This is a genomic window from Streptococcus sp. STR1/CE/0325 (genome assembly GCF_055386095.1).
Genome location: NZ_AP045018.1, coordinates 1,796,741 through 1,848,427, shown reverse-complemented (window position 1 = coordinate 1,848,427; position 51,687 = coordinate 1,796,741). Strand labels below are relative to the sequence as shown.

General features: G+C 42.3%; 49 protein-coding genes, 3 tRNA genes and 1 other RNA gene (1 of these 53 running past the window's edge). 39 read left to right on the top strand and 14 right to left on the bottom strand.

The annotated features are described in order from the left end of the window. Nucleotides 1–212: 212 nt before the first annotated feature. Together ACZ49W_RS08930 and ACZ49W_RS08925 are read right to left on the bottom strand one after the other, a co-directional pair. Complete coding sequence (locus ACZ49W_RS08930) at nucleotides 213–983, bottom strand: ParB/RepB/Spo0J family partition protein (RefSeq protein ID WP_464814930.1); 771 nt, start codon at nucleotides 981–983, stop codon at nucleotides 213–215. Nucleotides 984–1,060: 77 nt separating this feature from the next. Beyond that, nucleotides 1,061–2,296 (bottom strand): S1C family serine protease, encoded by a 1,236-nt coding sequence (locus tag ACZ49W_RS08925; RefSeq protein WP_464814929.1) that lies wholly within the window; start codon nucleotides 2,294–2,296, stop codon nucleotides 1,061–1,063. A gap of 161 nt (nucleotides 2,297–2,457) precedes the next feature. Between ACZ49W_RS08925 and rlmH the strand changes: the two genes are divergently transcribed. Next, nucleotides 2,458–2,937 carry a 23S rRNA (pseudouridine(1915)-N(3))-methyltransferase RlmH gene (rlmH, locus tag ACZ49W_RS08920; protein ID WP_464814928.1) on the top strand — a complete coding sequence of 160 codons (480 nt, stop codon included), beginning with the start codon at nucleotides 2,458–2,460 and terminating at the stop codon, nucleotides 2,935–2,937. 92 nt (nucleotides 2,938–3,029) lie between these two features. Here the strand turns inward: rlmH and ACZ49W_RS08915 are convergent. Next, nucleotides 3,030–3,103: transfer RNA gene (locus ACZ49W_RS08915), tRNA-Arg, on the bottom strand. Nucleotides 3,104–3,552: 449 nt separating this feature from the next. Between ACZ49W_RS08915 and ACZ49W_RS08910 the strand changes: the two genes are divergently transcribed. Then, nucleotides 3,553–3,624: transfer RNA gene (locus tag ACZ49W_RS08910), tRNA-Glu, on the top strand. 81 nt (nucleotides 3,625–3,705) lie between these two features. Here ACZ49W_RS08910 and ACZ49W_RS08905 read toward each other — a convergent pair. The 3 genes from ACZ49W_RS08905 to ACZ49W_RS08895 all read right to left on the bottom strand — a co-directional run bounded on the left by ACZ49W_RS08905 (nucleotide 3,706) and on the right by ACZ49W_RS08895 (nucleotide 8,902). Beyond that, nucleotides 3,706–6,264, bottom strand: coding sequence for a YfhO family protein (locus ACZ49W_RS08905; RefSeq protein WP_464814927.1), 2,559 nt, complete (start codon nucleotides 6,262–6,264; stop codon nucleotides 3,706–3,708). Between the two features lie 77 nt (nucleotides 6,265–6,341). After that, nucleotides 6,342–7,964, bottom strand: a complete 1,623-nt coding sequence (locus ACZ49W_RS08900; RefSeq protein ID WP_464814926.1) for an ABC-F family ATP-binding cassette domain-containing protein — start codon at nucleotides 7,962–7,964, stop codon at nucleotides 6,342–6,344. Between the two features lie 65 nt (nucleotides 7,965–8,029). Then, on the bottom strand, nucleotides 8,030–8,902 hold the full coding sequence (locus ACZ49W_RS08895) for a YitT family protein (protein ID WP_464814925.1): 873 nt from the start codon (nucleotides 8,900–8,902) through the stop codon (nucleotides 8,030–8,032). A 114-nt stretch (nucleotides 8,903–9,016) separates the two neighbouring features. Between ACZ49W_RS08895 and trpS the strand changes: the two genes are divergently transcribed. From trpS to ACZ49W_RS08880, 3 genes are all read left to right on the top strand, one after another. After that, the gene (gene trpS / locus ACZ49W_RS08890) at nucleotides 9,017–10,039 is read left to right on the top strand and encodes a tryptophan--tRNA ligase (RefSeq protein WP_464814984.1); all 1,023 of its coding nucleotides are present in this window, start codon (nucleotides 9,017–9,019) and stop codon (nucleotides 10,037–10,039) included. 106 nt (nucleotides 10,040–10,145) lie between these two features. Beyond that, nucleotides 10,146–11,627 (top strand): IMP dehydrogenase, encoded by a 1,482-nt coding sequence (gene guaB / locus ACZ49W_RS08885; RefSeq protein WP_464814924.1) that lies wholly within the window; start codon nucleotides 10,146–10,148, stop codon nucleotides 11,625–11,627. Nucleotides 11,628–11,714: 87 nt separating this feature from the next. After that, entirely contained in the window at nucleotides 11,715–12,581 is an 867-nt protein-coding gene (locus ACZ49W_RS08880; RefSeq protein WP_464814923.1) for a GRP family sugar transporter, read from the top strand. 23 nt (nucleotides 12,582–12,604) lie between these two features. Here ACZ49W_RS08880 and recF read toward each other — a convergent pair whose 3' ends face one another. Then, complete coding sequence (gene recF / locus ACZ49W_RS08875; RefSeq protein ID WP_464814922.1) at nucleotides 12,605–13,720, bottom strand: DNA replication/repair protein RecF; 1,116 nt, start codon at nucleotides 13,718–13,720, stop codon at nucleotides 12,605–12,607. A 1-nt stretch (nucleotide 13,721) separates the two neighbouring features. Continuing rightward, entirely contained in the window at nucleotides 13,722–14,096 is a 375-nt protein-coding gene (gene yaaA, locus ACZ49W_RS08870; RefSeq protein WP_464814921.1) for a S4 domain-containing protein YaaA, read from the bottom strand. 155 nt (nucleotides 14,097–14,251) lie between these two features. Here yaaA and yfmF point away from each other — a divergent pair, with 155 nt between their 5' ends. The 9 genes from yfmF to ACZ49W_RS08825 all read left to right on the top strand — a co-directional run bounded on the left by yfmF (nucleotide 14,252) and on the right by ACZ49W_RS08825 (nucleotide 22,295). Next, complete coding sequence (gene yfmF / locus ACZ49W_RS08865; RefSeq protein WP_464814920.1) at nucleotides 14,252–15,505, top strand: EF-P 5-aminopentanol modification-associated protein YfmF; 1,254 nt, start codon at nucleotides 14,252–14,254, stop codon at nucleotides 15,503–15,505. Then, a complete protein-coding gene (yfmH, locus tag ACZ49W_RS08860) occupies nucleotides 15,502–16,788 on the top strand; it encodes an EF-P 5-aminopentanol modification-associated protein YfmH (RefSeq protein ID WP_464814919.1) in 1,287 nt (428 codons plus the stop codon). Before yfmF ends, yfmH begins: the two co-directional genes overlap by 4 nt. Nucleotides 16,789–16,854: 66 nt before the next feature. After that, the gene (locus ACZ49W_RS08855) at nucleotides 16,855–17,865 is read left to right on the top strand and encodes a helix-turn-helix domain-containing protein (RefSeq protein WP_464814918.1); all 1,011 of its coding nucleotides are present in this window, start codon (nucleotides 16,855–16,857) and stop codon (nucleotides 17,863–17,865) included. Nucleotides 17,866–17,885: 20 nt separating this feature from the next. Beyond that, nucleotides 17,886–18,425, top strand: a complete 540-nt coding sequence (gene pgsA / locus ACZ49W_RS08850) for a CDP-diacylglycerol--glycerol-3-phosphate 3-phosphatidyltransferase (RefSeq protein ID WP_464814917.1) — start codon at nucleotides 17,886–17,888, stop codon at nucleotides 18,423–18,425. Next, entirely contained in the window at nucleotides 18,422–19,252 is an 831-nt protein-coding gene (locus tag ACZ49W_RS08845; protein ID WP_464814916.1) for an energy-coupling factor ABC transporter ATP-binding protein, read from the top strand. The genes pgsA and ACZ49W_RS08845 overlap by 4 nt, the downstream gene beginning before the upstream one ends. Further along, entirely contained in the window at nucleotides 19,228–20,070 is an 843-nt protein-coding gene (locus ACZ49W_RS08840; RefSeq protein WP_464814915.1) for an energy-coupling factor transporter ATPase, read from the top strand. Before ACZ49W_RS08845 ends, ACZ49W_RS08840 begins: the two co-directional genes overlap by 25 nt. Then, entirely contained in the window at nucleotides 20,063–20,860 is a 798-nt protein-coding gene (locus ACZ49W_RS08835; protein ID WP_464814914.1) for an energy-coupling factor transporter transmembrane component T family protein, read from the top strand. The genes ACZ49W_RS08840 and ACZ49W_RS08835 overlap by 8 nt, the downstream gene beginning before the upstream one ends. Nucleotides 20,861–20,990: 130 nt before the next feature. Further along, entirely contained in the window at nucleotides 20,991–21,518 is a 528-nt protein-coding gene (apf, locus tag ACZ49W_RS08830) for an aggregation-promoting factor (RefSeq protein ID WP_464814913.1), read from the top strand. Nucleotides 21,519–21,644: 126 nt separating this feature from the next. Next, entirely contained in the window at nucleotides 21,645–22,295 is a 651-nt protein-coding gene (locus ACZ49W_RS08825; protein ID WP_464814912.1) for a lysozyme family protein, read from the top strand. 51 nt (nucleotides 22,296–22,346) lie between these two features. On the opposite strand, the gene ACZ49W_RS08820 is transcribed toward ACZ49W_RS08825, so the two are convergent. Together ACZ49W_RS08820 and ACZ49W_RS08815 are read right to left on the bottom strand one after the other, a co-directional pair. Further along, nucleotides 22,347–23,689 (bottom strand): IS3 family transposase gene (locus ACZ49W_RS08820; protein ID WP_464813695.1). Its coding sequence is split into 2 segments (ribosomal slippage): nucleotides 22,347–23,239 and nucleotides 23,239–23,689, totalling 1,344 coding nucleotides; the frame shifts between segments, so codons are not numbered across the junction. A gap of 67 nt (nucleotides 23,690–23,756) precedes the next feature. Then, nucleotides 23,757–24,401 carry an HAD hydrolase-like protein gene (locus ACZ49W_RS08815; protein ID WP_464814911.1) on the bottom strand — a complete coding sequence of 215 codons (645 nt, stop codon included), beginning with the start codon at nucleotides 24,399–24,401 and terminating at the stop codon, nucleotides 23,757–23,759. 108 nt (nucleotides 24,402–24,509) lie between these two features. On the opposite strand from ACZ49W_RS08815, the gene ACZ49W_RS08810 reads away from it, so the two are divergent. From ACZ49W_RS08810 to ACZ49W_RS08755, 12 genes are all read left to right on the top strand, one after another. After that, nucleotides 24,510–26,219 carry a hypothetical protein gene (locus ACZ49W_RS08810; protein WP_464814910.1) on the top strand — a complete coding sequence of 570 codons (1,710 nt, stop codon included), beginning with the start codon at nucleotides 24,510–24,512 and terminating at the stop codon, nucleotides 26,217–26,219. Between the two features lie 93 nt (nucleotides 26,220–26,312). Continuing rightward, nucleotides 26,313–27,434, top strand: coding sequence for a tRNA 2-thiouridine(34) synthase MnmA (mnmA, locus tag ACZ49W_RS08805; protein ID WP_464814909.1), 1,122 nt, complete (start codon nucleotides 26,313–26,315; stop codon nucleotides 27,432–27,434). 175 nt (nucleotides 27,435–27,609) lie between these two features. After that, entirely contained in the window at nucleotides 27,610–29,517 is a 1,908-nt protein-coding gene (gene mnmG / locus ACZ49W_RS08800) for a tRNA uridine-5-carboxymethylaminomethyl(34) synthesis enzyme MnmG (RefSeq protein WP_464814908.1), read from the top strand. 67 nt (nucleotides 29,518–29,584) lie between these two features. Then, nucleotides 29,585–31,549, top strand: coding sequence for a GGDEF domain-containing protein (locus tag ACZ49W_RS08795; RefSeq protein ID WP_464814907.1), 1,965 nt, complete (start codon nucleotides 29,585–29,587; stop codon nucleotides 31,547–31,549). Then, nucleotides 31,546–31,998: a 50S ribosomal protein L9 gene (rplI, locus tag ACZ49W_RS08790; RefSeq protein ID WP_464814906.1), complete on the top strand. Its 453-nt coding sequence runs from the start codon at nucleotides 31,546–31,548 to the stop codon at nucleotides 31,996–31,998. Before ACZ49W_RS08795 ends, rplI begins: the two co-directional genes overlap by 4 nt. 19 nt (nucleotides 31,999–32,017) lie before the next feature. Further along, nucleotides 32,018–33,379, top strand: a complete 1,362-nt coding sequence (gene dnaB / locus ACZ49W_RS08785; RefSeq protein ID WP_464814905.1) for a replicative DNA helicase — start codon at nucleotides 32,018–32,020, stop codon at nucleotides 33,377–33,379. 8 nt (nucleotides 33,380–33,387) lie between these two features. Next, a complete protein-coding gene (locus tag ACZ49W_RS08780; protein WP_464814904.1) occupies nucleotides 33,388–33,660 on the top strand; it encodes a Veg family protein in 273 nt (90 codons plus the stop codon). A gap of 216 nt (nucleotides 33,661–33,876) precedes the next feature. After that, a complete protein-coding gene (gene rpsD, locus ACZ49W_RS08775) occupies nucleotides 33,877–34,488 on the top strand; it encodes a 30S ribosomal protein S4 (protein WP_464814903.1) in 612 nt (203 codons plus the stop codon). A gap of 320 nt (nucleotides 34,489–34,808) precedes the next feature. Beyond that, nucleotides 34,809–36,011 (top strand): MFS transporter, encoded by a 1,203-nt coding sequence (locus ACZ49W_RS08770; RefSeq protein WP_464814902.1) that lies wholly within the window; start codon nucleotides 34,809–34,811, stop codon nucleotides 36,009–36,011. Nucleotides 36,012–36,447: 436 nt separating this feature from the next. Continuing rightward, on the top strand, nucleotides 36,448–37,407 hold the full coding sequence (locus ACZ49W_RS08765; RefSeq protein ID WP_464814901.1) for an ABC transporter substrate-binding protein: 960 nt from the start codon (nucleotides 36,448–36,450) through the stop codon (nucleotides 37,405–37,407). Nucleotides 37,408–37,419: 12 nt separating this feature from the next. Further along, nucleotides 37,420–38,328: an ABC transporter permease gene (locus ACZ49W_RS08760; RefSeq protein WP_464814900.1), complete on the top strand. Its 909-nt coding sequence runs from the start codon at nucleotides 37,420–37,422 to the stop codon at nucleotides 38,326–38,328. A gap of 1 nt (nucleotide 38,329) precedes the next feature. Further along, the gene (locus ACZ49W_RS08755) at nucleotides 38,330–39,130 is read left to right on the top strand and encodes an ABC transporter ATP-binding protein (RefSeq protein WP_464814899.1); all 801 of its coding nucleotides are present in this window, start codon (nucleotides 38,330–38,332) and stop codon (nucleotides 39,128–39,130) included. A 111-nt stretch (nucleotides 39,131–39,241) separates the two neighbouring features. Here ACZ49W_RS08755 and ACZ49W_RS08750 read toward each other — a convergent pair. The 3 genes from ACZ49W_RS08750 to ACZ49W_RS08740 form a co-directional block, all read right to left on the bottom strand. Further along, a tRNA-Lys gene (locus tag ACZ49W_RS08750) sits at nucleotides 39,242–39,314 on the bottom strand. Then, a non-coding RNA gene (gene ssrS / locus ACZ49W_RS08745) (6S RNA) lies at nucleotides 39,314–39,506 on the bottom strand. The genes ACZ49W_RS08750 and ssrS overlap by 1 nt, the downstream gene beginning before the upstream one ends. A gap of 46 nt (nucleotides 39,507–39,552) precedes the next feature. Continuing rightward, a complete protein-coding gene (locus tag ACZ49W_RS08740; RefSeq protein WP_464814898.1) occupies nucleotides 39,553–40,821 on the bottom strand; it encodes a replication-associated recombination protein A in 1,269 nt (422 codons plus the stop codon). A gap of 115 nt (nucleotides 40,822–40,936) precedes the next feature. Between ACZ49W_RS08740 and ACZ49W_RS08735 the strand changes: the two genes are divergently transcribed. From ACZ49W_RS08735 to rpmH, 13 genes are all read left to right on the top strand, one after another. Further along, entirely contained in the window at nucleotides 40,937–41,386 is a 450-nt protein-coding gene (locus ACZ49W_RS08735; RefSeq protein WP_464814897.1) for a DUF3013 family protein, read from the top strand. Between the two features lie 13 nt (nucleotides 41,387–41,399). Next, nucleotides 41,400–42,353 (top strand): 50S ribosomal protein L11 methyltransferase, encoded by a 954-nt coding sequence (gene prmA / locus ACZ49W_RS08730; RefSeq protein ID WP_464814896.1) that lies wholly within the window; start codon nucleotides 41,400–41,402, stop codon nucleotides 42,351–42,353. After that, the gene (locus tag ACZ49W_RS08725; protein WP_464814895.1) at nucleotides 42,353–43,105 is read left to right on the top strand and encodes a 16S rRNA (uracil(1498)-N(3))-methyltransferase; all 753 of its coding nucleotides are present in this window, start codon (nucleotides 42,353–42,355) and stop codon (nucleotides 43,103–43,105) included. Before prmA ends, ACZ49W_RS08725 begins: the two co-directional genes overlap by 1 nt. Before the next feature lie 3 nt (nucleotides 43,106–43,108). Further along, nucleotides 43,109–44,140 carry a LacI family DNA-binding transcriptional regulator gene (locus tag ACZ49W_RS08720; RefSeq protein ID WP_464814894.1) on the top strand — a complete coding sequence of 344 codons (1,032 nt, stop codon included), beginning with the start codon at nucleotides 43,109–43,111 and terminating at the stop codon, nucleotides 44,138–44,140. A gap of 130 nt (nucleotides 44,141–44,270) precedes the next feature. Beyond that, nucleotides 44,271–46,454 (top strand): PTS transporter subunit IIBC, encoded by a 2,184-nt coding sequence (locus ACZ49W_RS08715; RefSeq protein WP_464814893.1) that lies wholly within the window; start codon nucleotides 44,271–44,273, stop codon nucleotides 46,452–46,454. 89 nt (nucleotides 46,455–46,543) lie between these two features. Beyond that, nucleotides 46,544–47,368, top strand: a complete 825-nt coding sequence (locus ACZ49W_RS08710; protein WP_464814892.1) for an endonuclease/exonuclease/phosphatase family protein — start codon at nucleotides 46,544–46,546, stop codon at nucleotides 47,366–47,368. Nucleotides 47,369–47,503: 135 nt separating this feature from the next. Further along, nucleotides 47,504–47,869 (top strand): ribonuclease P protein component, encoded by a 366-nt coding sequence (gene rnpA, locus ACZ49W_RS08705; protein ID WP_464814891.1) that lies wholly within the window; start codon nucleotides 47,504–47,506, stop codon nucleotides 47,867–47,869. Further along, on the top strand, nucleotides 47,847–48,662 hold the full coding sequence (locus ACZ49W_RS08700) for a YidC/Oxa1 family membrane protein insertase (protein WP_464814890.1): 816 nt from the start codon (nucleotides 47,847–47,849) through the stop codon (nucleotides 48,660–48,662). The genes rnpA and ACZ49W_RS08700 overlap by 23 nt, the downstream gene beginning before the upstream one ends. An 11-nt stretch (nucleotides 48,663–48,673) precedes the next feature. Beyond that, nucleotides 48,674–49,618: an RNA-binding cell elongation regulator Jag/EloR gene (gene jag / locus ACZ49W_RS08695; protein ID WP_464814889.1), complete on the top strand. Its 945-nt coding sequence runs from the start codon at nucleotides 48,674–48,676 to the stop codon at nucleotides 49,616–49,618. Between the two features lie 151 nt (nucleotides 49,619–49,769). Further along, entirely contained in the window at nucleotides 49,770–50,153 is a 384-nt protein-coding gene (locus ACZ49W_RS08690) for a LytR/AlgR family response regulator transcription factor (protein ID WP_464814888.1), read from the top strand. Nucleotides 50,154–50,217: 64 nt separating this feature from the next. Then, nucleotides 50,218–50,538 carry a hypothetical protein gene (locus ACZ49W_RS08685; RefSeq protein WP_464814887.1) on the top strand — a complete coding sequence of 107 codons (321 nt, stop codon included), beginning with the start codon at nucleotides 50,218–50,220 and terminating at the stop codon, nucleotides 50,536–50,538. After that, nucleotides 50,535–50,915: a DUF3021 domain-containing protein gene (locus ACZ49W_RS08680; protein ID WP_464814886.1), complete on the top strand. Its 381-nt coding sequence runs from the start codon at nucleotides 50,535–50,537 to the stop codon at nucleotides 50,913–50,915. The genes ACZ49W_RS08685 and ACZ49W_RS08680 overlap by 4 nt, the downstream gene beginning before the upstream one ends. 106 nt (nucleotides 50,916–51,021) lie before the next feature. Further along, complete coding sequence (gene rpmH, locus ACZ49W_RS08675) at nucleotides 51,022–51,156, top strand: 50S ribosomal protein L34 (RefSeq protein WP_000831903.1); 135 nt, start codon at nucleotides 51,022–51,024, stop codon at nucleotides 51,154–51,156. A gap of 46 nt (nucleotides 51,157–51,202) precedes the next feature. Here the strand turns inward: rpmH and ACZ49W_RS08670 are convergent, their stop codons facing one another. Then, a protein-coding gene (locus ACZ49W_RS08670) for a LysR family transcriptional regulator (protein ID WP_464814885.1) crosses the window boundary here: on the bottom strand, nucleotides 51,203–51,687 show its 3' portion. Its footprint extends 427 nt past the window's final position; only the last 485 of its 912 coding nucleotides appear in the window; its start codon lies off the right edge, out of view; it ends in the stop codon at nucleotides 51,203–51,205.

The following is a 51,687-nucleotide window of genomic DNA, read 5'->3' as shown; positions in this document are numbered from 1 at the left end:
CTTTCTCTCCTTTCTCTCAAGATTTTAATTAGGTATCACTCATTGTATCATAAAAAAAAAGATTTTTCCACACCTTGTGGAAAAAAAGAAACATGTTAAAAGTGGTTTTCCACACCTTGTGGAAAACTACTTTGCTTTGGTCTAGCTGATGAGGTTTTTTGAGATTTTTGTGCTGTGGGAAAGCTTGAGGAAAAATAAAAAAATCAACAAGCTTAAAATAACCTGTTGATAAATTGGTTTAATTCGTCTTGGTTGGAAAAAGAAAAGCGAATTTGTCCAGTATCTTTACCTTTGGAAACAATCTGAACGGGAAGTCCAAAGGCTTCTTGTAACTGCTTTTCTATATCTTTTTGAAAGACATTAGCCGATAATCGTTTTTTGTCTGACCTGTTTTTTTTAGATAGCCAGTTTTCTAACTGTCTAACGGTCAGAGCTTCTTCCTTGATTCGCTGCAACCAGAGTACTTGATCATCTGAGTTGAGCGCCAGCAACAACCTCGCTTGTCCTTGGGACAGCTCTCCATTTTCCAAGGCATCTTGTAAAGGGAGGGAAAGTTGCAGCAAGCGTAAACTATTTGAGATATAAGGACGGGATTTTCCTATGATTTGAGCGACTTCTTCGTGGGTTAAGCCTAAAGTTTGAATCAAACTCTGATAAGCTTTAGCTTCTTCAATAGGTGTCAAATCAGCTCGCTGTAAATTTTCAATGATGGCTTGTCTTTGACTTTCTTGATCAGAAAGTTGCTTGACGATAGCAGGAACATGCGTCAAGCCAGCTAGCTTGGCTGCTCGGTATCGACGCTCTCCAGCAATCAGCTCGTATCCCCAAATAGCAGAAGGTCTAACGATAATGGGCTGAATGAGACCATTTTCCTTGATGGACTGAGCCAGCTCTAAGAGTTGACTTTCCTCAAAGTGTAATCTTGGTTGATAAGGGTTGGGAACAATATCCTGTAAAGACAGATGAACCAAATCTTCGGTCATTATTCCTCCTTAAAAAATCCCTTTACGATTATTGTAAAGGGATTTTTCTCATTTGTCAACTGTAAAGTTCATTTTTTTTACTGTTTGTTCAAATCTTGATTGCTTTTGTCAAGTTTGATGGAGATAGTTTTCTTTTCTGTACCACGGTAGAAGGTGATTTTAATGGTATCTCCTACCTTATGTTTGTAAAGTAAACTTTGTAAATCGCTAGTCGTATCAACGGTTTTACCGTCAATTTCTGTGATCACATCATATTTTTGGAGTTGACCGTCAGCAGGCATGCCAGACTGGACAGAGCCAACAACGATGCCAGAGGTAACGCTAGATGGGATATTGAGTTGGGCAATGGCACTTGTTGAAAGTTGACTGAGGTTAGCCATTGAAATACCGAGAGCTGGACGCACCACAGCGCCTTTTTCTTCTAGTTGGGCGATAATGGCAACCACATCATTGGATGGAATGGCAAAGCCCATTCCCTCAACGGCTACGCCAGAACTAGAGGCATTGGTGGCTGTAATCTTACTAGAGTTGATTCCGATGACTTGCCCTTCAATATTGATCAAGGCTCCTCCAGAGTTACCAGGGTTGATGGCAGCATCAGTTTGGATGGCATTGGTTGAGATGGTTTGTCCTTCTTCGTTAGTAGAAGTGACGGTGCGGCTAAGACTAGAGACAATCCCTTCAGTGACAGAGTTTGCATATTCGCTTCCTAGTGGGCTACCGATAGCAATAGCAGTTTCTCCTACCGTCAACTTAGAAGAGTCAGCAAAGTCAGCGACAGTTGACACCTTGTCAGAAGAAATTTGGACCACTGCCAAGTCTGAGTAAGTGTCTGCTCCCATCAGTTTACCAACAACTTTGCTACCGTCAGCTAGGAGAATCTCAATCTTTTCTGCTCCGCTAACCACGTGGTTGTTGGTAACCACATAAGCGTACTTTCCTTTTTTCTTATAAATAACACCAGATCCTTCACCGTAAACTTGTAAGTCAGCGTCTTTATTGAGGTCGTTTTCTGTCGTATTATCTTGGGTAAAGAATTCGCCTAAATTCCCAGAGAAATTCGATGAGCTGCCCTTTTGATAATTAATAACAGAAACAACGGCATTTTGTACTTTTTGAACGGCCTTGGTGGTGGCGTTTTGATTTTGATAGGTGACTTTACTGGTTGTCACTCCTTGATTTGACACACTTGTTAATTGCCCTGTTGATCCTAAAACGATTAAGGTGGCAACCAAGCCTCCAATAAAACCAGATAGCACCAAGATGGTAAATTTGAGTAAATGTTTAAGCCGCGAAGGCTTTTGAGTTTCCATGATGTCAACCTCCTTTATTTTCTTTATCTTTCCTCCAATTTTAGCCTAGCTAGCTTAATAAGAGCTTAAAAAAAGTTTTCCACAGCTTGTGGAAAACTTTTTTTGATTGACAAGAAAGCTCAGTTGACAGTAAACTAGTTATTCTATGATATAATAGACCTATGAAAGTTACAGTTTTAGTTGTGGGAAAGTTAAAAGAAGCCTATCTCAAGCAAGGCATTGCCGAATACCAAAAACGTTTGGGACGCTTTACCAAACTTGACATTATTGAATTGGCGGATGAAAAAACACCAGACAAGGCCAGTCCTGCTGAAAATCTAGCGATTCTAGATAAGGAAGGACAGCGTATTTTAAATAAGATTGCTGAGAGGGATTATGTCATTGCCCTAGCGATTGAGGGAAAATCCTTTACCTCAGAAGCCTTTAGTCAGATGCTGGGGCAGGCGACCATGTCTGGCTATTCTCATTTGGTTTTTGTGATCGGTGGCAGCCTCGGTTTATCCACAAGTGTGAAAAAACGGGCCAATGTTTTAGTGAGTTTTGGTGCCATGACCCTGCCGCATCAATTGATGCGGTTGGTCTTGATGGAGCAAATTTATCGTGCCTTTATGATTCAACAAGGAAGTCCTTACCATAAATAAAAGGAGTGTTTCTCGTGAAACACTTTTTTGATGGTTTTGTTTATTTATTTTAACTAGAAGAAAATAAAAAAGCTAGTCAATCTAGCCAAAAATGATTCCAGCAGGACTTGAACCTGCGACCGTTCGCTTAGAAGGCGAATGCTCTATCCAGCTGAGCTATGGAACCTAACTGTTACTATTTTATCAAAAGAAAAGCGTTTTTGTCAATAAGAAAAAGAGACTTTAAGCAAAAGCCCACAAGTTGGTACTGCACTCTAATAATGAGTTTGCAGAAAAACACTTTTAGACAATTTATTTTTTACCTAAAATTGGAAAGTCAAGAAGATAGATAGCTGTTGCTTTAGATTTATTTGAATATGGTTGTCATCAGGTAAGGTTAGCTATTTGTATTTGATCTTATTATGGCAACTTGTCCCATCCCAACTTCTAAATGATGAGAACCTTCTTTTGAATTGAAAGTATTGGAAAGAATATAAAATCAAGTCAAGGTACAAATATAGAACTTAGTCTGGGATGGATTGGAACTTATTTCATAAAAAAATCAAAAAAAGTTTAAAAAAGGTGTTGACAAAGGAATGAAAACTGATATAATAGTATATGTTCTGTTAGAGAAATGGTCCGTTGGTCAAGGGGTTAAGACACCGCCTTTTCACGGCGGTAACACGGGTTCGAATCCCGTACGGACTATTCGTGAGGCTGCTAAGGCAGTCTTTTTTTGTTGCTTATACCAATTATCCCTTGTCTCAGAGAGGCAAGGGATAATTTATTTTATGTTGTGACTTGTTTGCGGTAAAGAAGAAAGCCAAGTCCTCCGATGAGGCTGAGAGCCAGTCCTAAAAAGAAGCCTTGTGGAATAAAGCGTAAGGTCACGGTTCCTTGGCCTTTTGTTACTGGGACAGATAGAAAGCCTGTTTGGGTCTGTTTGATAGGGAGTTCTTTGCCATTTTGATAGGCTTTCCAGCCCTTGTCGTAAGGGAGTGTAAAGATAAGAGAGGTTTCTTTCTTGGCCTTGTAGTGAGCGGTGACTTGATTTTGGCTTGTGGTGACTTGAACCTTTTGTCTATTAAGGATATCCATGGCTGTTTGGTACCGTTTGGTATCTAGTGCATAGAAATTTGGGCGATTAAAGGACACTTGATTTTGATTGGGAAATTGGAAGGTGATGGCAATGCGTTTATCAGAGTCAAAATAACCCAAGTCAAAAAAAGCGTAGGTGTTGTCAAGTGTATAAGAGGTGGTTCTGCCGTCAATAAGGGATTGGACGCGTTTATTGTCCTCATTAGTCTGATTAAGATGTGGGAGGCTAACGTAAAGCTGGCTCTCTGCAGGGACATTCACCAGATAGGTCACAGCAGTTTGGTGGTCTTTGTTGGGAGCAAGGGTGACTTGACCGTCAAATAAGAGGCTTTGATCTTGTAGTTGTGCAGGGACTTTTGAGAAGTAAGACCAATTTAGTCCCGTTAGTTGATTTAACAGAGCAGTTTGGTTGTCTAGCGTATTGACACTAAAGGTTAGGTCTTGATAGGGCTCTTGAGACAAGAAAGCCAGTGAGCTAGCATATTGATTTTGGTAGAGTTGGAGGTCTTGATCCTGATTGACAAGGTCAAAACCAAATTTGTGAAGGGGAGCTTCGCTAATATTGTAGCTCACGCCTAAGAGGCTATCCATGATCAAGGTGTTATTTTGATAGCGCAGATTGAGATTGGTTCCAGTGGACTTGAATCCCAAACGGTCCAGTGTATGACTGGACGACCGATTACGGATAGAGGAGAACTGGGAGATGCCGTTATAATTGAATTTCATGCTATCATTTCCCGTCTGAGGCTCAAGGCGCTCCATTCGGAAAAATTGAGTATCTTGTGCTTTAGCGCTGGTAACGAGGTGCTCTAGACTGGTCAGGTGTTTTTGATAGCCTTCTCGTGTAGGAAAGACCCATTCTTGGGCGAGTCCATCCACTTGATAATAGGTATTGAGGCTAACTTCTGTCAGTGTAAAGAGAAGTGTAAAGGCAAAAAAGAGAGGACCGGTCAGCTGTTTTTTTACAAAACTAAGTAGAATAATGGTGTAAGCTAGTGTAAAGCAAAATGTCAAGATAAAGTGGACGGGTTTTAGAAAATCGTAGTGCATTTGAAACAAAAAGGTCAAAAGACCACCCAAGGTAAAAACAACTATAACAGGGATAATCTGTTTCCAAGTCAAACTAGAAAGATGCTGCAAGGTTTCACCTGCCAATAGGAGAATCACAAGAGAAAAGAGAAAAGCATAGCGGTGGAGGAACATGTTAGGGGCGTGTAGCCCTTGCCAGAAAAGATCAAGCGGTTGAAGATAAAAACTAGCGATCAGCATGGCAAAAATGAAAAGATAAGCTAGCTTTGTTTGCCATTTTATTTCTCTAAAACCAAAAGCCATGAGGGCTAAGAAAAGTGGGAACAAGCCCACATAAATCATGGGAATAGCTCCGAATTTTGTGGTATCATAAGCACCGACCATATTTTTGGCAAAGACATCAAAGAACCAACTGTTTTCAGTGAGAACCCTGTCAATAGTTGTCAGCTGTTCTCCGTGTGTACTCAAATCAAGATAGGTCGGCAGTAACATGACACTAGCTGACAGTGCGGCTAAAAAAGAGAGGGTAAAAAAATGAATGAGTCCTTTTTTTAGCTGATTGTTGTCCTTGGTTTTACTCAGTAAAACAGGAAGGTAGAGCAAGAGAAAAAGGGCAATCATATAACCAAAATAATAATTTTGGATAAAGAGAGTGGTTAAACTCAGGTAGTAAAGGGTGAATCTCCTCTCAAAAATAACACGCCAGAGTCCTAGAATGATTAAGGGAGCCATCATGAAAACATCTAGCCACATATTGATTTCGAGTTGACTGGTGGCAAAACTCATCAAGGCATAAGACGTGGCTAATAGGAGGATGAGCGGCTTGTCAATCTTTGTGTAAATTTGTTTGACACTGTAAGCAGCAGACAAGCCGATGAGACCGAACTTGATGAGCGTCACCAGATAAATGGCATCCGCCATGCTCTTTAGTGTAAAGAAATAGTAAAGGGGCGAGAGAAAACTCCCCAGATAATAGCTCATCAGAGCATAGAAATTGAGCCCTAGCCCACTGGTGAAGGTGTAAAAGAGACTATCAGAGCCATGAAGAATATTGCGAAGCGTTTGGGCAAAAATCACATATTGATGAAAGCCATCACTGGCTAAAATGGTTCGTGAACTTCCAAAATAGATTCCTTGGGTGGCTAGAGCGCCTGCCATGATGAGAGAGGGAAGAAAGAAGGCAGACAGGTAAAAGAGAAGGGTTGAAGATTTTTGAGACATAAGATCACCTGTTGATAAAAGTTGATAAAAATAGGCTTTGCAAACCAAAGCCTATTTATCAATTGAAAGGGAGAAGGTTAGTCTTTCCAGAGTTGGGTCACTTTTTCTTGTACCTCGCTGTTGGCTAAGAACTCGTCGTAGGTTTCATCAATGCGGTCGATGACCCCGTTTTTAGAAATCACAACGATGTGGTTGGCCAAGGTTTGGATAAACTCGTGGTCGTGGCTGGCAAAGATAATGCTTTCTTTGAAGTCCTTGAGCCCATCATTAAGGCTAGAGATGGATTCCAAGTCCAAGTGATTGGTTGGATCATCTAAGATGAGGACATTGGATTTGAGGAGCATGAGCTTAGAGAGCATGACGCGGACTTTTTCTCCTCCAGAAAGGACATTGACAGATTTATTAACCTCGTCACCTGAAAAGAGCATGCGTCCCAAGAAACCACGTAGGAAGGTATTATCATCTTCTTCCTTGCTAGCAAATTGGCGGAGCCATTCTAAAATGGATTCGCCGCCTGCGAAATCACGGCTGTTGTCTTTTGGCAGGTAGCTACGGCTTGTGGTAACGCCCCACTTGATGGTGCCTTCATAGTCAATATCTCCCATCAAGGCGCGGATTAGCGCTGTGGTTTGGATATCATTTTGACCAATGAGAGCAGTCTTGTCGCCTGGGCGTAAGATAAAGCTAATGTTATCTAGAATAACCTCGCCATCAATGGTGACTTTCAAGTTTTCCACAGTAAGGAGGTCGTTTCCGATTTCACGTTCAGCTTTAAAATTAATGAAAGGATATTTCCGACTGGATGGGATGATTTCCTCAAGTTCAATCTTATCCAACATCTTTTTACGAGAGGTGGCTTGTTTGGATTTAGACGCATTGGCAGAAAAGCGAGCGACAAACTCTTGCAGTTGTTTGATTTTTTCTTCTGCTTTGGCATTACGGTCGGCTTGAAGTTTGGCGGCAAGCTCTGAGGATTCTTTCCAGAAGTCGTAGTTTCCGACAAAGAGTTTAATCTTACCAAAATCCAAGTCAGCCATATGGGTGCAGACCTTGTTGAGGAAGTGACGGTCGTGGGAAACCACGATGACGGTATTGTCAAAGTCAATCAAGAAATCTTCCAACCAAGCAATGGATTGAATATCAAGACCGTTGGTTGGCTCGTCTAAAAGAAGGACATCTGGCTTACCAAAGAGGGCCTTGGCAAGGAGAACCTTAACTTTGTCGCCGTTTGACAACTCACTCATGTTTTGATAGTGGAGATCTTCTTTGATATTGAGGTTTTGAAGGAGTTGAGCTGCTTCACTTTCAGCTTCCCAACCGCCCAACTCAGCAAATTCGCCCTCTAATTCGGCAGCACGGACCCCATCTTCATCAGAGAAGTCTTCTTTCATATAAATGGCATCTTTTTCTTTCATGATGTCATAGAGCGTTTGGTTTCCCATAATGACCACATCAATCACGCGCTCGTCTTCGTAGTCAAAGTGATTCTGACGAAGGACAGATAAGCGCTCATCAGGTCCAAGAGAGACATGTCCTGTTGTTGGTTCAATATCTCCGGCTAAGATTTTTAAAAAAGTGGATTTTCCAGCGCCATTGGCACCGATGAGACCATAGGTATTTCCAGCTGTAAATTTGATATTGACATCATCAAAAAGTTTGCGATCGCTAAAACGTAGCGACACGTCTGAGACAGTTAACAATTCTCTTACCTCGTTCTTTCGTTTCTATTCCCATTTTACAAGAAATTCAAGCCTTTTTCAAGGAATCACATAGGAAGAAGAATATCTTCTTCTTTTTCATAATACTTGGTGAGGCTAAATCCTCGTCCCAAGACTTGAGAGGCCGGCATGACAATGACAAAGGCTGTGGGGTCAATGGCTAAGAGATGGCGTTCTAGCGCTGGTAATTCAAAACTAGAAATGGTCGTCATGAGCATGATTTTATCTGCGGTAGAGTAGCCCCCTTTGATAGGGATTTTAGTGACCCCACGGTCAGTCACGGTGGTGATATGGGTGATGATGCTTTCGGTTTGTTCTGAAATAATCATCAAGGTCTTAGAAGAGTTAAATCCTGTTTCCATGAGGCTAATGACGTAGCTGATGACGATAAGGGCGATGGTCGAATACATGACCCGATCAGCTGAGAAAGCCACTAGCCCCATAAGAGTGCTGATGCCGTCGATTAGGACGATGGACACACCCAAAGAAAGTGGCGTGTACTTGTGGATAATCTGTGTGATAATCCCTGTTCCCCCTGTGGAGGAATTGCCCCTAAAGACGATACCAAGCCCAATCCCAACGATCAAACCACCAAAGAGAACAGCAAGCAAGGGATTATGTGTGATGGTTGGCAGTGTATTGGTCAAACGAATGGCAACAGGATAAATAAGGGCACCATAAACCGTCTTAAAAAAGATTTTTCTGCCTAAGAAAACGTAACACATGATGAGTAGAGGGATGTTGCTGACCATGAGGACGTAAGAAGGCATCCAACCAAACAGTTTGTTAAAGACAACAGCTAGTCCAATCATTCCTCCTGCTGCGATTTGATTGTCCAAAAACATGGTGTTAAACCCAACAGCAGCGATAAAGGCACCAAGGGTAACTAGGATGATGTCTAAGAACCGATTTTTTTTCATTTATCTTGTTTTCTTCTCCTTTTCTTTAAAAATGCGGTAACTACTATTATGACCTATTGACCAAAACTCGTCAAGATATATGGTATAATAAAATCAAAAGAACAAAAAGGAGTTATCATGAAACCGATTATTTTAACAGGAGATCGTCCAACAGGCAAACTCCACATTGGTCACTATGTGGGAAGTTTGAAAAATCGTGTCCTTCTACAAGAACAGAATCAGTACGACATGTATGTTTTTTTAGCCGATCAACAGGCTCTGACTGATCATGCCAAGGAGTCTGAAAAAATCAAGGATTCTATCGGTCAGGTAGCGCTTGATTATTTAGCGGTCGGTCTTAATCCAGAACAGTCCACTATTTTTATCCAAAGTCAAATTCCAGAATTGGCGGAGTTGACCATGTATTACATGAACTTGGTGTCTTTGGCTCGTTTGGAGAGGAATCCAACCGTCAAGACCGAGATTGCGCAAAAAGGGTTTGGGGAGAGTATTCCAACTGGTTTTTTAGTTTACCCCATTTCACAAGCAGCAGACATTACAGCCTTTAAGGCCAATCTGGTACCGGTCGGGACAGACCAAAAGCCCATGATTGAGCAGACCAGAGAGATTGTTCGTAGCTTTAATCGCACGTATCAAAGGGATGTGTTAGTAGAACCAGAAGGGATTTACCCTGAAAATGATGCAGCTGGTCGTTTGCCAGGTTTGGATGGCAATGCTAAAATGTCCAAATCGCTGAATAACGGAATTTTCTTGTCTGATGATGCCGACACTGTTAGAAAAAAGGTCATGAGCATGTACACGGATCCCGATCATATTCGTGTTGAAGATCCAGGGAAAATCGAGGGCAATATGGTCTTTCATTACTTAGATGTCTTTGGTAGAAAAGAAGATAGAGCCACTATCGAGGAGATGAAGGCCCACTACCAAAGTGGAGGATTAGGCGATGTCAAGACCAAGCGCTATCTTTTAGAAATTCTAGACAGAGAATTATCTCCCATCCGTGAGCGTCGGCTAGAATATGCTAAGGATATGGCAGAAGTCTTTCGCATGCTAGAAAAAGGTAGCCAAAAAGCACGAGAAAAAGCAGCTCAAACCCTGGATGAGGTCAAAGAAGCTATGGGTATTCGTTATTTCTAATACTTATCAAGGAAAAGAAGACAAATTGAGATAAAAGTAGTGACTTTTTTTTCAACTTTTGCTACAATGATAGGAAACAAAAATTTAAGAAAAGAGGATTCGCTTGATGTCAAATTGGGCAACAAAATTTTTGAAAAAAGGTTTTACCTTTGATGATGTATTACTCATTCCTGCAGAAAGTCATGTTTTGCCAAATGATGTTAACCTGCAGACCAAGTTAGCTGAGAATTTGACTTTGAATATTCCCATCATCACAGCAGCTATGGATACGGTCACAGATAGCCGTATGGCCATTGCGATTGCACGTGCTGGTGGTTTAGGCGTTATCCATAAAAATATGTCCATTGAGCAACAAGCTGATGAAGTGAGAAAGGTAAAACGCTCAGAAAATGGTGTCATTATCGATCCATTCTTCCTCACACCAGACCACACCATCGAAGAAGCGAACGCCCTTATGGGACGCTACCGTATCAGCGGGGTACCAGTCGTAGAAACCATGGAAAATCGTAAATTGGTGGGCATTTTGACCAACCGTGATTTGCGTTTTATCTCTGATTACAACCAACCCATTTCAGCTCACATGACCAGTGAACACTTGGTAACTGCCCCTGTCGGGACTGACTTAGAAACGGCAGAGCGTATCCTACAGGAGCACCGAATTGAAAAATTACCTTTGGTGGATGAGAACAATCGCTTGTCAGGGCTCATTACCATCAAGGATATTGAAAAAGTCATCGAGTTTCCAAATGCTGCTAAGGACGAGTTTGGTCGTCTCTTGGTTGCTGGTGCTGTTGGGGTGACTTCTGATACTTTTGAGCGTGCGGAAGCCCTTTTCAATGCTGGTGCAGACGCTATTGTCATTGATACTGCTCACGGTCACTCAGCTGGTGTACTTCGTAAGATTGCAGAAATTAGAGCTACCTTCCCTGATAAGACCCTTATCGCAGGAAATATCGCAACAGCTGAAGGCGCGCGTGCTCTCTATGATGCTGGTGTTGATGTGGTTAAGGTCGGAATTGGTCCAGGATCTATCTGTACGACGCGTGTCGTTGCTGGGGTAGGTGTCCCTCAAATCACGGCTATCTATGACGCTGCAAGTGTCGCAAGAGAATACGGCAAGACCATCATTGCAGACGGTGGTATCAAGTATTCTGGAGATATCGTAAAGGCCTTGGCAGCAGGTGGAAATGCAGTGATGCTTGGTTCTATGTTTGCAGGAACAGACGAAGCACCAGGAGAAACAGAGATTTACCAAGGACGTAAATTTAAAACTTACCGTGGTATGGGCTCTATCGCAGCCATGAAGAAGGGGTCAAGCGATCGTTACTTCCAAGGTTCGGTCAATGAAGCCAACAAGCTCGTTCCAGAAGGAATCGAAGGACGAGTTGCTTATAAGGGAGCTGTTTCAGATATTGTCTTCCAAATGCTAGGTGGTATCCGTTCTGGTATGGGTTATGTTGGTGCGGCAGATATTGCTGACCTTCACAACAACGCTCAATTTATTCGTATGAGCGGTGCTGGTTTGATTGAAAGCCATCCACACGATGTGCAAATCACCAACGAAGCACCAAACTATTCCGTGAGATAAAAAAGAATGGGTTCGCCCATCTTTTTTATAGTTGACAGAGAAATCAATCTAAGTTGACAACGATGTAAATAATGTAAAGGAGAAAAAATGTTAGGAATTTTGTATGCGATCGTTCCTATTTTTGCTTGGGGCAGTATGGGAACGATTAGTACCAAAATCGGAGGCCGTCCCAACCAACAAACCTTGGGGATGACCTTGGGAGGGTTGCTATTTGCTGTGATTGTTTACCTCTTTACAAAGCCAGAATTAAACCTGACTATTTGGTTGGTCGGTATTCTAGGAGGTTTACTGTGGAGCGTTGGGCAAAATTTTCAATTCCAAGCCATGAAGGATATGGGGGTATCAGTTGGTAATCCTCTGTCAAGTGGGAGTCAATTAATCTTGGGAAGCTTGATTGGTGTTTTAGCCTTTCATGAGTGGACCAAGCCCATCCAATTTGTTCTAGGTGGCATTGCTCTTTGTAGTCTTGTCATTGGCTTTTATTTTTCCAGCCGTCAAGACAAATCGAGTGCAACTTTTCAAGAAAACCACAATTATTCTAAAGGCTTTCGGGATGTCATGATCTCAACCGTCGGTTATGTGTCTTTTACAGTTCTTTATAACAACATCATGCATTTTGATGCCTTAGCGGTTATCTTACCCATGGCTGTTGGTATGGTGCTGGGGGCTCTTGCTTTTATGAAAGGACAAGTCACCCTAGAAGGAGTGGTTTTAAAGAATGCTTTTGTCGGTATTCTTTGGGGAATTGGTAACATCTTTATGTTGCTTGCAGCTGCTGAGGCAGGTCTTGCCATTGCCTTTTCCTTCTCACAATTGGGAGCTATTATTTCCATTATCGGTGGTATCTTCTTTTTAGGGGAGAAAAAAACCAAAAAAGAGGTGCGTTGGATTATCATTGGAACGATTTGCTTTATTGCAGGTGCCCTTTTGTTGGGAATTGTTAAATCTTATTAGAAAAAGCAACCTTGATTTAAGAATCAAGGTTGCTTTTTCTTTGGATGAGACAAGGCGTTGACAGTACCATTGTCAATTTGAAAGAGGGTCAAATCTTCCCCGAGATGCTCTAAATGATCAAGGCTTGTTGTGGTGATAAAGGTTTGAACGTTTTCCAGAATTCCTTCTAACAGTTTGTTTTGCCGTTTGTTGTCAAGCTCACTCATGACATCATCCAAAAGAAGAATGGGGGAGTCACCAGTAACTTGTTTGATAAGTTCAATTTCGGCCATTTTGAGAGAAAGGATGAAGCTTCGGTGTTGCCCTTGACTGGCAAATCGTGCTTCCATTCCATTGATAAAGAAGGCTAGGTCATCTCGGTGGGGGCCGATACTCGTATTTTTTTTAAAGATATCTTTGGTCCGCTGCTGGGCTAATTGTTGGAGAAATTGCTCTTTTAAACTTGACAAGTCTGTCAAGTTTAAGCTCGTTTGATAGGTGAGTGAGAGAACTTCCTTGTGATCCGATAGGATATGATGGTAGTGATTGGCAAGGGTCTCAAGTTCTTTGACAAAGGCCAAGCGATGTAAGAGCACACGAGAGCCATAGTCAGCGAGTTGTTCATCTAAGACCGTTAAAAAGGTGTTATCCAGTGGCTCTGCAGTCTTTAGATAACTATTACGCTGTTTGAGGATATGTTGATAGGTTGTGAGATCGGAGAGATAAACTGGTTTTATCTGCCCTAAGTCAACATCCATAAACTTTCGTCTAAGCTGTGGTGCTCCTTTGATGAGTTGTAAATCTTCAGGAGCAAACAAAACAACGGATAAGGTTCCGATATAATCAGACAGTTTTCCTTGTTTGAGATGATTAACCTTGATGCTGCGACCCTTATCTGTCAAGGTAACTTCAAGAGGGATTTGCCCACTCCTTTTTTGTAAACTTGCTGTTAAGTTTAAACTGTTTTCTTCAAATTGGATGAGATCTTTATCCGATTTTGTCCGGTGGCTTCTTGTCAGCGCAAGAAAGTAGATGGACTCAAGGAGATTGGTTTTACCTTGGGCATTATTTCCGAGAAAAACGTTAAGGTGAGGAGAAAAAGACAGGCTTGTTTCCTTGTAGTTACGGTAATTTTTGAGTGTGAGATCTTTGAGCCACATTTTAATGATTGATTCCTGGGAACCGCACCGGTTGCTTGTTTTCTTGTTTCATTTTTTTAGCGGATTTTGAGGCTTTTCTCTCTTGATTTAGGGACTTGACTAAGGCTTGCACCCGTTCTTTTTCCTTTCGTTCCTCCTCAAAGATTTGACGCTCTGCCTCGGTTGGGGCAAGTATTTCAAAGCTAATGTTTAGATGGGGAATCTCTATTTTATCTCCAACTCTTAGTTTTTTCCCGCGCCTTTTTTCGTCTTCTCCGTTAAAGAGAACAGTATGCTCCGCTAGGAAAGCCTTGATATTGCCTCCACTTTCGATAATGCGCTCTTTTTTGAGCAAAGCCTGTAAAGTAATGTATTCATCAAATAAGGTGTATTTCATTGTTTGTCCTCCATTATGCCTTATTATACCATGCTTTAGAAGAAACAGACAAGTACTGCTCCTAAAAAGATAAATGCGAGAAAGTCATTCTTACAGCGTGCGAAAGGCTAAAAAAGTGATATAATGGTAACAATGACAAATAAAAGGAAGAACGCATGAAAATTGCAAAAGGGGTGGAGTTTCACCTCCTCAAAACAGAAAAATTTAAGACCAATCACTTGACAGTACGCTTTACAGGGAAATTAGATACACGAACGGTAGCAAGACGTGTTCTAGTGGCTCAAATGCTAGAGACAGCAACCAAGGATTATCCCAGTATCCAGCAGTTTAGAGAGAAGCTAGCAAGTCTATACGGCGCAAACCTTTCAACATCGGTTTCCATCAGAGGGGCTTACCACATCGTTGATTTAGACATCAGCTTTATCCGAGAAGACTATACCTTTTACAAGGAAAACTTGTTGGAAGAAGTCCTTCATCTCCTTGACAGCATCCTTTACAACCCGCTTGTTTCAGTGGTTCAGTATCAACCAAAAGTTTTTAAGCGAGAAAAAGAGTCGGTGCTTCAAATGCTGGCACTGGAAAAGGAAGATGCTTTTGTTGTCAGCGAAAATGAAATGAGACATCTCTTTTTTGACGATCCAAATTTTCAAGTTTCTCCCTATGCTTCCATTGCATTAGTTGAGAAAGAAACCTCCTACACTGTTTATCAAGAATTTAATCGGATGCTGGCAGAAGACCAGATTGATATTTTTTTAGTCGGTCAGGTCGAAGCCTATGAACTCATGCAGCGTTTTTATCAGTTTCCTTTTGAAGATAGAGAAGTAAAAGAGAGAATTCGTCCTTGGTTTACAAATGAAGTTTCGCTGATAAAACAAAAGTTGTCCAGTCGCTCGAATCAACAATCTGTTTTACAACTTGGTTACCGCTTTCCTATCTATACACCTCAAGATGACGAATGGTACCAGTTGATTGTCTTAAATGCGTTGCTTGGAGGCTATCAAGAATCTTTGCTTTTCCAAAGTATTCGTGAGAAAGAAGGTTTGGCCTATCATCTGGGAAGTGAGATTAGCTTGTCAAGAGGTTTACTCAGTCTTTACACGGGAATTGACGCCAAAAATCGCAATCGTGTTTTTCGGATGATTTCAGACCAACTCCATCGATTGAAAACAGGACGTTTTTCTCTTCGCTTTTTAGAAGATATCAAACAACTCTTAATGACAGATGTCAAGCGTCTAAGAGATTATCCCAAGGAGTGGATCGACTGGTCTTATCATGAATTGTATGAAGGCGGTCTATCGCTTGAGGATTGGGAGGAAAAGATAAAATCAGTGAGTAAAGAGGATATCTTGGCTTGTTCCAAACAAGTACAGTTACAAGCGCTTTATTTTTTAGAGGGAGAGTCTAAATGAGTTTATCTGTTTCACATCAGCCATTTCCTTTGATTGGAGAGTCTTATTTTGAGATTGGGTTAACTGATGGGCTTTCTGTCTATGTTTTACCTAAGAAGGATTTTCAAGGTGTGACAGCCTTGCTAGGTGTTCAGTTTGGGGCGATGGACAATTGGTTAGAAGATTGGAAGCGTCCGATTAGTGGCTTGGCCCATTTCCTGGAACATAAACTGTTTGAGCTAAAAAACGGTGAAGATGCTAGTCAGCTATTTACACGGCTAGGAGCAGAAAGCAATGCCTTTACAAGTTTGACACGAACGACTTACATGCTCTCAACAGACAAGTCAAAACTAAAAGAAAATCTGGCATTGTTGTTAAAGATGGTGTCAAGGACCTCTTTTTCTCCGGCATCGATTGAGAAAGAAAAACGGATTATTGAGCAAGAGATTGATCTTTATCAAGATGATTTAGACTCCCTTTTATACCAACAGGTTTTGGCTTGTCTGTATCCTGGGACGCCTATTGCTGAGGATATAGCAGGGACAAAAGAGAGTTTACGGCAAATCAATCCGCAGGTTTTAGAAGAAGCCCATGAGTCCTATTATTTTGCGTCCAACATGGTTCTTTGCCTTGTGGGAGATATTAAAGAAAATGAACTAGATGACCTGTTGCCTGTTTGGGATGAAAAGAGTAGCTCAAAAAATCCAGTCAACCAGCGAAAAAAGAGCCTTCATCAAGAGAAAAAAACTGTAAATTCTATGTCAATGACTGTTGACGATGTAGTCAAGCCTAAATTAGGGATTGGTATAAAAGGAAAATTATCAAACACCTATTCCCTTCTTGAGCAAAGAATTGGTTTAACCCTCTTTTTTGCTCTGTCAGTAGGTTGGCTATCAGATAGTCATCAAGAATGGTACCAATCTGGTAAAATCGATGACACTTTTCAGATAGAGATGGAAGTGACTCCTTATTTTCGTTATGCCTATTTATCGGTGGAGACAGATGAGCCAATTGGGATGTCAAGCCGCGTCAACAAGTTGTTAAGAAGGTTTACAGAAGAAGTCAACCTTACTGAAGAACGTTTTTCCTTGGCTAAAAAAGAACTTTACGGAGATTTTATCCACAGTTTAGACGATGCCTATCACTTGGGCGAGCAATTTTTGACTTATTTGACCAGCGAGAGTACTTATTTTGATGTTCCAAAAGTCATTGAGCGGCTAAATTTGGATGATGTGTTGGCGATTGGGCGGGATTTTTTGCAGGATGCTGAGTTTTCCAATGTGACCTTTTTTCCTCGGTCCTAAGGATGCAGCATTTTGGTTTGTGTGCTATAATAGAATAAAAATGAAGAGAAATGTGAGAGTTTTTGAATGAAGCAAGATAGTATTGGTGAACGCCTCAGAAAGGCACGGACAGCGAAGCACTATGATTTGGAGAAAGTAACCGAATTATCCGGCGTGCCAGCTCATTTTTTGTTGGCGATGGAAATGGATCAATTTCAACTCATTCCAAAAGAAGATGTCAATCTTTATATTGAATCCTTCGCCAAAGCTGTTGATTTAGATGGTGTTTCCTTAATTCATGGTTACCGAAATGAACGTCAAGCCCAAGAAGAGTACAAGGAAAGTAGTCCTTCTAGTCAGAGTGATCAAGAAACCAAAGCCTTCACTCTTTCGTCGTCATCAGAAGAGCGTTTTTCTTTCTCAGAGTCAGTGAGCTCTGCTCCGACTACCTCGGAAGCTGTTTCTTTGGAGCAAGAAGTGAGTGAAAAAGAAGAACAGTCCGTCATAGTAGAAGAAAAAGAGAGCAAGTCTAACGCAACTCACCGCAGGAGCAGTCGTTATCACCACAGGGAAAAGCAACCTTCTCAATTTCCTTTGATTCTTTTGACAAGCTTAGCGATTATTATCGTTGCGTTTGTGGGCTATATCGTCCTTAGAGAGGTGACAGGAAGTCAAACAAGCAAGACGCCTACGTCTAGTCAGGTAGCTTCAGCACCGTCATCTTCAGCACCGAGTGCTTCAAGCAGCTCTGCGTCATCATCAAGTGAAGAAACTGCTGCTAAGTTGACCGTTCAAGGCTCAGACGATTTATTGCAAGCGACATTGGAACAAGCAACGCAACCAGTTGAGATTCATTTTGCCTTGAAAGACACGCAAGGCAGAAGCTGGGTAGCTGTGGCTAATGATACGATCGGTGAAGAAGGGGTGACCTTGTCAGCTGATAATCCAGAATATACAGTGACCTTGCCAGAAGGCACAACGGATGCGACCTTGACTTTAGGGGTTTCTGGAGCAGTCTCTGTAACGATTGATCAGCAGCCTTTAGATTTGTCTGCTTTGACATCTGATTTGTCCTATGTTAACCTCAGTATTCGTTAGGAAGGTGTATTAACATTAATATGAAAAAAGAACATATTCCAAATCTATTAACCCTCCTTCGCATTGTCATGATTCCCATCTTTTTAGTCTTGACCTCTATTTCTGATAGTCTGACACTTCATTTGTGGGCAGCTGCGATTTTTGCCGTGGCAAGCTTCACAGATTATTTGGATGGGTATTTGGCTAGAAAGTGGAAAGTGGTGAGTAATTTCGGGAAATTTGCTGACCCTCTTGCTGATAAGATGCTAGTCATGAGTGCTTTTATCATGTTAGTGGGCTTGGGAATGGTTCCTGCTTGGATTAGTGCGGTCATTATCTGCAGGGAGCTAGCGGTGACTGGTCTTCGCCTACTTTTGGTGGAGACAGGAGGAGAAGTGTTAGCAGCTGCCATGCCTGGTAAGATTAAAACCGCCGCGCAAATGCTTGCGATTATCTTGCTTTTATGTCATTTGCCCCTACTTGGTCAAGTGATGCTTTATGTTTGTTTGTTCTTTACCCTTTATTCTGGCTATGATTATTTCAAAGGGGCTAGCTTTTTATTTAAGGATACCTTCAAATGATTCGATTGGAGAATGTTTCTTTTCGTTATCAAGAAGATAGCACAGATTATCAGCTGGAAAATATCTCGTTTCACGTGAAACAAGGAGAATGGGTGTCCATTGTTGGTCACAATGGTTCTGGGAAATCGACCATTGTGCGCTTGATTGATGGCTTATTGCAGCCGGAAACGGGAAAAATTTTAATTGATGGCAGAGAACTGAGCGAAGAAAATGTTTGGGAGGTTCGCCGGAGCATTGGCATGGTCTTTCAAAATCCAGACAATCAGTTTGTTGGGGCTACGGTTGAAGATGATGTGGCTTTTGGTCTTGAAAATAGAGGCGTCCCTTATGAAGAAATGAAGAAAAAAGTGGATGCTGCTCTAGATTTGGTGGGGATGTTGGATTTTAAAAAGAGAGAGCCTGCTCGTCTATCTGGTGGTCAAAAGCAACGGGTGGCGATTGCTGGCATCATGGCTATGGCTCCTGATATTTTAATTTTAGATGAGGCAACCAGCATGTTGGATCCAAGAGGGCGTCTGCATCTGATGAGGACGATTCAGAAGGTGAGAGAAACCCGCCCCTTGACCTTGATTTCCATCACGCATGATTTGGATGAAATTGAAATGAGCGATCGCGTTTTCATCATCAAAGATGGTCATCTTGAGGCAGAGATGACACCCAAAGAGCTGTTTCAAAGGGGAGAACAATTATCTTATTTTGGCTTAGATCGTCCCTTTTCTAGTCAACTGCAAGCTGCCTTGAGGCAAAAGGGGGTTGTTTTGCCGCATCATTACCAAACGCAAAAAGAATTAGGAGACTATTTATGGGAATCTTTCTCAAACAAGTAGATTATACCTATCAACCGGGAACGCCTTTTGAAGGGCGAGCCCTTTTTGATATCACAGCAGACATCAAAAGCGGCTCTTATACGGCTTTTATTGGGCATACGGGTTCTGGGAAATCAACTCTCATGCAGCTTTTAAATGGCTTAAATTTACCCACCAAAGGAACCGTTGTCGTTGATGAAGTCACTTTGACGGCTGAGTCTAAGGCAAAAGACAGTCGCCTCCTCAGACAACGAGTGGGTTTGGTGTTTCAATTTCCTGAAAGTCAATTATTTGAAGAAACGGTTTTAAAAGATGTCGCTTTTGGACCGAAAAATTTTGGGGTTTCAGACGAAGAAGCCCTGTCACGAGCGCGTGAAGCCTTGTCTCTCGTTGGGATTTCAGAAGAATTGTTTGAACGTAATCCTTTTGAGTTATCTGGTGGGCAAATGCGCCGTGTTGCCATCGCTGGTATTTTAGCCATGCAACCTACTGTTTTAGTGCTCGATGAGCCCACAGCAGGTCTTGATCCGAAAGGAAGAAAAGAATTGATGGCACTTTTTTCTGACTTGCATACAAAGGGAATGACCGTGGTTTTGGTGACACATGTCATGGATGATGTCGCAAATTTTGCCGATCAGGTTTATGTTTTGGAAAAAGGCAGGGTTATCCTTTCTGGCTCTCCATCAGACTTATTTCAAGAGGTTCAGTTGTTAGAAGAAAAACAATTAGGAGTTCCACAGGTGACCAAATTTGCGCAAGATTTAAGGAATCGTGGGGTGGCGTTTGAGCGTTTGCCTGTGACGATTGATGAGTTTGTGGAGGTTTGGTTACATGAATAATGTCATCTTAGGGCGCTACATTCCGGGTGATTCCTTTATTCATCGCTTGGATCCAAGAAGTAAGTTGCTGGCTTTGTTGGTGTATCTGGTCATCATCTTTTGGGCCAATAATCTCATCACAAATGTCATTCTTAGCCTGTTTACGCTGTTTGCCATTTTGCTATCTGGAATTGGATTTAAGGTCTTTTTAAATGGTTTAAAACCCATGGTTGGAATTATTTTATTTACCACCTTATTTCAGATGTTTTTTGTCCGAGGGGGAAAGGTTCTTTTTCATTGGGGCATTATTGAAATCAGTGATTACAGCCTGACACAAGCCGCCTTAATCTTTGCGCGATTTGTCTTAATTCTTTCTTTTTCGACCTTAGTCACATTGACTACCACTCCTTTAAGTTTAGCAGATGCGGTGGAATCCTTATTGAAACCTCTCAAACCCTTGAAGGTTCCTGTTCATGAGATTGGTTTGATTCTCTCACTGAGTCTGCGTTTTGTTCCGACTCTGATGGATGATACCACCCGTATCATGAATGCCCAGCGCGCACGTGGGGTGGACTTTGGAGAAGGAAACCTCATTCAAAAGATTAAGGCGACAGTTCCCTTGCTCATTCCTCTTTTTGCCTCTAGTTTTAAGCGGGCGGACGCTCTTGCGACTGCCATGGAGTCAAGAGGTTATCAAGGTGGAGATGGCAGAACTAAGTATCGTATTTTGTCATGGAAGGCACCAGATACGCTGGTGATTATCAGTCTTTTAGGGCTTGGCATCTTGTTATTTTTTCTTAAAAAACACTGAAACGCTTCTTTTGGAGGCGTTTTCTTAGTTTTCCAGCAATTTACTTGTAATAATTTTAACGCAACTTCAAAATTCAAGTAATAATAGATGGGTATGATAGGGAACATAGTTTTTTTAAAGGAGAATGAATATGACATTATCAGTAAAACAAAAAGTACAACGAGGAGTGGTAGGCTTATCTTTCTTAGCGTTACTTGGTTTATCCCAAAGTGCTTTGGCAGAATCTTATACGGTACAATCTGGTGACACCCTATCAGCCATTGCGGCGCGTTATCAAACGACAGCAGAAAAGATTGCAGAACAAAATCAGATTAGTAACCTTAACCTCATCCATGTTGGTCAAGTGCTCAATCTAGAGACATCAAATAGTCAGCCAGCTAAGGCAGAAGAAAACAAGCAAGAAAGCACGCCGGTAGCCACTTCTAGCTTGAGCGAAAGCGAGCAAGCAGCTAAGGAATGGATCGCTCAAAAAGAATCAAGCGGTAGTTACACCGCTCAAAACGGTCAATATTATGGTCGCTATCAATTATCTTTGAGTTACTTAAATGGTGATTTGTCGCCAGAAAATCAAGAACGTGTGGCGGATCAATATGTGCAGAATCGTTATGGCTCATGGGTAGCTGCACAAGGATTTTGGTTAGCTAATGGTTGGTATTAGACCCCTATTTCCCCCACTAACGTGTCAAAATAACATCTCGTTGTAATCTATTTCATTTAATTAACATTAAAAAGTAACAAATAAAGGTTAAGATGGATAGTAGAGAAGAAAGGTTATTATTTTTATATGTTAGATATTATCAAACAATCAAAAGTGATTAAAGCAAGTTTAGCCCTCTTTGTGACGCTATTTGCACTAGTAGCCGTTTTAGGAAGTAAACATGTGTTTTCTTCTTCAACGCTCAAGGGGGATAAGGAAGTGACGACCAAGAAAAAGGTTATCTCTTCTAAAAAAGCAGTTAAGGAAAGCTCAACAGACGATTCACAAACCACAACGCTTGACAAGAAGGCTCAAGAAGCGTCTACCCAAGAAGACAAGTCTGTTAACGAAGAGTTAGCCACTGCTGAACAAGGTAGTGCCGCAGGAACTGCGCATCATCCAGAAGTCGTTGAGGTTTCAATCAATGCAGGAGAGCAACGTGTTGCAGCAACTTATAGCAATGCGACTGCCTACGCTGGCTCAACAACTCTAGCAAACGGCAATACTGCAGGTGCTATCGGATCAGAAGCCGCAGCTCAAATGGCTGCAGCCACAGGTGTTTCTCAAGCGACTTGGGAATATATCATTGCGCGTGAGTCAAATGGAAACCCAAATGTTTCAAACGGTCTTTTCCAAACCAATCCAGGTTGGGGATCAACGGCAACCGTTCAAGATCAGATTAACTCAGCCATCAATGCTTATAACAAACAAGGATTATCTGCTTGGGGCATGCAATAATCATAAAAAAAGACCTTGAATGTACTGACCCCCAAAAGTTGGACATTTTATTTATCTAAAGGATTTAGTTCTGTACCCCACAGGACTAAGTCCTTTTAGTTTTGCTTTGATTCGTTTGTTGTTGTAGTAAAAAATGTAATCTGTGATAGCTTGCTCAAGGTCATCAAGGGATTGATAAGACTTCTCAAATCCATAAAACATTTCAGATTTGAGAATGCCAAAGAAGGACTCCATCATCCCATTATCTGGACTATTTCCCTTGCGAGACATAGAGGAACGAATTCCTTTGGTTTTCAAAAAGTGATGATAAGACTGGTGCTGGTATTGCCAGCCTTGATCGCTGTGAAGAATGGTTCCGCTATATGAATCTGCTGGAAAAACCTTCTCAAGCATGGTTTTAATCTGTTTCAAGTCAGGTGAGCGAGATAGGGTAAAATCAATAATCTCACTATTATAGCCATCAAGAACAGGGGAGAGATAAAGTTTCCCTTCAGGTAAGGCAAACTCCGTCACATCGGTATAGCCCTTCTCGTAAGGTTTAGAGCCTTCGAATTGACGTTTAATCAGATTATTAGACTTCTTACCCACCTCACCTTTGTAAGAAGAATACTTGCGCTTACGACGAATACGAGCGGTCAAGCCTAACTCTTTCATCAAGCGCTGCACTTTTTTGTGATTGATGATAAAGCCACGATTTCGTAATTCTAAATGAATCCGACGATAGCCGTAATCACCTTTATGGTCATCATAAATAGATTGTATTTCATCCTTGATAATTTTCTCCTTATCTGGCTTAGCCAGTCGCCTCACTTGATAGTAATAGGTGGAGCGTGGCAAATCAAGGATTTCGAGTAGCGTTTCTAGGGAAAACTGATTCGTTAATGCTTGAATGATTTCTGTTGCTCTTTGCGCTTTGCTTCGTCCCTCAAGCGGTATTCTCTCAGCTTTTTTAGCACAGCATTCTCCGCTCTAAGGTATTCTAATTCCTTCTGAAGACGTTCCAGCTCTGTCATCTCTTCCCAGTTTTTCTTACGTTTACGTCCCATCTTTGGTGGTCTCCCTCTTGATTTTTCAAGAATAGTATAACCGTTTTTCTTGTATTTGGCTATCCAATTTGGGAGCATCCCTCGATTTGGCAAGGCATAATCAAGGGAAACTGAGAGTTGAGAGCAACCATGAATCAAGACTTTATCCATTATTTCCTGCTTTAATTCGGGTGAATAATACCGATTTTTACCCTTTTCAACAATCTCAACACCATATTTATCCATGAGTTTAACCATGTACTTGAGATTGGAAGGACAGACTTCATATCGCTGACTGATCTGAGGCCATGATACACCTCTCTTTCTCAACTTGTATATACCTCGTTTATCTTCATAACTTAATTTCATAAGAAAAGCACCCCAATCGTTAGATTTTGTGTCTAACTTTTGGGGTGCAGTTCAGAAGGTCTTTTTTTTAATATTCTTTTTGAAGATAAGAGAGTAAGTCTTTGGGGGAGTTGGCAACGTAGTCGGCACCGTTTTCTAAGAGATCACTCGCTTCACCAAAGCCCCAGCTGACACCAAGAGCCCCAATATTGGCTTGTTTTCCGCCAATCATATCAAACTTAGTGTCACCAATAATAGCCATTTGGTCAAGCTCTTTGAGATCTTCGTCTTTTATGAGAGCCTTGATGACATCACCTTTTTCAAATCGCGTTGGTGTTGAGCCATAAACCTTTTTAAAATAAGGTGCAAGCCCTTGTTCTTCTAGCATCAAGAGAGCCATGGGTTCGTGTTTACTGGTCGTGACATAAAGCTCGTGTCCAGCTTTTTTGAGAGCCTCAAGCAGCTCAGGGATACCTTCATAAGGAAAAACCTTCTCATGCACGCCGACTGCTTCATAGTAATCTCTAAAAACAGCAATGGCTTTGTCAATGTCTTCAGGTTTTTCGTAGAAACGCGCAAAGGTTGTTTCTAAAGGCGGTCCGATAAAACTTCTAAAAGTCTTGATGTCAACCTCTTGTAAACCAAGGGTTTTAAAAGTGTGGTAAAAAGAGTTGAGAATTCCCTCACTGCTATCAACTAAAGTGCCGTCTAAATCAAAAAATAAATGCATCACAATCTCCTGTCAAGCTACTGTTTCCTCCTTAGGTTGAAAAAGGGAAGGAAGTGCGCGTTATTGCTACCCATTATACCAAAAAACTTTCTCTTATGCTATAATGGTAACATGTTAAAGCGTGAAAAAAATAAAGACATTTTAGCTATACTGTTGATTGTGATGGTATCGGGGTTACTGATTCTTCCTCAGTGGTGGCAAAAAGATGTGATTTTGGGATCGGATTCTTTATTCCACTATAATCGCTTTTATGAGACCAGCCAGCAGTTAAAAGAGGGAAATTTTGCTTATTTTATCTCCTTGTATGGTTTTCAATCGTCAGGGAGAATTATCAATGCTTTATATGGTCCTCTCTTTGCTTATTTTCAAGGATTTTTGGTCTGGATTAGTTCTAACTGGTTTACTTATCAATTGGTTTCTCGGTTTTTACTACACCTTGTTGCAGGTCTTTCTTTATTTCGTTTTTTAAGAGTTGCGCGGATTAACCGAGACATTGCAGTAGGCCTGTCAATCCTTTACTTGACGACTTTTTCTATTCAGTATTGGACGATTAGACAAGGTTTCTCAAGTTGGGGAGCAGCCTTTATGCCTTATTGTTTGCTGCCTATTTTACAGATGATGAAGGATCAAAAAATATCGGTCATCCGATTAGCTTTTTCAGTTGCACTGATGATGCAGATCCATCTTCTCAGCACTTTCTTCTTAGTTCTTGTTTACATCCCTTTCTTTGTTTATGGTTTTATCTTGACACCAGAAAAAGTCAAGCTCATTAAACAAGGTCTAGCAGCTGTTTTTTTGTCTATCTTGTTGACACTGAATATCTGGGGGGCTCTTTTCTTTTTAAGGCAAGATAATCAGTTAGTTGATCCGTTTGTCAACGTGACCATGGCTCAAAATACCATTGACTTGACCGCTTCTTATTGGATTACACGTCCCATGGTCTTTTTCTTCTTGTTTACTGTTCAAATTCTTTATGTCATCTTGTTTTGGCATCGTTTTTCAAAGTGGGACTGGGTTTTAAATAGCACCTATTTAAGCCTTCTGTTCCTATCAAGTAGTGTCTTTCCTTGGCAATTTTTCCTTGACAGAGATGTCAAGTTGGTTGAGTTGATTCAATTTCCGTTTCGTTTCTTTATTCCAGCTGTAGTCCTTTTGCTTTTAATTGTGGCAAGAATGTTGCAAGGTTTTTCGTTTCCTAAAAAACTGCTTCAAGGAGGCTTTCTTTTATTGATTGGTTTTGCCTTATTTGAAATCACTTCCTATACACAAGATAAGATTGATAGCTCTAGGCAAAACCAGATTCTTCTAGAGGAGCAAAAGCATGCTTATGTTCGTGCAGACTACAATACTTTAAGGCAGCTAGTCTTTGACCGAGATAAGGGAAAACTGTTAGAAAAGCTAGAAAAAGCAACGCCTGATTATGTTCCGATTTACCATTCCTTGGAAGGAAAAAATACTTATAAACTATATGCGAAGTATGTTTTCAATCATCCAGGAATTCGTATCAAGGTGGACAAATCGCGTCTTGTTTTAAGCTGGCAAGCAAAAGAAGGAGAAAAAGTTCAACTGCCTGTTTTTTACTATAAACGTACTCATTTACGGTTAAACGGTCAAGTCTTTAAGCCAAAAGCCTCACAATTAACCGAAATCGGAAATCCTATTGTAACGAGTCGAGCGGGAGGAAATCATCTCTCTTTGACCTATCAAGCCCCAGCTTACTTTTATGGTCTATTCCTAGTTTGTGTCTTGTCGTGGTTGGGCCTGTTTGCTTTTAGCATTAGGAAACATCTTTCGTTGACATCTCATAAAAAATTGTTATAATGTTGAGACGGGGTTGACTAGAAGCTGCCCCGTTCATATTACTTTGAAAGACGACCTTCAAATCGTTTTTTCAACGAATAGATGGGAGACTATATGTTAGATCATTCAAACACACGCGTTGTTGTGGGGATGAGTGGCGGTGTGGATTCGTCCGTAACTGCCCTTATTCTCAAAGAACAAGGCTATGATGTGATTGGTGTTTTCATGAAAAACTGGGACGATACCGATGAGTTCGGTGTCTGTACGGCTACCGAGGACTACAAGGATGTTGCTGCCGTTGCGGATCAAATCGGTATTCCGTACTACTCGGTCAATTTTGAAAAAGAATACTGGGACCGTGTCTTTGAGTACTTTTTAGCAGAGTACCGAGCGGGTCGAACACCAAATCCAGACGTCATGTGTAATAAGGAAATCAAGTTCAAGGCCTTTTTGGACTATGCCATGAGCCTTGGTGCCGATTATGTGGCGACTGGGCATTATGCGCAAGTCGTTACGGATGAAGAAGGCGTGGTTCACATGCTGAGAGGTGCTGATCAAGGAAAGGATCAGACTTATTTTCTCAGTCAATTATCACAAGACCAACTAAAAAAGACCCTCTTTCCCCTAGGACATTTACAAAAATCAGAGGTTCGTCGTCTAGCAGAAGAAGCCGGTCTTGCAACCGCTAAGAAAAAGGATTCGACAGGAATCTGCTTTATTGGGGAAAAGAATTTTAAAGAATTTCTCGGCAACTACCTTCCTGCTCAAAAGGGGCGGATGATGACGGTTGACGGTAAGGACATGGGAGAACACAATGGGCTCATGTACTATACTATCGGTCAACGCGGAGGTCTTGGTATCGGAGGACAAATCGGTGGGGACAATCTCCCTTGGTTTGTAGTCGGAAAAGATCTCGCCAAGAACATTCTTTATGTCGGACAAGGTTTTTATCATGAATCACTCATGTCAACTAGCCTTGACGCTTCTATGATTCATTTCACGAAAGAGATGCCAGAAGAATTCACAATGACTTGCACAGCTAAGTTTCGCTACCGTCAACCTGATGTCAAGGTGACCGTTCATGTTAAAGGAGAAACAGCAGAAGTCTTATTCGATGAGCCTCAACGTGCTATCACGCCTGGTCAAGCTGTCGTCTTTTATGACGGTGAGGAATGCTTGGGTGGAGGTATCATTGATATGGCTTATCAAAATGGTGTTCCTTGTCAGTATATTTAAAGAGAGTGACAAGGTTGTCAACTTTCTTGACGACAGGATGATTGACTTTTTGAACGAATGTGATAGAATAAAAATCAGATGAAATCTATGATGGTCAAAGCTCATAGAAAGTCGCCTTTTTTATGGTGCCTTTCTTTAGCTTTGCCTTTTTTTATGAAGTAATAAGGAGAAAGAGATGGAAAAAACGAGAGAGTGGACTGAAATCTACGATGTCATCGTCATCGGGGCTGGTCACGCAGGTGTTGAGGCGGCTCTAGCCGCTAGCCGAATGGGTTGTCAGACTCTACTTGCAACGATTAACCTAGATATGCTGGCCTTTATGCCTTGTAATCCCTCGATTGGTGGCTCTGCCAAGGGAATCGTGGTACGTGAGATTGATGCCCTAGGCGGTGAGATGGGCAAAAATATTGATAAGACCTATATTCAGATGAAGATGCTCAATACCGGAAAAGGTCCAGCTGTTCGCGCCTTGAGAGCACAGGCGGATAAGGCGCTCTACTCAAGGGAGATGAAAAAAACGGTAGAGAATCAAGAAAACTTGACCCTACGCCAAACCATGATTGACGACATCCTTGTCGAAGATGGTAAGGTGACTGGGGTTCAGACCGCAACGGGTCAGTACTACGGGGCTAAGGCTGTTGTCGTGACAACAGGAACGGCTCTTCGTGGGGAGATTATTCTGGGGGACTTGAAATATTCTTCTGGTCCTAACAATAGTTTGGCTTCGATTACCTTGGCGGATAATTTGAAAAAATTGGGGCTTGAAATTGGTCGCTTTAAAACTGGAACGCCTCCAAGGATTAAGTCCAGCTCGATTGACTATGGCGTGACAGAGATTCAGCCAGGCGATGAGAAACCCAACCATTTTTCTTTTTTGTCCAAGGATGAAGATTACCTCAAGGATCAAATTCCGTGTTGGTTAACCTATACCAATGCCTCTAGCCACCAGATTATTCAGGATAATCTGCACCGTGCACCTATGTTTTCAGGTGTGGTCAAGGGAGTGGGGCCACGCTACTGTCCATCGATTGAGGACAAGATTGTGCGCTTCGCTGACAAGGACCGGCATCAACTCTTTTTAGAGCCAGAAGGGCGTGACACCGATGAGGTTTATGTGCAAGGTTTGTCCACGAGTTTACCTGAAGATGTTCAGCGTGAATTGCTCCACTCAATTAAGGGACTGGAAAAGGCTGAGATGATGCGAACGGGTTATGCGATTGAGTATGATATCGTCCTTCCACATCAGTTGCGCGCGACACTAGAAACAAAGGCGATTTCAGGCTTGTTTACAGCTGGTCAAACCAATGGAACCTCTGGTTATGAGGAAGCAGCAGGTCAGGGCTTGATTGCAGGGATCAATGCGGCTCTCAAGGTCCAAGGCAAGCCAGAGCTCATCCTCAAACGCAGTGATGCTTATATTGGGGTTATGATTGACGATTTGGTGACCAAGGGCACGCTTGAACCTTACCGTCTGTTGACTAGCCGTGCGGAGTATCGTTTGATTTTGCGCCATGATAATGCCGATATGCGTCTAACTCCAATTGGTCGAGCAGTAGGGCTTGTGGACGATGTGCGTTATCAAGTCTTTGAGCGTAAAAAAGCCCAATTTGAAGAAGAACTGGCTCGTCTTGAGGCTCAAAAGCTAAAACCAGTCAAGGAGACCAATGAGAGAATCACAGCCCTAGGCTTTAAACCCTTGACAGATGCGGTGACGGCTAAGGAATTGATGCGTCGTCCAGAAATCGATTATGCAACGATTGTGACCTTTATCGGCCCAGCCAAGGAAGAGCTAGATGATAAGGTAATCGAACTGTTAGAGACGGAAATCAAGTACGAAGGCTATATCCATAAGGCGATGGATCAGGTGGCTAAGATGAAGCGCATGGAGGAAAAACGAATTCCAGCTTCGATTGACTGGGATGACATTGACTCCATTGCAACGGAAGCTAGACAAAAATTTAAGAAGATCAATCCAGAAACCATTGGCCAAGCCAGTCGTATCTCTGGGGTCAATCCAGCCGATATTTCCATTCTCATGGTTTATCTGGAAGGCAAGCAAAAGGCCAGCAAAAAATCTCAATAAAGAAGCAGGAACAGTCCTAGAAATTAGGGCTGTTTTGTGGTATAATAGTGTCTCAAGAGGTTGATAAATGAAAAAAATTCGTTTAGAAAAAATCCAATTGGTGCTAATTGGCTGTATCTTGTTCGGTGTGATTGTGATTATTGGTCGCATCACTCGATCAGAACTGGCCCTTTGGCTAAGTGTGTTTGTGGCCATCAGTTTCTTGGTTGGTCTATTGATGGTTCAAAAACAAATGTATGAGCTGTCAGAAATAGAGACCATTGATCGCCTAAATGGGCAGACAGAAGCCAGTCTTAAGAGTTTACTGGATCGCATGCCAGTTGGAGTGGTTCGTTTTGACCAAGAAAGTGAAGCCATTTCTTGGTTTAACCCTTATGCCGAGCTGGTCTTTACCTCAGAAGAGGGTGAGCTTGATCTGGAGGCTATGCGAGAGGTTATCCGTAAGAAAAAAGAAGAAGCGGCTGATAGCAGTCTGACCATTTTCGGCAATCCTTATATTGTTTATTTGGATAGTGGTGCGGATATTCTTTATTTCTTTGACGTTTCGCTTGCGACAGCGACCAGTCAGTCTCTGGAGCATCAGCCTGTTATCGGCTTGATTTCGGTGGATAACTATGATGAGATGACAGATGGACTTTCTGATGCGGAAATTTCACAAATCAATAGTTTTGTGGCAGATTTCATTGCACATTTTGCGCGTGACGAACGGATGTTTTACCGCAGGATAGCGAGGGATCGTTTCTTTCTCTTTACGGATTACCAAACCTTGCGAGGATTGATGGAGAATAAATTCGAGATTTTAGATGAATTTCGAAAAAAAGCTCAGGAAAATCACCTCTCTTTGACCCTCAGTATGGGGGTGGCTTATGGGGATAGTCATCATGACCAGATTGGTCAGGTGGCTAGTCAAAACCTCAACATGGCTCTGATGAGAGGAGGTGATCAGGTCGTTGTCAAAGAAAGTGATGAACGCAGTCCCCTCTATTACTTTGGAGGAGGAACTGTTTCGACGGTTAAGCGCTCACGCACTCGAACCAGGGCAATGATGACTGCTATTTCTGATAAAATTCAAATGGCTGATCAGGTCTTTGTCGTGGGTCATAGACGCCTAGATATGGATGCTTTGGGAGCGTCTGTGGGCATGCAGTTTTTCGCTCAAAATATTATTGAGCCGTCGTATGTGGTCTATGATCCAAGAGAGCTCAATCCGGATATTGAAAAGGCTCTCTCTCGCTTGGTGGCAAATGGGAAAACGAAATTTTTGACGGTGAGTGAAGCCATACAACAAGTTACCCATCGTTCCTTGTTGATTATGGTTGATCACTCCAAGCTGGCCTTGACCCTATCAAGGGAACTTTACGATAAGTTTACAGAAGTTGTTGTGGTTGACCACCATAGACGGGATCAAGATTTCCCTGAAAATGCCAGCCTTACCTTTATCGAGAGTGGTGCCAGTAGTGCCTGTGAGCTGGTGACCGAACTGATTCAGTTTCAAGCAGCTAAGCAAAGCCTCAGCCCGATTCAAGCCAGCATTTTGATGGCGGGAATTATGCTAGATACCAAGAATTTTTCCAGTCGTGTGACGGCTAGAACCTTTGATGTCGCCAGCTACCTCAGAGAAAAGGGTAGTGACAGCAAGGAAATTCAAGCCTTATCAGCACTTGATTTTGATGAATATCGTGCCATCAATGAGTTGGTTCTAAGAGGAGAACGTGTTTATCCGTCAATCATGGTGGCAACAGGGTTTGACTATAAGGTTTACAGCAATGTCATCACCAGTAAAGCTGCGGATATTCTACTCAGTATGGCAGATATTGATGCTAGTTTTGTTATTACTAAAAATGCCAAGGGTCAGGTAACCATCTCAGCCAGAAGTCGTCAACAAATCAATGTTCAACGCATCATGGAGGACATGGGAGGTGGCGGGCATTTCAACTTGGCGGCTTGTCAACTCGATCATACAACTGTCAAGGAAGCTTATGATCGCTTAATTGCAACGATTAACCAATATAATAAGGAGGATCTATCATGAAAGTTGTTTTTTTAGCAGATGTTAAAGGAAAAGGAAAAAAGGGTGAAGTCAAGGAAGTGCCAACAGGTTACGCACAAAATTTCTTGATTAAGAAAAATCTAGCCAAGGAAGCAACTAGCCAAGCCCTAGGGGAGTTGCGTGGCAAGCAGCAATCCGAAGCCAAGGCTCAAGCAGAAATGTTGGCCCAAGCCAAGGAAATCAAACGTCAACTAGAGGATGAAAAAGTTTTGGTCAAATTTGTGGAGAAAGTAGGACCAGACGGACGTACTTTTGGTTCGATTACAGCTAAGAAAATTGCTGAGGAATTAGACAAGCAATTTGGTATCAAGGTTGATCGTCGTCACATTCACTTGGAGCAGCCCCTACGTGCGATTGGTTTAATTGACGTCCCTGTCAAGCTTCATAAAGAAGTTGACGGAATCATCAACTTGAGTATTCAACAAGGTTAATAAAAAATAAGAGGCTACTATGGTTGATGCACAAGAGTTAAGGGTTCAGCCACAAGATTTACTAGCGGAGCAGTCCGTTTTAGGGGCGATTTTTATCTCTCCAGATAAGTTAGTTACCGTTCGTGAGTATTTGGAGCCAGAGGACTTTTATAAGCATGCTCATCGCATCATTTTTCAAGCGATGATTCGGCTTAATGACCGCAATGAAGCCATTGATGCAACAACCATCAGAACGATTTTAGATGATGAAGGTCATCTTCAGACAATCGGCGGGATGCCCTATTTGGCGGATTTGGTCAATAGTGTTCCAACCAGTGCCAATGTCGAGTATTATGCTAAGATTGTTGCAGAAAAATCTCAGTTACGTGCTATCATTAGTAGGTTGACAGATTCTGTCAACCTCGCTTATTCTGGGACACAGACTGCCGATGATTTGATTAGTCAAGCAGAAAAAGACCTGCTCCTGATCAATGAACGTTCTAGAAGTAATGGTTTTCAGCGAATTTCAGATGTCCTAAAGCTCAATTATGAAAGTTTGGAGAGACGTTCTCGTCAGACGACAGATGTCACCGGCCTTCCGACAGGTTTCATTGATCTTGATAGGATGACAACAGGTTTACATCCGGATCAACTAGTGATTTTGGCAGCGAGACCGGCGGTCGGTAAAACTGCTTTTGTCCTAAATATTGCTCAAAATGTTGCTACCAAGCAGCATAGAGCGGTTGCTATTTTCTCGCTTGAGATGGGGGCTGAAAGCTTGGTAGATCGGATGCTAGCCGCAGAAGGGATGGTGGATTCTCATCACTTGAGAACAGGGAAATTGACCGATGAGGAGTGGCAGAGCTTGACCATTGCTCAAGGATTGCTGGCTGAAGCTCCTATTTATATTGACGACACCCCAGGGATTAAGATTACAGAGATTCGCTCAAGAGCAAGAAAGCTAGATAAGGAACTTGAGGATGGTCTAGGTTTGATTGTGATTGACTATTTGCAGTTGATTACAGGAACGCGACCTGAGAATCGCCAACAAGAAGTATCAGAAATTTCACGTCAACTCAAAATACTCGCTAAGGAGCTAAAAGTTCCAGTCATTGCTCTTAGTCAGCTCTCACGTGGTGTGGAGCAACGTCAAGATAAACGCCCCATCTTGTCTGATATTCGTGAGTCTGGTTCCATCGAGCAAGATGCAGATATTGTGGCCTTTCTTTACCGAGAGGACTATTATGATCGTGGCGACAAGGATGAGGAAAATACCTTTGTTGACAATACCGTTGAGGTGATTTTAGAAAAAAATAGAAGTGGTGCCAGAGGAACAGTGAAACTTATGTTCCAAAAGGAATACAATAAATTTTCGACCATTGCCCATTTTAATGAAAGATAGGAGAAAAAATGAGTAACGACGCATTTGCAGATGTCGCTAAGATGAAAAAAATCAAGGAAGATGTAAAAAAACATGAGGGGCAGCTAGTTGAGATGACCCTCGAACACGGAAGAAAGCGTGAAAAAAATAAGATTGGGCGCTTGGTTGAGGTTTACCAGTCTCTCTTTATCGTGGAATATACGGATAATGAAGGAGATCCGATAAACGAACACACTTATGTAGAATCTTATACTTATTCCGATATTTTGACGGAAAAAACCTTGATTCATTACCTTGATTAGAAAAAGAGACTTGACAGGTCTCTTTTTTTCGTGGTATAATAGCTGATGTGTCAAATAGCAGCAGAACAGTATGAAGCTCGTCAACAGGAGATTGTAGGAAGAAGTACCCTTTGCTGTTTGGGCGAAGATTTCCTGCACGAATCAGGATTGTTCAAGGTGACTGAGGTTTCCTTAGCTATTGGCCTTAATGATATTATCAAATAGGAGGAACATGAGATGTCACGTTATACAGGACCATCATGGAAACAATCACGTCGTTTAGGCGTATCACTTAGCGGAACAGGTAAAGAGTTAGCTCGTCGTAACTATGTTCCAGGTCAACATGGACCAAACAACCGTAGCAAATTGTCAGAGTACGGTTTGCAATTGGCTGAAAAACAAAAATTACGTTTTGCTTACGGCATGAACGAAAAACAATTCCGTAACTTGTTCGTTCAAGCATCTAAAATCAAAGGTGGAACCCTCGGTTTCAACTTTATGGTGCTTCTTGAGCGTCGTTTGGATAACGTTGTTTACCGCCTAGGTCTTGCGACAACTCGTCGTCAAGCGCGTCAATTCGTTAACCACGGTCACATTCTTGTTGACGGTAAACGTGTTGACATCCCTAGCTACCGTGTAGAAGTTGGTCAAGTGATTTCTGTTCGTGAAAAATCACTTAAAGTACCAGCTATCCTTGAAGCAGTTGAAGCAACACTTGGCCGTCCTGCATTCGTTTCATTTGATGCAGACAAACTTGAAGGATCATTGACACGTCTTCCAGAACGTGACGAAATCAACCCAGAAATCAACGAAGCACTTGTCGTTGAATACTACAACAAACAACTCTAAGATATTATTCTTGTTGGAACAATCAAAGTTTTTGCTTTGGTTGTTTTTTTGTGGAAAAAAGCTAGAAAGATACTTGTGGAAAACTTTTCCAGAGGGTTAACAAAAGAAACTGTGACATAAAACTGAATAATTAGTCTATAAAAATGATGTTTTATTCTTTTTTGAGAGATGGAATTTTGGGTATCAAATAATTGCTATTTTGGAAGAAAAGGTCTATACTAGAATAGGTGAAACCGATTTCTTACTAAAACAAGGGCCCTTTCATTTTGGTCGGAGAGCGATTTTTCATTTTCATACTATAATCATTTAGGAGATAAATCATGACTAGTGAAAAAGTTAGCCAAAAGACTGGCTACATTATGTTTTTTACTTTGTTGATTGCTTATATTACGTTTTCGGCCAGCTGGATTGGAGGCTCAACGCTTGGGCCACAGATTATCAAGACTTACTTCAACGGTCCGGTTTCTTCTGTTACGAGTAATATCGTTAACTACTCCATTACTATTGCTCGGGTGGTCGCTAACTTTATTGCAGCTTGGTTTTTGATCAAGCTAGGTATCAAACGAGCAGGTCAAATTGCCTTGGTGCTCCTTTCCTTTTCTTTGATAGCGGTTTGGATGCCTAATTACTGGCTTTACAATTTAGCGCGGATGTTTATGGCTTTGGGTGGTTCGATGCTCATGGTCTATCTTAACCCGCTCTTGGTTAAGTTCATTTCTAAGGAGCGTAAGCTCGTCTATTCAACTTTGGTTGTAGCAGGTTATAATATCGGTGCCTTTATCGTCTCACTTGGCTTTATCTTGTTTGATAAACTGCTTCGAGCGGATTGGCGTGTGACCCTTAGTGGTGTGGCTTTGGTGAGCATTATCACTCTTGTCATCTGGACGCTTCAAGCGAAGAACTTTGAAACAAGCTCTAATGATGACCAATCAACCAGCTATACTTATGCAGATGCGATTAAAGATCCTTTTGTCTGGAAATTTGGGGTAGGGCTAGGAGCCTTCTTTGTTCCATTTGTTATGCCTCTAACGAGTATTCCAGCTGAAGTGGTGAAGCACTACCCTGATTTTAAACCAAGTCTGATGATTTTTGCTGTTGCAGGTGGTGGTATTCTGGGATCAGCTATTATGTTGAAACTAAAAGTCAATAGTAAACGTCGTCCTTACTTGATATCAAGGGGCATTTTAGAGGTCATTATTAGCGTCTTGTCTATTCTAGTCGTCCCAATTTCACCTCTCTTGTCTTACGTTTTGTCCTTTTTGAACGGTGTATTGATTTATCTTCAATATCCTGTTTATCAAAGCATCCCGCACGAATTGCCAAACATGACGCCACAGCGGGCGACCTTGATGTTTGGTATGATTTGGGCTTTGGCTTATGCGGCTTATACGATTTTGAACTTGGGTTGGAGCATCGTTTTAGACAATATGGGCTACGGCGCATCTAATGTGTTCTACGTTTTGGCAGGTCTTGTCTATGTTTTGATGGTCTATCTCTTACCAGAGACTTACAAAGAAAAATAATAAAGATTAAAGAGAAGATGAAAACGTATTCTTCTCTTTATTTTGAATAATCAGGAAAAAAAGATTGACAAGTCCTAAAAAAACTGGTAGTATCATTCCATAACCTTAAACAATAAGAAAGGAAGAAACCGATGTTCGCAAAAAGTCTGAAACAACCAATGCATTCTGTTTATTACTATGGCTATTTTAGATAGTGTTTGTAAGCATGAGAGACATGGATACAAACACAACAACAAAAATGTTTTGTTTGTATCTATGTAGCGATAGTTGTTTTTGACGTTGGGCTACGTAGATATTTGATCTAGGTGGCCGAGTTGTAGGGAACAGTGTTTCTTTTTATCACTCAGATAAAGGGTCACCTAGAGAGTATCTAGGTGGCTTTTTTGTTACTTGTTTTTTCTAGTAGCTTATTGAAATAAACATAAAGGAGATTAAGATGAGGTTAAAAAGAATGATGACAGCAGGACTTTTCGTCCTTACAGCTTTTCTATTGGTAGCTTGTGGAGGAAAATCTACAAAAAACGAAGAGACAAAGATTGGGATTATCCAGTATGCAGAGCATGATGCCCTCTCTTCAGCTCGTAAAGGCTTTTTAGAAGCCCTCTCAGACGCTGGGTACAAGGAAGGCAAGAACTTGACAGTAGATTATCAAAATGCTCAGGGAGATCAAGCCAGTCTTCAAACCATGGTTGGTAAATTAGCAGATAAAAATGATGTCAATTTTGCCATTGCGACACCAGCTGCCCAAGCTCTTCTTAATGCCGATAGTCACACCCCATCTGTCTTTACAGCCGTAACAGATCCAGTAGCTGCTGGTTTAGTAGAATCTCTTCAAAAGCCAGATGGCAATATGACGGGAACCACAGATGCAACAGATGTAAAAAAACAATTGGATATGCTGTTAAAAGTTGTTCCAACAGCTAAAACGATTGGTATTTTTTACACTTCTAGCGAAGTCAACTCTGAGACACAAGCTAAGGAAGCCAAGGCTTTCCTAGAAAAGAAAGGATTGACAATTGTTGTCAAAACCGTAACCAATAGTAATGATGTGGAACAGACCATGGCTTCATTAGCCAAACAAGTGGATGCCATCTACCTTCCTCTTGACAACACTGTTGCTTCAACAGCAGCAACCATCGGTGAAGTCGTAAAGACCGCTAAAGTTCCTACAATCGCTAGTGACAAAGCTGTCCTAGACGCTGCTCTCTTTACTTACGGCGTAGATTACCATGCGATTGGTTTACAAGCTGGTCAATTAGCTGTCAAGGTCTTGAAGGGTGAAAAGCCAGCTAATATTGCTGTAGAAGGACCAAAGACAGCGGCGATTTCGATCAATGAGGCTATGGCTAAAGCTCTAGGCATTGATGTGTCTAAGATTGAAGCCTTAAAAGACTAGAAAGGAGCGTTTATGGATTTGATTTTATCAAGTGTCTCCCAAGGTCTCTTGTGGTCTGTGATGGCGATTGGCGTTTATCTGACCTTTCGGATTTTGGATATTGCTGACTTGACAGCAGAAGGAAGCTATCCCTTGGGAGCAGCAATCTGTGCTGTTTGTCTTGTCAAGGGTGTCAACCCTTTTCTTGCCACAACTTTGGCTTTAGTGGGGGGCATGCTAGCAGGTTTGGTATCTGGATTTCTTCATACCAAGTTAAAAATTCCAGCACTGCTCACAGGGATTGTCACCTTGACAGCCCTTTACTCGGTTAACCTCAAGGTTTTAGGTAAGGCCAATGTCACTCTTCTTCGCAAAGAAACTTTGGTGAGTTTGTTACAGGATTTTGGTCTTAGCAAGTTAGCTGCTGTTCTCTTGCTGGGTGTGGTTGTTGTTTTTTTGGTTGTTGGTCTTTTGACTTTTCTTTTCAACACCCGTTTGGGGCTTGCTCTTCGCTCAACAGGCGATAACATTCCGATGAGTGAAGCCAATGGTATTTTAGTTGATCGGATGAAGATTTATGGCTACATGCTTTCTAATGGCCTCATTGCACTTTGTGGAGCACTTCTTGCTCAAAATAACGGTTACGCCGATCTGAATTCTGGAACGGGAACGATCGTCATTGGACTTGCTTCAGTCATCATTTCTGAGGTCGTCCTACGCAACTTACGTCTGGGGTACCGTTTATTAGCGGTGGTTTTAGGTTCTATTCTTTATCGCCTCATCATTTTAGCGATTTTGACGCTTCCTGGTATGGATGCTGATTTGGTGAAACTCTCTTCTGCTATTCTCCTTGCCTTGGTGTTATTCATTCCAGAATTGCAGAAAAAATTAGCCCTTCCAAGATCTAAGGCCTTTGATGCGACACTCAAGAAAGGAGTATAAGATGAGCGCACAGTTATCCATTAAAAATCTACACAAAACCTTTGAGAAAGGAACGATTAATGAGAATCATGTCCTAAAAGGTCTGGATTTAGAGGTTGAAAAGGGCGATTTTATCTCGATTATTGGGGGAAATGGAGCCGGAAAATCCACTTTGATGAATAGCTTGGCAGGTACCTTTCTCGTAGATGAAGGGAGCATTTCTCTAAATGGAAAAGATATCACTAAGCTTCCGGCTTTTAAGAGAGCCCCTTTTATCAGTCGTGTTTTTCAAGACCCGAAGATGGGGACAGCTTCTCGCTTGACCATTGAGGAAAATATGTCAGTCGCTTATCGAAGAGGGCGTTCACGTGGGTTTAGCCTAGGCATTAAGGAAAAGGAGCGGCAATTTTTCAAAGAAGCCTTGCAGGAATTGGGACTGGGCTTGGAAAATCGTATGAAGGTCGATACTCAATTTTTATCTGGTGGCCAAAGACAAGCGCTGACCCTTTTGATGGCAACGCTTAGAAAGCCTGAAATCTTGCTTTTAGATGAGCATACAGCGGCACTCGATCCAAAGACCAGTGATATGGTGATGGAGTTGACGAAGAGAATTGTTGAACGCGATCAGTTGACGACTCTGATGATTACCCACAATATGGAAAATGCCATCCAATACGGCAATCGTTTGGTCATGCTGCATCAAGGAAAAATCGTCGTGGATGTGCGTGGCAAGGAGAAAAAGAATCTCACTGTCCCAAATCTGCTTGCTTTATTTCACCAAAAGAGTGGGCATCATCTTGTTGATGATGAGATGCTCCTTTAAAAAATGAAAATAGCGTTTGGAAAGATCATTTCCAAGCGCTGTTTTATTTCTTATCTATAAATCGAAAGTAAAAAAACCTTGATTCTCAAGGCTTTTTCGTTTGTCTTATCATGCCCCCTGCAGGGATCGAACCTGCGACCCACGGATTAAGAGTCCGCTGCTCTGCCAGCTGAGCTAAGGAGGCGAAAAGCTGTATTGGTGCCGATGATCCGCGTTTTGTATTGAACCCGCGCCTATAAGAGCAGGTGGGTAACTCATCTTAACTTCAGTCGCTTCCGCGTGTGACGGCCTGCATACTGTCAAGAAATTCCGTTTCCCTATAATACAAAAAATAGTCGGTCAATACTTAGTGTGGATTCGTACACCACAGCGTCGTTATATATATAATACCACATTCTAGAAATTTTGCAAGGGGTAACCGCTTATTTTTTTGACAAGTCCTCAATTCGCTCCTTGTTGAGAGCGAGTGCGCGTTCGTATTTCCCTGTGTTATTGGGTTTGAAATAATCAACACCTCTTAGTTTTTCTGGAAGGTAGTCTTGTTTGACCCATTTTTCAGGGTAGTCATGGGGGTAGCGGTAGCCTTGGGCATTTCCGAGTTCTTGGCTTCCTTTATAGTGACCATCTCTCAAGTGGCGAGGAATAGCCAAGTGGCCCGATGATTTTAAGTCGTTCAAGGCTTGATTCATGGCCATATAAGCGGAGTTGGATTTGGGTGAGAGGGCGAGATCGATGACGATATTAGCGATGGGAATGCGTGCTTCTGGAAATCCCAGCTGCTTGGCGGTTTCAATGGCAGTCAAGGTGTGGACTTGTGCATCGGGGTTAGCAAGACCGATATCTTCGTAAGCAATCACCAAGAGGCGTCTGGCTAGGCTATTGAGGTCGCCTGCCTCGATGAGCCTTGCCGCATAGTGGAGGCTGGCATTGACATCAGACCCTCGGATGGATTTTTGAAGAGCAGAGAGGACATCATAGTGCCCGTCGCCATCCTTATCCATAGCGATATAGGAGCGTTGGAGGCTATTTTCCATGATGTCTTTGGTGATGTGGATTTTGCCGTCTTCTTCCTTAGTGGACAGGACTGCTAGGTCAAGGGAATTATAGGCAGACCGCAAGTCTCCGTTGGTGGAGGTGGCAATAAAATCAAGCGCGTCCTCATCGATGGTGACGGCTTCTTGATAGCCACGGTCCTTGTCCGTTAGGGCTTCTTGCAAGGCTTCCTTGATTTGGTCAATGCTCAAGGGTTCTAGCTCGAAAATCTGAACGCGGCTACGGATGGCAGGCGTCACGGAGAAAAAAGGGTTTTCTGTGGTGGCACCAATCATGGTAATGGTCCCCTGTTCGAGTAGGGGGAGGAGAAAATCCTGCTTGGTCTTATCCAGACGGTGAATCTCATCCAGTAGAAGAACCAGACCGCCTGAAAATTTAGCTTCCTCGGCAATTTCTTGGAGGCGTTTTTTGCTATCGGTTGTGGCATTGAAAATGCGAAAGGCATAGTCTGTTGTACCTGCGATGGCGCTAGCGATAGAGGTCTTTCCAATACCAGGTGGTCCGTATAAAATCATGGAAGAGAGCCTGCCTGCTTCTACCATACGGCGGATAATCTTGCCCTCACCCACCAGATGGGTTTGCCCGATGACTTGGTCAATGGTTTTGGGACGCATCCGCAAGGCTAATGCTTCTGTCATGCTGATTTTCCTTTCTAAATCAATCTTTTCTTTCAATTTTCTGTCGCTCGTTGGGAAAAATGATATAATAATGATTATACTATAAAAGTGAAATAAGGGGAAAAAAGAAGAGAAGATGGGGAAGTACGGATTTTTATCAGTCTTAGAGGAAGAATTAGACAAGCATTTGGACTATGATTATGCCATCAACTGGGATAAGAAAAATCATGCGGTGGAAGTGAGTTTCGTTCTTGACATCGCAAGAAAAGAAGCGATTGAAGGCTTGGAAGAAGACTTGGTTTTAGAGGAGTTCCTTTTGTTTTACCAAGAGGGTAAATCTCGCTTTGACAAAGAAGACTATCTGGTTACGATTCCATTTGAGGCCAAAAAAGGATTTTCGAAGGAATGGTTGGCTTATTTTAGTCAATTTCTTCAAGAAACTGCGCAAACTGGACTTGATGGGGTGCTAGACTTTTTGATGGACGAAACAGCAGAAGAATTTGTGATGACATGGGACAAGGCTCGGTTTGAAGCGGGATTGGCTAACCTTAAAGAGACGGTATTTTACCCTTATCCCCGCTATTAGAAAGGACAAGAAAATGGAAACATGGCAAGAAGTAAAGGTTTTTGTGAACCGTGAGGTGCAAGAAGCTGTCAGCAATCTCTTGATTGAAACAGGGAGCCAAGGTGTCGCTATTGAAGATACGGCGGACTATCTGGAGCAAGAAGAGCGCTTTGGTGAGATTTTGCTGGAGGTGGAGCAGTCTGATCAAGTGACGGTGATTGGCTATTATCCAGATACCATGAATTTGAATCAGGTTTTAAATGAGATTAGAACGGGTCTTGCTAAGATGGAAAATCTAGGCTTGAATCTTGGCGAGTGGCACCTTGATACGCAAAACTTGGCTGAAAATGACTGGGCAGAGCAGTGGAAAAAATACTATGAACCCACTAGGATCACACATGACTTGACCATTGTGCCATCTTGGACGGATTATGCTCCAAAAGAGGGGGAAAAGATTATCCGTTTAGATCCTGGGATGGCCTTTGGTACGGGAACGCATCCAACGACCAAGATGAGCTTATACGCTCTTTCTCAAGTGCTAAGAGGTGGAGAGACCCTTCTTGATGTGGGAACGGGTAGCGGTGTGCTATCCATTGCAGCGGCTCTACTTGGTGCCAAGGCTATCTATGCCTACGATTTAGACGAGGTAGCGGTGCGAGTCGCTAAGGAAAATATGGCTCTAAATCCCAAAACAGATAAGATTACGGTCGCAACAGGAGATTTACTCCGTGGTGTGACCCAAGAAGCGGATGTGATTGTCGCCAATATCTTGGCGGATATTTTGGTTCAGTTGACAGATGATGCTTATCGCTTATTGGTGGATGAGGGGTATTTGATTTTATCAGGGATTATCGCAGACAAATGGGCCATGGTTGAAGCTAGTGCCCTAGCAGCTGGTTTGGTGCTTGAAACACACCTGATCCAAGGGGAATGGCATGCGGCCATCTTTAAGAAAACCAATGATAAGAAAGGGGTCATCGGCGGCTAATGCAGGAGTATTTTGTAAAAGGACATTTGCCGTCAGAGTTTGTGACCCTAGAGGATCAAGAGACCATCAAGCATCTCTTTTCGGTCATGCGCATAAGAGAAGGGGAAGAGGTCATCTTGGTCTTTGATGATGAGAGCAAGTGGCGTTCAAAACTGGTTGATGGAAAAAATCATACCTTTCAGTGTTTAGAAGAGTTGGATGCCAATAGCGAGCTTCCTATCGAGGTGACTTTAGCGCTTGGTTTGACCAAGGGAGATAAGCTAGATTTGGTGGCACAAAAGGCAACCGAGTTAGGCATGCAAGCGCTCATTGGTTTTCCTGCTGTTTGGTCTGTGGTCAAGTGGGATGAGAAAAAAGCGGCTAAAAAGGCTGAAAAACTCCAGAAAATCGCCCAAGGGGCTGCCCAGCAAAGCAAACGTAGCCGTATTCCTCAAGTGGAGATTTTAGGAGATAAGCAGGCGCTAAATGATCGTTTTTCCCAATTTGACCGTGTCTTTTTTGCCTACGAAGAAGCAGCCAAGGCTGGTGAGCAAAAAGAGCTAGCAAGCGCACTAGAAAAGGCTAAGGCAGGAGAGAAATGGCTGGTCATCTTTGGACCAGAAGGGGGCATTTCTCCTGAGGAAGTGGCAAAGTGGACAGACTTGGGAGCGCGTGAGATGGGATTAGGCCCTAGAATTTTAAGGGCAGAAACAGCTCCGCTTTATTTCCTCAGTGCTGTTAGCTTTGCTTTAGAATTACAAAAAGAGAAGTAAATTATGGTAACAATCAAAGATGTGGCGAAATTAGCAGGGGTCTCGCCGTCAACAGCGTCGCGTGCGATGCACAACAACGACATGATTAGTGAGGCGACCAAGGAGCGGGTCAGGCAAGCCATGAAAGAGCTGGATTACTCGCCCAACTACACCGCTCAAAATCTAGTTAATCGCAAGTCCAATACGGTCGGTATTATCTTACCGGTCAGAGAAAATCAGGATTTTTTGGGGAATAACCCTTTCTTTATGCAGATTATCCAAGGGATCACCGGAGTCTGTACTGACCATCATTATATGGTGAGTTTAGCGACAGGACGAACCGAGGAGGAGCTCAAGCAGAATTTGCAAAATTTGATTCGAGGAGGAAATATCGCCAAGTTTATTTTCCTTTATTCCAAGAAGGATGACCCTGTTTTTACCTTTATGCAAAAAGAAAAAGTGGAGTGCGTCGTCGTTGGGAAATCCTACGGTCAGGACAATCAAGCCAGCGTGTTTGTCGATAATGACAATAAAAAAGCTAGCTACGATGCCACGCAGTTTTTGTTGCAAAAGGCTTATCGAGGGATTGTTTATGCCTATACAGACTTGGATGAGTTTGTGCAGGCAGACCGACGTTTGGGTTATCAAGCAGCACTTGATGAAGCGACCTTGCCTGACTTGAGTTTGGCCTTATCTCGTGTTGACGAAGCCTTTAATCGCCAGCAGTTGCTGGAGTTTTTAGAAGAGCACCCTCAGATTGATGCTTTTCTAGCCAGTGATGATGTGATGGCCATTCGCCTTCAGCGCTTGTTTAAACAGTTGGGGATTTCATCGAAACGCTATGCTGTCATGAGTTTTAACAATTCTATTGTGGCGGAGCTTGCGACACCTGCCCTGACTTCCGTGGAAATCTTTCCCAATCTCTTGGGAGAAACAGCGGCGCATCTGATTTTGTCCAAGGATTTTGATGAAGAAGCGTCTATTCGCTTGATAGAGCATCAGATCATTGAGCGCCAATCCACGCCAGATAAGAAAACAAACACGCTCCTTGATTAAGGCGTGTTTTTTGCATTTATCTTCAAAAAAGCCTTTACATTTTCAGAGTTTGTGGTATAATAAAATCAAGAAGAACATGCAAACGTTTGCAGCAATCGATTGCATTGAAGAAGATGGAAAGGAGAACGACATGAAAGGTTCGTTCAAGCAGTTTTTTAGTTTCGAGTTTTGGCAAAAATTCGGAAAAAGTCTGATGGTGGTGATTGCCGTGATGCCAGCGGCTGGTTTGATGGTCAGTATCGGGAACTCGATTCCCTTGATTAACCCTCAATCTGATTTGTTGGTGACCATCGGCAATATCGTGGCTCAGATTGGTTGGGGGATTATCGGTAACCTTCATCTGCTCTTTGCGCTAGCGATTGGAGGCAACTGGGCAAAAGAGCGTGCAGGAGGTGCTTTTGCAGCGGGTCTTTCCTTTATTTTGCTCAATCTCATCACAGGGCACTTTTACCGTGTGACCTTGGATATGATTGCAGACGGAAAAAGCACGGTGCACAATGTCTTTGGTGGAGAGATGTTGGTTTCCAACTACTTTATCAATGTGCTAGGGCAACCTGCTCTTAACATGGGGGTTTTTGTCGGGATTATCGCAGGATTTGTCGGGGCAACGGCTTACAACAAATACTACAATTACCGCAAACTTCCTGAAGTCCTTTCTTTCTTCAACGGAAAACGTTTTGTACCCTTTGTCGTGATTTATCGCTCTACCTTAGTCGCTTTGGCACTGTCTATTATCTGGCCTTTGATTCAGGCAGGAATTAACGGTTTTGGGATGTGGATTGCAAGCTCACAAGAAACAGCGCCTATCTTAGCGCCATTTGTCTATGGAACCTTGGAGCGCTTGCTCTTGCCATTTGGTCTTCACCACATGTTGACCATTCCAATGAACTATACGGCCCTTGGTGGTACTTATGAAATCATGACGGGTGCTCAAAAAGGAGCACAAGTTTTCGGACAAGATCCGCTATGGTTGGCTTGGGTAACGGACTTGATTAACTTCAAAGGCGCTGGTCAGATGGACCAATATAACCATCTCTTGACCACCGTGACACCAGCTCGCTTTAAGGTGGGACAAATGATTGGTGCGTCTGGTATCTTGATGGGTCTTGCTTTTGCCATGTACCGCAATGTTGATGAAGATAAAAAGCCAAAATATCGTGCCATGTTTATCTCAGCTGCGGCTGCGGTCTTTCTCACAGGGGTGACAGAACCTCTTGAGTATATGTTCATGTTTGCAGCCATGCCACTTTACATCGTTTACGCTGTGGTTCAAGGTCTCGCTTTTGCCATGTCTGATTTGGTTCATCTTCGTGTCCATTCTTTTGGAAATATCGAGTTACTCACAAGAACGCCAATGGCTATTAAAGCTGGACTAGCACTTGATTTGATTAACTTTGTCTGGGTGACAGCTCTCTTTGCAGTTGGGATGTATCTCATTGCTAACTTCATGATTAAGAAAATGAATCTCGCCACAGCAGGTCGCAACGGTAATTATGATGCAGATATGCTAGATAGCAAGGCAGAAGCGACTTCCGATTTGAGTAGTGTGGATACCCAAGTTGTCAATATCATTAACCTTCTAGGTGGTGCGGATAACATTGCTGATGTGGACGCCTGCATGACGCGTCTTCGTGTGACAGTCAACGATCCTAAAAAGGTCGGTAGTGAAGGCGACTGGCGTAAAGCAGGAGCCATGGGATTGATTGTCAAAGATAGTGGCGTGCAAGCGGTCTATGGACCAAAAGCGGATATCTTAAAATCGGATATCCAAGATATGCTTGATTCTGGCATGGTCATCCCAACAGATGTTGCCGTTGAAACAGTCAGTCCTCTCCCTGGCGAAGTGGTTTACAAGGGGTTGACAGAAGCTGTTTTAGCTGTGGCAGATGGTGATACGATTGCTCTTGAAACAGTCAATGATCCAGTCTTTTCTGCCAAGATGATGGGTGATGGTTACGCTCTAAAACCAAGTGATGGTCGCGTTTACGCACCGGTATCTGGTGTCATCACCAGTGTCTTTCCAACCAAGCATGCTTATGGTATCTTAACCGATAGCGGTCTAGAAGTCTTGGTGCACATTGGTATTGACACAGTGAGTCTTAATGGTTTACCATTCTCAAGTAAAGTCGTTGAAGGAGCGCGTATCACTGCTGGGGATGAACTAGCTGTGGCGGATATAGCAGCTATTGAAGCGGCGGGTAAAGAAAGTACCATTATCGTTGTCTTTACAAATATGACAGAAGTCAAGTCTGTTCAGGTGACAAAACTTGGTAGCGTCGAACATGGTGAAATGGTTGCTCAAGTAGAACTGTAAAATAAGCGTCAATAGTAGTTGACAACAAGTGTCAAGAAAGACTGGAACAAGGTTTCCAGTCTTTTCCAAATGAAAGAGAGGAAAAGAGAATGGCAAAATGGTTAACGCTTAATACGCATAGTTGGCTAGAGGAAAATCAGCTAGAAAAATTGGAAGAGTTGGCTAGGCAGATCGCAGAAGAAGATTATGATGTGATTGCCTTACAAGAAGTCAATCAGCTCGCTAAAGAAGGCGAGGTAGAGAACCATCCGTCGTCTTACCAGTCCTTAGCAGATAGTCCAGCTCTTCGTTCAGATCATTATGCACTTTCTTTGGTCAAGAAGCTTTCTGAAAAAGGAAAGACCTACTATTTTTCTTGGGCTTACAATCACATTGGTTATGACCGTTTTCATGAAGGGGTGGCGCTTTTGTCGAAAAAACCAATGACCAATCTTCGTTCCCTTCTGGTCTCAGAAATGGATGATGAAGCAGACTTTCGTACCCGCAAGGTTTTACTAGCTGAAATAGAAGTAGATGGACAAACATTGACGGTAGCGTCGTGTCACCTGTCTTGGTTTGGAAAAGGCTTTGAGGCAGAATGGCAAAAATTAGAAACAGCCCTCTTGGACAATAAGTATCCTCTCGTTTTAATGGGGGATTTCAATAATCCAGAAGGAGAAGCAGGCTATCAAATCATCCTTGACAGCCCCTTACAACTTATTGACAGCCATGTCAAGTCAAGTGTAAAGAAAGGTGACCACACCATTGTTGCAGACATTGCTGGCTGGGAAGGAAATACAAAAAATCTGAAAGTGGATTATGTCTTCCTGTCAAAAGACCTTGTTCCTCTCACTTCAAAGGTGGTCTTTGATGGGACAAGAGGTGCGGTCATCAGTGACCATTATGGCTTAGCCGTTGAAACCAAAAACTCTTAGAAATCTGGAGGAGTTCCTCTAGATTTTCTTTTTTTGACAAAAAAGACAGGAGAAAACAGGTGATTTCAAGAGGTTTCTTGGCTTTTGTCAATTTTATGGTATAATAGAGATGAATTAGTCATTTGGAGTGATATTTTGAAAAAAAGCTATCGAGTAAAGAAAGACAGCGATTTTGGAGCGATTTTTAATCAAGGAAAAAGTGTTGCCAATCGAAGATTTGTCGTTTATCAACTAGAAAAAAGTCAAGCTCACTTTCGTGTCGGCTTATCTGTCAGCAAGAAGCTAGGTAATGCTGTGGTGAGAAATCGGATTAAGCGTCAGTTGCGCCATCTTTTACAAGAATTTTCCCCCCAGCTCAAGACCTATGATTTTGTCGTCATTGCACGAAAAGGGGTGGAGGAGCTGTCCTATGTGGAGATGAGGAAAAATTTACTTCATGTGCTAAAATTAGGTCAATTATACCAAGAAAGGGATATGTGTGAAAAAGAAAATCTTATTTAGTGGATTAAGCCTGTTAGGCTTGGTGCTTCTCTCGGCTTGTGGTAGAGGGGACATCAGCAGCAATTCATCGAGTTTGTGGGAGCAGTTCGTTTATTTATTTGCAAGAAGTATTGAGGCCCTCTCTTTTGGTGGGCAAACGTGGCTTGGGATTGTGCTGTTTACGCTTTTAATTCGTACGCTGCTACTGCCTCTCTTTAACCTTCAGATGAAGTCAAGCCTTGAGATGCAAAATTTGCAGCCAGAGCTGCGTGCGCTTCAAGCCAAGTATCCAGGAAGAGATACGGAAAGTCGGATGGCCTTTGCCAGCGCTCAGAGTGCGCTCTTTAAGGAACACGGGGTCAATCCTTATATCAGTTTTTTGCCCCTCTTTATTCAAATGCCTGTGCTGCTTGGTTTGTATCAAGCCTTAACACGGGTTGATTTTCTACGGACAGGAACCTTTCTTTGGACTGATATCGCAAAGCCTGATCCTTATTTTATCCTGCCGATTTTAGCGGCTATTTTGACCTTTTTGTCATCTTGGTTGAGCACGAAAGCAGCGGTTGAAAGGCAAGGTGTTGCTGTGGCAATGACTTATGTGATTCCTTTCGTCATTCTTTTGTTTGGCGCTAATCTTGCGAGCGGGGTAGCGCTCTACTGGACAGTGTCCAATGCTTATCAAGTCGGACAGATCTTGGTCTTTAATAATCCGTTTAAAATCATTGCCCAAAGGGAGGAAAAAGAGCGTCTAGAAAAAGAACAAGCTGCTAAGTTGAGAAAAGCCAAGAAAAAAGCCAAGCACAAGAAAAAATAAGGAGATGAGTCATGGTATTATTCACCGGAAAAACTGTTGAAGATGCGATTCACAAAGGATTAAAGGATTTAAACCTCACTCGGATCAAGGCACATATTCAGGTGGTATCACGTGAGAAAAAGGGATTTTTAGGATTTGGCAAAAAACCAGCTCAGGTGGATATCGAGCCAATCAATCCTGTGACCTTACAAGAAGCCAAAGAAAGACCAAAACCATCTTTGGAAGAAACCAAAGAACTTAAAAAGGTGACGAGCATCATCCAGCGCATCGAGGCACGCCAAGAAGAACAGCGCGCCAAAGAAGAGGAAGACGCTCTAAGAGAGACCAGAGTTTTTCCTAAGGACCTCCTCAAAGATCTGATCGGTCTAGATGATGAAGAAGCTGAACCTAAAAAAGAAAAAGAGCCAAAAGAAGCAGTGCAGCTAGAAACTCAGGTGATAGAAGAGCCAGAAAGGGTAGAAAAAGAAGCTGTTTTGGAGCCTCTTCCTTCAGAAGGAAAACCAATTGAAGAAGCAGCAGAAAAGGTCACAGACTATGTGAGGAGCATCCTTTATGAGATGGACGTGGAAACCAGTCTGACCACCGAGCACAACCGCAAGCAAATTAATTTGCAGATTGAGACCACTGAAGCGGGTCGGGTCATCGGCTACCATGGCAAGGTTCTAAAGTCCTTGCAGTTGCTGGCCCAAAATTTCCTTCACGATCGCTATGACCGTAGTTTTTCTGTCTTTTTGAATGTGCATGATTATATGGAACACCGAACAGAAACCTTGATTGATTTTACCCAAAAGGTGGCAAAACGTGTCCTAGAGTCAGGAGAGTCCTATCTTATGGATTCAATGAGCAATCAAGAGCGAAAAGTGGTGCATAAGACCATTGCAGCCATCCCAGGCGTGGTCAGCTATTCTGAAGGAAGTGACCCTAATCGCTACGTTGTTGTGGATTTGGATCGTTAAGAATACAAAAATTGATAAAGTCTAGAAGAACTCAAAGCGCATTTGGGTTCTTTTTTGTAACCATTTACCTTTTCCAATTAACCGCTTGGCGAAAAAGTGGTCACAGAAAAAATAAAATGTGCTAAGATAAAAGCATGGAAAGGAGATTGGTATGAAATGGCGTTTTGAAGAGGATAGTCAGACACCTGATCTGGAGTTGGTCCTAAGAAAAGCCCAGTACGATCAAGAAGTCCAAGAGGTTCTCCGGCAGTTAGAACTTCTTTTGACTTCCAGCTCTGATCGAATCTGTCTGCGAACGAAGGATAGATTGGTCATGGTAGCTTTTGCAGATATTGTGGCCATTGAAGTGGACGGAGACTATCTGGTGGTTAAAACCTTGGAGCAGGAGTTTGTGGTTAGGGAGCGACTTTATCAGTTTAAGGAAAAATTGCCCTGTCGTGATTTTGTGCAGGTGTCAAGACAGACTATTATTCATCTGAGGCATCTCAAGAGCTTAGAGGGGCGAGTTTTTCGGGGAATTTGCTGGCGAATTTGACCAATGGTATCAAAACAAGTGTTAGCAGGCGCTATGTCAAGGATTTAGAAAGGAGTTTGGGTTTATGAAATTGGGTTTTAAAGGGGCTGGAATTGGGCTGTTAATTGGAAGTTTATCACTAGCTATCACAGCTGTTTTCAGAGGAGGGCTGGCTTTAGAAACGGTGCTCGCTTTTCTCCTGATGAGTGGTTTGATCGGAGCTAGCACCGTGATCTACACGCTCTTGACTTTGAGATGGGCGGGATTTTCGCATCTGACTTTTGTTTTGGTGCTATTAGCAGCGGTACTGTGGTTCTTGCAGCTCTCTATTTGGCCTTCTCTTTTGGTAACTGCTCTTTTATACGGCTTTGCGCTAGTGATGGTGAAACAGGAGGTATCCGCATGAAAAAAGCCTTGCAGGCCTTTGTTTTTGGAATTGGGATAGGCTCTTTTATCTTCGTTTGGATGCTGGTGCATTTTTCTGCTAGTCCGACGGTTAAAGAAGCCCTGAGTGTCAGTATTTTGAGTGGTTTGATGGGCTTGTCTGGTTTGATTTATGCCAAGGAAAGCTGGAGTTTATTGGTGCGTTCCTTGCTCCATTTTCCTGTGATTTTACTCTTAGTGGCGATTATGTGGACATATAATGGTTGGGCATCTTGGCAGCTTCTCTTGCCTAATTTGATTATCTTTTTGCTCATTTATCTGGTCATTTGGCTAGGACTTTATGCTTATCATTGGCGGATTTCCAGAAAGATTAACAAGATTTTAAAGGAAAGACCTTGACAAAGTCAGCTTTTAAGGGTAAACTAGTGAGGTATGTTTAGTAACTGATCAAAACTAGCCGGCTAAACCAATACGAAAAATGAAAATCTATGAGGAGGTGTGAAACGTGAAACGTACTTATCAACCAAGTAAGATCCGTCGTCAACGTAAACACGGGTTCCGTCACCGTATGTCAACGAAAAACGGTCGTCGTGTCCTAGCAAGCCGTCGTCGTAAAGGACGCAAAGTCTTGTCAGCTTAATGAAAAAAGAAAACCAGCAGTAACTCGAGTCTGCTGGTTTTTTCGATTATTCTTGGGTTAATTTGACCTCCTCAAGAAGTAGAGAGAGAAACTGCTCTCCCATCTTTGAGAGGATGGCTTTTTGATGCTTGATATAGATGAGCTCAATCTCATCTTCGACCTCAAGGGGCAACGATATGATGCGATCGGTGTTGAGATTGCTGTTTAAAATCCCTGTCGCAAAGGTATAGCCATTTAAACCAATCATGAGGTTAAAGAGGGTAGCACGATCGCTCACCACGATAGATTTTTTGTGGGGGAGTTGAGACATGATCTCTTCTGAAAAGTAAAAGGAATTGTGAAAGCCTTGGTCATAGCTGAGATAAGGAAAGTCATCTAAGTCCTCTAGTTTAATGCTTTTCTTTTGGGCGAGCGGATTGTCCTGACTGATGAAAACGTGGGGTTTGGTGGTAAAAAGACTGGTATAGTCAAGGCGATTGTCCTCAAAAAGCTTGGTCAAAACATCACGGTTATAAGCATTGAGAAAGAGGA

What these genes read in the sequence shown, in the direction of transcription:
- ACZ49W_RS08930 (WP_464814930.1), bottom strand. Translation starts at nt 983, where the DNA reads ATGACCGAAGATTTGGTTCATCTGTCTTTACAGGATATTGTTCCCAAC.
- ACZ49W_RS08925 (WP_464814929.1), bottom strand. Translation starts at nt 2,296, where the DNA reads ATGGAAACTCAAAAGCCTTCGCGGCTTAAACATTTACTCAAATTTACC.
- rlmH (WP_464814928.1), top strand. Translation starts at nt 2,458, where the DNA reads ATGAAAGTTACAGTTTTAGTTGTGGGAAAGTTAAAAGAAGCCTATCTC.
- ACZ49W_RS08905 (WP_464814927.1), bottom strand. Translation starts at nt 6,264, where the DNA reads ATGTCTCAAAAATCTTCAACCCTTCTCTTTTACCTGTCTGCCTTCTTT.
- ACZ49W_RS08895 (WP_464814925.1), bottom strand. Translation starts at nt 8,902, where the DNA reads ATGAAAAAAAATCGGTTCTTAGACATCATCCTAGTTACCCTTGGTGCC.
- guaB (WP_464814924.1), top strand. Translation starts at nt 10,146, where the DNA reads ATGTCAAATTGGGCAACAAAATTTTTGAAAAAAGGTTTTACCTTTGAT.
- ACZ49W_RS08880 (WP_464814923.1), top strand. Translation starts at nt 11,715, where the DNA reads ATGTTAGGAATTTTGTATGCGATCGTTCCTATTTTTGCTTGGGGCAGT.
- recF (WP_464814922.1), bottom strand. Translation starts at nt 13,720, where the DNA reads ATGTGGCTCAAAGATCTCACACTCAAAAATTACCGTAACTACAAGGAA.
- yaaA (WP_464814921.1), bottom strand. Translation starts at nt 14,096, where the DNA reads ATGAAATACACCTTATTTGATGAATACATTACTTTACAGGCTTTGCTC.
- yfmF (WP_464814920.1), top strand. Translation starts at nt 14,252, where the DNA reads ATGAAAATTGCAAAAGGGGTGGAGTTTCACCTCCTCAAAACAGAAAAA.
- yfmH (WP_464814919.1), top strand. Translation starts at nt 15,502, where the DNA reads ATGAGTTTATCTGTTTCACATCAGCCATTTCCTTTGATTGGAGAGTCT.
- ACZ49W_RS08855 (WP_464814918.1), top strand. Translation starts at nt 16,855, where the DNA reads ATGAAGCAAGATAGTATTGGTGAACGCCTCAGAAAGGCACGGACAGCG.
- pgsA (WP_464814917.1), top strand. Translation starts at nt 17,886, where the DNA reads ATGAAAAAAGAACATATTCCAAATCTATTAACCCTCCTTCGCATTGTC.
- ACZ49W_RS08845 (WP_464814916.1), top strand. Translation starts at nt 18,422, where the DNA reads ATGATTCGATTGGAGAATGTTTCTTTTCGTTATCAAGAAGATAGCACA.
- ACZ49W_RS08840 (WP_464814915.1), top strand. Translation starts at nt 19,228, where the DNA reads ATGGGAATCTTTCTCAAACAAGTAGATTATACCTATCAACCGGGAACG.
- ACZ49W_RS08835 (WP_464814914.1), top strand. Translation starts at nt 20,063, where the DNA reads ATGAATAATGTCATCTTAGGGCGCTACATTCCGGGTGATTCCTTTATT.
- apf (WP_464814913.1), top strand. Translation starts at nt 20,991, where the DNA reads ATGACATTATCAGTAAAACAAAAAGTACAACGAGGAGTGGTAGGCTTA.
- ACZ49W_RS08825 (WP_464814912.1), top strand. Translation starts at nt 21,645, where the DNA reads ATGTTAGATATTATCAAACAATCAAAAGTGATTAAAGCAAGTTTAGCC.
- ACZ49W_RS08810 (WP_464814910.1), top strand. Translation starts at nt 24,510, where the DNA reads ATGTTAAAGCGTGAAAAAAATAAAGACATTTTAGCTATACTGTTGATT.
- mnmA (WP_464814909.1), top strand. Translation starts at nt 26,313, where the DNA reads ATGTTAGATCATTCAAACACACGCGTTGTTGTGGGGATGAGTGGCGGT.
- mnmG (WP_464814908.1), top strand. Translation starts at nt 27,610, where the DNA reads ATGGAAAAAACGAGAGAGTGGACTGAAATCTACGATGTCATCGTCATC.
- ACZ49W_RS08795 (WP_464814907.1), top strand. Translation starts at nt 29,585, where the DNA reads ATGAAAAAAATTCGTTTAGAAAAAATCCAATTGGTGCTAATTGGCTGT.
- rplI (WP_464814906.1), top strand. Translation starts at nt 31,546, where the DNA reads ATGAAAGTTGTTTTTTTAGCAGATGTTAAAGGAAAAGGAAAAAAGGGT.
- dnaB (WP_464814905.1), top strand. Translation starts at nt 32,018, where the DNA reads ATGGTTGATGCACAAGAGTTAAGGGTTCAGCCACAAGATTTACTAGCG.
- ACZ49W_RS08780 (WP_464814904.1), top strand. Translation starts at nt 33,388, where the DNA reads ATGAGTAACGACGCATTTGCAGATGTCGCTAAGATGAAAAAAATCAAG.
- rpsD (WP_464814903.1), top strand. Translation starts at nt 33,877, where the DNA reads ATGTCACGTTATACAGGACCATCATGGAAACAATCACGTCGTTTAGGC.
- ACZ49W_RS08770 (WP_464814902.1), top strand. Translation starts at nt 34,809, where the DNA reads ATGACTAGTGAAAAAGTTAGCCAAAAGACTGGCTACATTATGTTTTTT.
- ACZ49W_RS08765 (WP_464814901.1), top strand. Translation starts at nt 36,448, where the DNA reads ATGAGGTTAAAAAGAATGATGACAGCAGGACTTTTCGTCCTTACAGCT.
- ACZ49W_RS08760 (WP_464814900.1), top strand. Translation starts at nt 37,420, where the DNA reads ATGGATTTGATTTTATCAAGTGTCTCCCAAGGTCTCTTGTGGTCTGTG.
- ACZ49W_RS08755 (WP_464814899.1), top strand. Translation starts at nt 38,330, where the DNA reads ATGAGCGCACAGTTATCCATTAAAAATCTACACAAAACCTTTGAGAAA.
- ACZ49W_RS08740 (WP_464814898.1), bottom strand. Translation starts at nt 40,821, where the DNA reads ATGACAGAAGCATTAGCCTTGCGGATGCGTCCCAAAACCATTGACCAA.
- ACZ49W_RS08735 (WP_464814897.1), top strand. Translation starts at nt 40,937, where the DNA reads ATGGGGAAGTACGGATTTTTATCAGTCTTAGAGGAAGAATTAGACAAG.
- prmA (WP_464814896.1), top strand. Translation starts at nt 41,400, where the DNA reads ATGGAAACATGGCAAGAAGTAAAGGTTTTTGTGAACCGTGAGGTGCAA.
- ACZ49W_RS08725 (WP_464814895.1), top strand. Translation starts at nt 42,353, where the DNA reads ATGCAGGAGTATTTTGTAAAAGGACATTTGCCGTCAGAGTTTGTGACC.
- ACZ49W_RS08720 (WP_464814894.1), top strand. Translation starts at nt 43,109, where the DNA reads ATGGTAACAATCAAAGATGTGGCGAAATTAGCAGGGGTCTCGCCGTCA.
- ACZ49W_RS08715 (WP_464814893.1), top strand. Translation starts at nt 44,271, where the DNA reads ATGAAAGGTTCGTTCAAGCAGTTTTTTAGTTTCGAGTTTTGGCAAAAA.
- ACZ49W_RS08710 (WP_464814892.1), top strand. Translation starts at nt 46,544, where the DNA reads ATGGCAAAATGGTTAACGCTTAATACGCATAGTTGGCTAGAGGAAAAT.
- jag (WP_464814889.1), top strand. Translation starts at nt 48,674, where the DNA reads ATGGTATTATTCACCGGAAAAACTGTTGAAGATGCGATTCACAAAGGA.
- ACZ49W_RS08690 (WP_464814888.1), top strand. Translation starts at nt 49,770, where the DNA reads ATGAAATGGCGTTTTGAAGAGGATAGTCAGACACCTGATCTGGAGTTG.
- ACZ49W_RS08685 (WP_464814887.1), top strand. Translation starts at nt 50,218, where the DNA reads ATGAAATTGGGTTTTAAAGGGGCTGGAATTGGGCTGTTAATTGGAAGT.
- ACZ49W_RS08680 (WP_464814886.1), top strand. Translation starts at nt 50,535, where the DNA reads ATGAAAAAAGCCTTGCAGGCCTTTGTTTTTGGAATTGGGATAGGCTCT.